General features: G+C 60.5%; 56 protein-coding genes and 1 pseudogene (2 of these 57 cut by a window edge). 21 read left to right on the top strand and 36 right to left on the bottom strand.

The window, feature by feature from the left end:
- Positions 1-91: the beginning of an acid resistance repetitive basic protein Asr gene (gene asr / locus EDY99_RS09865; RefSeq protein ID WP_033643216.1), read on the bottom strand. It extends 188 nt beyond the left edge of the window; the window shows 91 of its 279 coding nt (coding positions 1-91); it begins with the start codon at positions 89-91; its stop codon lies off the left edge, out of view.
- Between the two features lie 185 nt (positions 92-276).
- On the opposite strand from asr, the gene EDY99_RS09860 reads away from it, so the two are divergent.
- Positions 277-1,182, top strand: a complete 906-nt coding sequence (locus tag EDY99_RS09860; protein WP_089194808.1) for an alpha/beta fold hydrolase — start codon at positions 277-279, stop codon at positions 1,180-1,182.
- 170 nt (positions 1,183-1,352) lie between these two features.
- On the opposite strand, the gene EDY99_RS09855 is transcribed toward EDY99_RS09860, so the two are convergent.
- The 4 genes from EDY99_RS09855 to folM form a co-directional block, all read right to left on the bottom strand.
- On the bottom strand, positions 1,353-2,852 hold the full coding sequence (locus EDY99_RS09855) for a carboxypeptidase M32 (protein WP_108680829.1): 1,500 nt from the start codon (positions 2,850-2,852) through the stop codon (positions 1,353-1,355).
- Between the two features lie 35 nt (positions 2,853-2,887).
- On the bottom strand, positions 2,888-4,192 hold the full coding sequence (gene rstB / locus EDY99_RS09850) for a two-component system sensor histidine kinase RstB (protein WP_033643213.1): 1,305 nt from the start codon (positions 4,190-4,192) through the stop codon (positions 2,888-2,890).
- Positions 4,189-4,914 (bottom strand): two-component system response regulator RstA, encoded by a 726-nt coding sequence (gene rstA / locus EDY99_RS09845; RefSeq protein WP_042784624.1) that lies wholly within the window; start codon positions 4,912-4,914, stop codon positions 4,189-4,191. The genes rstB and rstA overlap by 4 nt, the downstream gene beginning before the upstream one ends.
- 75 nt (positions 4,915-4,989) lie before the next feature.
- Positions 4,990-5,712, bottom strand: a complete 723-nt coding sequence (gene folM, locus EDY99_RS09840) for a dihydromonapterin reductase (protein ID WP_060660666.1) — start codon at positions 5,710-5,712, stop codon at positions 4,990-4,992.
- Positions 5,713-5,895: 183 nt separating this feature from the next.
- Between folM and EDY99_RS09835 the strand changes: the two genes are divergently transcribed.
- Complete coding sequence (locus EDY99_RS09835; protein WP_033643211.1) at positions 5,896-6,306, top strand: hypothetical protein; 411 nt, start codon at positions 5,896-5,898, stop codon at positions 6,304-6,306.
- A gap of 99 nt (positions 6,307-6,405) precedes the next feature.
- Here the strand turns inward: EDY99_RS09835 and EDY99_RS09830 are convergent, their stop codons facing one another.
- The 3 genes from EDY99_RS09830 to EDY99_RS09820 all read right to left on the bottom strand — a co-directional run bounded on the left by EDY99_RS09830 (position 6,406) and on the right by EDY99_RS09820 (position 8,931).
- Complete coding sequence (locus EDY99_RS09830) at positions 6,406-6,780, bottom strand: pyridoxamine 5'-phosphate oxidase family protein (protein WP_226886078.1); 375 nt, start codon at positions 6,778-6,780, stop codon at positions 6,406-6,408.
- Positions 6,781-6,832: 52 nt separating this feature from the next.
- On the bottom strand, positions 6,833-7,318 hold the full coding sequence (locus tag EDY99_RS09825) for a hypothetical protein (RefSeq protein ID WP_047026034.1): 486 nt from the start codon (positions 7,316-7,318) through the stop codon (positions 6,833-6,835).
- Between the two features lie 221 nt (positions 7,319-7,539).
- Positions 7,540-8,931, bottom strand: a complete 1,392-nt coding sequence (locus tag EDY99_RS09820) for an amino acid permease (protein WP_033643208.1) — start codon at positions 8,929-8,931, stop codon at positions 7,540-7,542.
- Positions 8,932-8,988: 57 nt separating this feature from the next.
- Here EDY99_RS09820 and EDY99_RS24590 point away from each other — a divergent pair, with 57 nt between their 5' ends.
- Entirely contained in the window at positions 8,989-9,183 is a 195-nt protein-coding gene (locus tag EDY99_RS24590; protein WP_127897184.1) for a hypothetical protein, read from the top strand.
- Here the strand turns inward: EDY99_RS24590 and ydgH are convergent.
- Positions 9,176-10,126, bottom strand: coding sequence for a DUF1471 family protein YdgH (ydgH, locus tag EDY99_RS09815; protein ID WP_025302966.1), 951 nt, complete (start codon positions 10,124-10,126; stop codon positions 9,176-9,178). The genes EDY99_RS24590 and ydgH overlap by 8 nt on opposite strands.
- A gap of 537 nt (positions 10,127-10,663) precedes the next feature.
- Here ydgH and pntA point away from each other — a divergent pair.
- Together pntA and pntB are read left to right on the top strand one after the other, a co-directional pair.
- Positions 10,664-12,193 (top strand): Re/Si-specific NAD(P)(+) transhydrogenase subunit alpha, encoded by a 1,530-nt coding sequence (gene pntA, locus EDY99_RS09810; protein ID WP_042784620.1) that lies wholly within the window; start codon positions 10,664-10,666, stop codon positions 12,191-12,193.
- Between the two features lie 10 nt (positions 12,194-12,203).
- A complete protein-coding gene (pntB, locus tag EDY99_RS09805; protein ID WP_025159771.1) occupies positions 12,204-13,598 on the top strand; it encodes a Re/Si-specific NAD(P)(+) transhydrogenase subunit beta in 1,395 nt (464 codons plus the stop codon).
- Positions 13,599-13,659: 61 nt separating this feature from the next.
- Here pntB and uspE read toward each other — a convergent pair whose 3' ends face one another.
- From uspE to EDY99_RS24950, 7 genes and pseudogenes are all read right to left on the bottom strand, one after another.
- A complete protein-coding gene (gene uspE, locus EDY99_RS09800) occupies positions 13,660-14,622 on the bottom strand; it encodes a universal stress protein UspE (RefSeq protein ID WP_004938281.1) in 963 nt (320 codons plus the stop codon).
- A gap of 126 nt (positions 14,623-14,748) precedes the next feature.
- The gene (locus EDY99_RS09795) at positions 14,749-15,513 is read right to left on the bottom strand and encodes an FNR family transcription factor (RefSeq protein ID WP_004938278.1); all 765 of its coding nucleotides are present in this window, start codon (positions 15,511-15,513) and stop codon (positions 14,749-14,751) included.
- A 280-nt stretch (positions 15,514-15,793) separates the two neighbouring features.
- Positions 15,794-16,318, bottom strand: a complete 525-nt coding sequence (gene ogt / locus EDY99_RS09790) for a methylated-DNA--[protein]-cysteine S-methyltransferase (protein ID WP_004938274.1) — start codon at positions 16,316-16,318, stop codon at positions 15,794-15,796.
- Between the two features lie 219 nt (positions 16,319-16,537).
- A complete protein-coding gene (locus EDY99_RS09785; RefSeq protein WP_033643206.1) occupies positions 16,538-16,849 on the bottom strand; it encodes a hypothetical protein in 312 nt (103 codons plus the stop codon).
- Between the two features lie 306 nt (positions 16,850-17,155).
- Positions 17,156-18,010 carry a tagatose bisphosphate family class II aldolase gene (locus EDY99_RS09780; protein ID WP_033650298.1) on the bottom strand — a complete coding sequence of 285 codons (855 nt, stop codon included), beginning with the start codon at positions 18,008-18,010 and terminating at the stop codon, positions 17,156-17,158.
- A 9-nt stretch (positions 18,011-18,019) separates the two neighbouring features.
- Positions 18,020-19,186 carry an SIS domain-containing protein gene (locus EDY99_RS09775; RefSeq protein WP_123061728.1) on the bottom strand — a complete coding sequence of 389 codons (1,167 nt, stop codon included), beginning with the start codon at positions 19,184-19,186 and terminating at the stop codon, positions 18,020-18,022.
- Between the two features lie 26 nt (positions 19,187-19,212).
- A pseudogene (locus EDY99_RS24950) lies at positions 19,213-19,364 on the bottom strand (DeoR family transcriptional regulator); the annotation flags it as partial.
- 798 nt (positions 19,365-20,162) lie between these two features.
- Between EDY99_RS24950 and EDY99_RS09765 the strand changes: the two are divergent.
- The 3 genes from EDY99_RS09765 (at position 20,163) to EDY99_RS09755 (ending at position 23,558) form a co-directional block, all read left to right on the top strand.
- Complete coding sequence (locus EDY99_RS09765; protein ID WP_033643203.1) at positions 20,163-21,884, top strand: lysophospholipid acyltransferase family protein; 1,722 nt, start codon at positions 20,163-20,165, stop codon at positions 21,882-21,884.
- 101 nt (positions 21,885-21,985) lie between these two features.
- On the top strand, positions 21,986-22,768 hold the full coding sequence (locus EDY99_RS09760; protein WP_042784616.1) for an N-formylglutamate amidohydrolase: 783 nt from the start codon (positions 21,986-21,988) through the stop codon (positions 22,766-22,768).
- A gap of 76 nt (positions 22,769-22,844) precedes the next feature.
- Complete coding sequence (locus tag EDY99_RS09755; RefSeq protein WP_033643201.1) at positions 22,845-23,558, top strand: flagellar brake protein; 714 nt, start codon at positions 22,845-22,847, stop codon at positions 23,556-23,558.
- A 45-nt stretch (positions 23,559-23,603) separates the two neighbouring features.
- On the opposite strand, the gene pdxY is transcribed toward EDY99_RS09755, so the two are convergent.
- From pdxY to EDY99_RS09740, 3 genes are read right to left on the bottom strand one after another with little or no spacing between them, the layout of a single operon-like run.
- Positions 23,604-24,446: a pyridoxal kinase gene (gene pdxY, locus EDY99_RS09750; protein WP_033643200.1), complete on the bottom strand. Its 843-nt coding sequence runs from the start codon at positions 24,444-24,446 to the stop codon at positions 23,604-23,606.
- 3 nt (positions 24,447-24,449) lie between these two features.
- A complete protein-coding gene (locus EDY99_RS09745) occupies positions 24,450-25,166 on the bottom strand; it encodes a glutamine amidotransferase (protein WP_033643199.1) in 717 nt (238 codons plus the stop codon).
- Complete coding sequence (locus EDY99_RS09740) at positions 25,163-25,417, bottom strand: hypothetical protein (protein WP_033643198.1); 255 nt, start codon at positions 25,415-25,417, stop codon at positions 25,163-25,165. Before EDY99_RS09740 ends, EDY99_RS09745 begins: the two co-directional genes overlap by 4 nt.
- Positions 25,418-25,483: 66 nt before the next feature.
- Here EDY99_RS09740 and EDY99_RS09735 point away from each other — a divergent pair, with 66 nt between their 5' ends.
- Entirely contained in the window at positions 25,484-26,788 is a 1,305-nt protein-coding gene (locus tag EDY99_RS09735) for an aminotransferase class I/II-fold pyridoxal phosphate-dependent enzyme (RefSeq protein ID WP_047575076.1), read from the top strand.
- Here the strand turns inward: EDY99_RS09735 and EDY99_RS09730 are convergent.
- From EDY99_RS09730 to nudI, 3 genes are all read right to left on the bottom strand, one after another.
- Positions 26,785-27,771 (bottom strand): MsnO8 family LLM class oxidoreductase, encoded by a 987-nt coding sequence (locus EDY99_RS09730; RefSeq protein ID WP_046687114.1) that lies wholly within the window; start codon positions 27,769-27,771, stop codon positions 26,785-26,787. The two genes, EDY99_RS09735 and EDY99_RS09730, sit on opposite strands and share 4 nt — an antisense overlap.
- A gap of 139 nt (positions 27,772-27,910) precedes the next feature.
- Positions 27,911-28,747: a D-alanyl-D-alanine endopeptidase gene (gene pbpG / locus EDY99_RS09725; RefSeq protein WP_047575080.1), complete on the bottom strand. Its 837-nt coding sequence runs from the start codon at positions 28,745-28,747 to the stop codon at positions 27,911-27,913.
- Between the two features lie 93 nt (positions 28,748-28,840).
- Complete coding sequence (nudI, locus tag EDY99_RS09720) at positions 28,841-29,266, bottom strand: nucleoside triphosphatase NudI (protein WP_047575083.1); 426 nt, start codon at positions 29,264-29,266, stop codon at positions 28,841-28,843.
- A gap of 235 nt (positions 29,267-29,501) precedes the next feature.
- Here nudI and EDY99_RS09715 point away from each other — a divergent pair, with 235 nt between their 5' ends.
- Complete coding sequence (locus tag EDY99_RS09715; protein ID WP_123061727.1) at positions 29,502-30,932, top strand: SH3 domain-containing C40 family peptidase; 1,431 nt, start codon at positions 29,502-29,504, stop codon at positions 30,930-30,932.
- Between the two features lie 68 nt (positions 30,933-31,000).
- Here the strand turns inward: EDY99_RS09715 and EDY99_RS09710 are convergent, their stop codons facing one another.
- Positions 31,001-31,753 carry a hypothetical protein gene (locus EDY99_RS09710; protein ID WP_123061726.1) on the bottom strand — a complete coding sequence of 251 codons (753 nt, stop codon included), beginning with the start codon at positions 31,751-31,753 and terminating at the stop codon, positions 31,001-31,003.
- 256 nt (positions 31,754-32,009) lie between these two features.
- Here EDY99_RS09710 and EDY99_RS09705 point away from each other — a divergent pair, with 256 nt between their 5' ends.
- The gene (locus EDY99_RS09705; protein ID WP_033643191.1) at positions 32,010-33,038 is read left to right on the top strand and encodes a transporter; all 1,029 of its coding nucleotides are present in this window, start codon (positions 32,010-32,012) and stop codon (positions 33,036-33,038) included.
- Here EDY99_RS09705 and EDY99_RS09700 read toward each other — a convergent pair whose 3' ends face one another.
- From EDY99_RS09700 to EDY99_RS09660, 9 genes are all read right to left on the bottom strand, one after another.
- Positions 33,039-33,572 carry an SRPBCC family protein gene (locus EDY99_RS09700; RefSeq protein ID WP_123061725.1) on the bottom strand — a complete coding sequence of 178 codons (534 nt, stop codon included), beginning with the start codon at positions 33,570-33,572 and terminating at the stop codon, positions 33,039-33,041. It lies immediately after the preceding gene.
- Between the two features lie 3 nt (positions 33,573-33,575).
- The gene (locus EDY99_RS09695; RefSeq protein WP_004938187.1) at positions 33,576-33,923 is read right to left on the bottom strand and encodes a helix-turn-helix transcriptional regulator; all 348 of its coding nucleotides are present in this window, start codon (positions 33,921-33,923) and stop codon (positions 33,576-33,578) included.
- Positions 33,924-34,005: 82 nt separating this feature from the next.
- Positions 34,006-35,232, bottom strand: a complete 1,227-nt coding sequence (locus EDY99_RS09690; RefSeq protein WP_033643189.1) for a Zn-dependent hydrolase — start codon at positions 35,230-35,232, stop codon at positions 34,006-34,008.
- Complete coding sequence (locus tag EDY99_RS09685) at positions 35,229-35,720, bottom strand: L-2-amino-thiazoline-4-carboxylic acid hydrolase (protein WP_033643188.1); 492 nt, start codon at positions 35,718-35,720, stop codon at positions 35,229-35,231. Before EDY99_RS09685 ends, EDY99_RS09690 begins: the two co-directional genes overlap by 4 nt.
- Before the next feature lie 18 nt (positions 35,721-35,738).
- The gene (locus tag EDY99_RS09680) at positions 35,739-36,848 is read right to left on the bottom strand and encodes a branched-chain amino acid ABC transporter substrate-binding protein (protein ID WP_346405209.1); all 1,110 of its coding nucleotides are present in this window, start codon (positions 36,846-36,848) and stop codon (positions 35,739-35,741) included.
- A gap of 76 nt (positions 36,849-36,924) precedes the next feature.
- The gene (locus EDY99_RS09675; protein WP_033643186.1) at positions 36,925-37,638 is read right to left on the bottom strand and encodes an ABC transporter ATP-binding protein; all 714 of its coding nucleotides are present in this window, start codon (positions 37,636-37,638) and stop codon (positions 36,925-36,927) included.
- Positions 37,631-38,401 carry an ABC transporter ATP-binding protein gene (locus EDY99_RS09670; RefSeq protein ID WP_123061724.1) on the bottom strand — a complete coding sequence of 257 codons (771 nt, stop codon included), beginning with the start codon at positions 38,399-38,401 and terminating at the stop codon, positions 37,631-37,633. Before EDY99_RS09670 ends, EDY99_RS09675 begins: the two co-directional genes overlap by 8 nt.
- The gene (locus tag EDY99_RS09665) at positions 38,398-39,510 is read right to left on the bottom strand and encodes an ABC transporter ATP-binding protein (RefSeq protein WP_123061723.1); all 1,113 of its coding nucleotides are present in this window, start codon (positions 39,508-39,510) and stop codon (positions 38,398-38,400) included. Before EDY99_RS09665 ends, EDY99_RS09670 begins: the two co-directional genes overlap by 4 nt.
- Positions 39,511-39,520: 10 nt before the next feature.
- Positions 39,521-40,471 carry a branched-chain amino acid ABC transporter permease gene (locus EDY99_RS09660; RefSeq protein WP_042784607.1) on the bottom strand — a complete coding sequence of 317 codons (951 nt, stop codon included), beginning with the start codon at positions 40,469-40,471 and terminating at the stop codon, positions 39,521-39,523.
- A 170-nt stretch (positions 40,472-40,641) separates the two neighbouring features.
- Between EDY99_RS09660 and EDY99_RS09655 the strand changes: the two genes are divergently transcribed.
- The 4 genes from EDY99_RS09655 (at position 40,642) to EDY99_RS09640 (ending at position 45,057) form a co-directional block, all read left to right on the top strand.
- On the top strand, positions 40,642-41,571 hold the full coding sequence (locus tag EDY99_RS09655) for a LysR substrate-binding domain-containing protein (RefSeq protein ID WP_033643182.1): 930 nt from the start codon (positions 40,642-40,644) through the stop codon (positions 41,569-41,571).
- 256 nt (positions 41,572-41,827) lie between these two features.
- Positions 41,828-43,708, top strand: coding sequence for a potassium transporter Kup (locus tag EDY99_RS09650; RefSeq protein WP_123061722.1), 1,881 nt, complete (start codon positions 41,828-41,830; stop codon positions 43,706-43,708).
- Positions 43,709-43,898: 190 nt separating this feature from the next.
- Entirely contained in the window at positions 43,899-44,618 is a 720-nt protein-coding gene (locus EDY99_RS09645; protein WP_033643180.1) for a glucosamine-6-phosphate deaminase, read from the top strand.
- Between the two features lie 118 nt (positions 44,619-44,736).
- Positions 44,737-45,057 (top strand): cupin domain-containing protein, encoded by a 321-nt coding sequence (locus tag EDY99_RS09640; protein WP_089194796.1) that lies wholly within the window; start codon positions 44,737-44,739, stop codon positions 45,055-45,057.
- On the opposite strand, the gene EDY99_RS09635 is transcribed toward EDY99_RS09640, so the two are convergent.
- On the bottom strand, positions 45,036-46,193 hold the full coding sequence (locus EDY99_RS09635) for an alpha/beta fold hydrolase (RefSeq protein ID WP_206424503.1): 1,158 nt from the start codon (positions 46,191-46,193) through the stop codon (positions 45,036-45,038). The two genes, EDY99_RS09640 and EDY99_RS09635, sit on opposite strands and share 22 nt — an antisense overlap.
- A gap of 64 nt (positions 46,194-46,257) precedes the next feature.
- Here EDY99_RS09635 and EDY99_RS09630 point away from each other — a divergent pair, with 64 nt between their 5' ends.
- Positions 46,258-47,151 (top strand): LysR family transcriptional regulator, encoded by an 894-nt coding sequence (locus EDY99_RS09630; RefSeq protein WP_046687103.1) that lies wholly within the window; start codon positions 46,258-46,260, stop codon positions 47,149-47,151.
- 39 nt (positions 47,152-47,190) lie between these two features.
- On the opposite strand, the gene EDY99_RS09625 is transcribed toward EDY99_RS09630, so the two are convergent.
- Entirely contained in the window at positions 47,191-47,784 is a 594-nt protein-coding gene (locus tag EDY99_RS09625) for a TetR/AcrR family transcriptional regulator (protein ID WP_033643177.1), read from the bottom strand.
- 140 nt (positions 47,785-47,924) lie between these two features.
- Here EDY99_RS09625 and EDY99_RS09620 point away from each other — a divergent pair, with 140 nt between their 5' ends.
- The 3 genes from EDY99_RS09620 to EDY99_RS09610 are packed head-to-tail and all read left to right on the top strand — an operon-like array spanning position 47,925 to position 50,792.
- Positions 47,925-48,980 carry a sugar phosphate isomerase/epimerase gene (locus EDY99_RS09620; protein WP_033650325.1) on the top strand — a complete coding sequence of 352 codons (1,056 nt, stop codon included), beginning with the start codon at positions 47,925-47,927 and terminating at the stop codon, positions 48,978-48,980.
- Positions 48,981-49,006: 26 nt separating this feature from the next.
- On the top strand, positions 49,007-49,900 hold the full coding sequence (locus EDY99_RS09615; RefSeq protein WP_123061721.1) for an alpha/beta fold hydrolase: 894 nt from the start codon (positions 49,007-49,009) through the stop codon (positions 49,898-49,900).
- The gene (locus EDY99_RS09610; protein WP_123061720.1) at positions 49,890-50,792 is read left to right on the top strand and encodes an alpha/beta hydrolase; all 903 of its coding nucleotides are present in this window, start codon (positions 49,890-49,892) and stop codon (positions 50,790-50,792) included. The genes EDY99_RS09615 and EDY99_RS09610 overlap by 11 nt, the downstream gene beginning before the upstream one ends.
- A gap of 428 nt (positions 50,793-51,220) precedes the next feature.
- Here the strand turns inward: EDY99_RS09610 and EDY99_RS09605 are convergent, their stop codons facing one another.
- Positions 51,221-52,654, bottom strand: a complete 1,434-nt coding sequence (locus EDY99_RS09605; RefSeq protein WP_123061719.1) for an NAD-dependent succinate-semialdehyde dehydrogenase — start codon at positions 52,652-52,654, stop codon at positions 51,221-51,223.
- A 196-nt stretch (positions 52,655-52,850) separates the two neighbouring features.
- On the opposite strand from EDY99_RS09605, the gene EDY99_RS09600 reads away from it, so the two are divergent.
- Both EDY99_RS09600 and EDY99_RS09595 read left to right on the top strand, forming a co-directional pair.
- A complete protein-coding gene (locus EDY99_RS09600; protein ID WP_089194790.1) occupies positions 52,851-53,678 on the top strand; it encodes an AraC family transcriptional regulator in 828 nt (275 codons plus the stop codon).
- Between the two features lie 98 nt (positions 53,679-53,776).
- A complete protein-coding gene (locus EDY99_RS09595; RefSeq protein ID WP_033650330.1) occupies positions 53,777-54,745 on the top strand; it encodes a DMT family transporter in 969 nt (322 codons plus the stop codon).
- Positions 54,746-54,772: 27 nt separating this feature from the next.
- Here the strand turns inward: EDY99_RS09595 and fusA are convergent, their stop codons facing one another.
- On the bottom strand, positions 54,773-55,352 hold the end of the coding sequence (fusA, locus tag EDY99_RS09590; protein ID WP_033643170.1) for an elongation factor G. Its footprint extends 1,526 nt past the window's final position; 580 of the gene's 2,106 nt are visible here — the last part of the coding sequence; its start codon lies beyond the right edge, outside the window; the stop codon is at positions 54,773-54,775.

The following is a 55,352-nucleotide window of genomic DNA, read 5'->3' as shown; positions in this document are numbered from 1 at the left end:
CAGGTGCGGTAGTGGTGGCAGCCTCGGCAGCGAAAGCCACGGAAGACAGACCCATTGCAGCGGCAACAACCAGAGCTAATACTTTTTTCATCGCAGAATCCTCAACATGACTTTTGGGTATCAACCCCACTGCGGGGCCGTTGAGATGATAGTAGGCAAACGGCGTCTGGCTTTCCGTGAGTGATTGGTTTCGGCTTGTAACCTAATGTACAGGGCGGCGGCGGCAGGAGGGATTGCTGCTATAATGACCGTCAGGCTCGATAAAAGGGATTTAAAATGAACGAGATAACGGTTCGTTGTGGCGTGACGGAACAGGGTGAGGTGCCGCTGGCCTATGAAGACTGGGGCGATGAGGCGCATCCGCCGCTGTTGTTAATCATGGGCATCGGCGCGCAGCTTTTGCTGTGGCCTGACGATTTCTGCCGCGCTCTGGTCGCCAAGGGATTTCGGGTGATCCGCTACGACAACCGCGACGTCGGCCTTTCCGGTAAAACGCGGGCGCAGCGCAAGACGCCGCTGTGGCTGTTGATGTTGCGTGCCCAGCTCGGCTGGCAAACGCCGGTGCCTTATACTCTGGCGGATATGGCGACGGACGCGGCGCATCTGCTCGATCATTTACGCATTCCTCAGGCTCATGTCCTTGGTGCCTCGATGGGGGGGATGATCGCCCAAGTGTTGGCCGCCGAATACCCGCAGCGCGTCGCCTCGTTATGCATCTTGTTTTCCAGCACCAATCAACCGCTGTTACCGCCGCCGGCGCCTTCGCTGCTGTGGTTGCTGGTGCGCCGGCCTGCCGCCGATATGACGCTTCAGCAGCGCCAGGAAGGGATGAAGGCCTTTCTGCGCGCGCTTGGCACCGCGACTTATCCGCCGGAGGAGGCGGAGCTGGATGCCCTGGTGAAGCGGTTGCTGAAGCGGGGCGTGGATCCGGAGGGCATGCAGCGGCAACTTTCCGCGCTGCTCGGCAGCGGCGATCTGCGGCGTTACAGTCGGCGCATCGCCGCGCCGACGCTGGTGATTCACGGCGATCGCGATCGGCTGGTGCGCAAGGCCGGCGGGGTGGCGATCGCTCGGGCCGTCGCCAACGCCAGATTGCAGATTATGCCGGGCATGGGGCATGATCTGCCCGCCGCGTTGAGACCACAATTGGTGACGATGATCGCCCGTCATGCGCTGGGATGAGAGGCAGATAGGGGCGCGGCTGTTTATGGTATTAGTTACAACATACTATTGGTAGGTAACAACCCGCCACCCTGTAGCCAAGGCGTTGCCGGCAAGGAAAGCGCGCTATGTAGCATTATTAGGTCAAGCAGGGGAAAAAGGGCGCGGCCGTGGCCGCGCACGGGGAGAGATTACAGGTAGCGGTTTTCCAAATGCTGGCGGAAGTAGCGCGGATTGAGCGCTTCACCGGTTGCATTGGCGATCAGCGTGTCGGTCGGGAAACGGCTGCCGTGGCGCCAGATGTTATGCTGCAACCAGTGGAACAACGGCTGCAGATTGCCGGCGGCGATGTCCTCGTTCAGCGAAGGCAGGGCCTGACGCACGCTGTGGAACAGCTGCGCGGCGTACATCGCGCCGAGAGTATAAGTCGGGAAGTAGCCGAAGGCGCCGTCGGTCCAGTGGATATCCTGCATGCAACCGTTGCGGTAGTTGCCGATGGTATCGAGGCCCAGGTAAGCGTGCATCTTTTCATTCCACAGCGCCGGAATGTCCTCCACTTCGATCTCGCCTTCGATCAGCGCTTTTTCAATTTCGTAGCGCAGGATGACGTGGGCAGGATAGCTCACCTCGTCGGCGTCGACGCGGATCAGGCCCGGTTTCACCCGCTGGTTGAGGCGAATGAAGTTGGCTTCTTCCAGCGCCGGCTGTTCGCCAAACTGCGCGGTAACCAGCGGACGCAAGATTTTCAGGAATTCATTGCCGCGCGCCAGCTGCATTTCGAACAGCAGGCTCTGCGATTCGTGGATGGCTGTGGAGCGAGCCAGGGCGACCGGCTGGCCGAGCAGATCGCGCGGCAGGTTCTGTTCGTAACGGGCGTGGCCAGTCTCGTGTACGATCCCGAGCAGCGCGGTCAGGAACTCTTTCTCGTTGTAACGCGTGGTGATGCGCACATCCTCCGGCACGCCGCCGCAGAACGGGTGGGCGCTGACGTCGACGCGGCCGTTGTCGAAGTTGAAACCGAGCAGCTTCATCACGCTCAGGCTTAGCTGGCGCTGGGTGTCCACATTGAACGGGCCCTGCGGCGCCAGGCAGGGTTCATTGGCCTGTTTGGCCACCACGCGCTGCAGCAAATCCGGCAGCCAGGTTTTCAAATCGCCGAAGATGCGATCGAGATCGCTGCTGCGCATGCCCGGCTCATACAGGTTGAGCAGGGCATCGTAACGGCTGGTGCCGGCCGCCTGCGCGCGGATCTGCGCCTCTTCCCGGCTGAGTTTGACCACGTCGCGCAGATTCTCCGCGAAGCCATCCCAGTCGTTGGCCGGGCGCTGGGCGCGCCAGGCGTGTTCACAGCGGGCGCCGGCCAGCGATTTGGCTTCGACCAGCGACGCCGGCAGCAGCACCGCGTCTTCATACTGGCGGCGCATTTCGCGCAGGTTGGCGCGGTCGATCTCGTCCAGCGTCTCTTGCTGCGCACGATCCAACAGCGCGCCGGTGCTTTGTGCCGTTAAAATCTGGTGCTGCAGCACGCTCAATTCGGCCAGGGCTTCGGAGCGCGCCTTGCTGCCGCCCGGCGGCATCATGGTTTGCATGTCCCAACCGGCGATGGCGGACAGGTGGCCGAAACGCGACAGCCGGCTAAAAAGCGCGCGCAGGTGATCGTAAGCAGACGTGTTGGAAGGTGCAGATGTCATTATTATTCGGCTCCAATGAGAAGGGTCCGGCGGTATTACGCCAGATCGGCTTTTAAACTGAATGTCGGCTTCACCGGCCAGCAGAAACGGAAGCTGGCGCCGCCGAGCGAACTGCCTTCGACGAACACCTGTCCCTGGTAGGCGACGGCGATGGAATGGACGATGGCCAGCCCCAGCCCGCAGCCGCCGGTGGCGCGATCGCGGCTGGGATCGAGGCGAACGAAAGGCTCGAACACCCGCTCGCGCTCTTCCGGCGGGATACCCGGCCCGTCGTCCTCGACCTGCAAACAGGCGAGATCGCCGTCGAACCACAACCCAACGCGCAGGCGCTGCTCGGAATAGCGCAGCGCGTTGTTGACCAGGTTATCGAGCACGCGCTCCATCAGGCGCAGATCGACGCCGCCGAAGTCGCCGACGTGCGGGATGTCGAGCTGGATGTCGCGTTCCTGATGGATAAGGCGGATATCATCGACCTTGTCCTCCAGCCACTTTGGCAGATCGATGGGTTCAATGTTTAACGCAACCTGCGGCCGGTCCAGGCGGGCATAGGTCAGCAGCTCGTCGATCAGCGACTCCAGTTGGCCGATATCGCGGTTCAGCGCCTGCTGCTCGCCTTCGGACAGGTTATCGCTCATCTCGAGCCGATAGCGCAGGCGCACCAGCGGCGTGCGCAGCTCGTGGGCGATGCCGTCGATCAGCTGTTTCTTGCTGGCGATCAGGGTGTTGACGTTGTCGGCCATCTGGTTGAACGCCACGCCGAGCCGGCTCAGGCTGGAAGTGGGATCGAAGTGGGTGCGTTCATCCAGATGCCCGGCGCCGAGCCGCTGAGCGGCGTTTTCCAGTTTGAGCAGGTCTTGCCAGTGCGGCCGCATCCACAGAAACACCGGCAGCGCCAGCGACATGCCGATAAACACCAGCAACACCAGATCCAGCAGACGCATCTGGTGCAGATAGAACAGATAAGGAATGGGGCCGACCACCAACACATAGTGGCTGCGCGGAATGCGTTGCATAAAGGTGTACTGATCGTCGAGGGCGATGATTTCACCCAGCCGCAGCCGCTTTTTCAGATCCTCGCTCAGTTCCTGTTTGCCGAGCGGTTCGATATGAAGCTTGAACGACAGATTGAGATCCAGCGTGGCGATAGTCTTGTTCCAGTCCTTCAGCGGGATTTCGCGCAGCTCGCTGCGCATCAGGTACAGCGAGCTTTTCATCAAATCGTCCATCGACTGGCGGCCGGCGCGCTCGGCGGTCACCTTGTACACCAGGCCGACCAGCATTGCCATCACCAGAAAACAGACGAACAGCAACAGAAAGAACTGGACGAAAAGTTTTCTCATTGTTGCACCGATGCCCAGGCGTTAGGGGCGAACAGATAGCCCTTGTTGCGCACCGTCTTGATACGGAAAGGCTCCAGCGCGTTGTCGTACAGTTTGCGGCGCAGGCGGGAGATCGCCACGTCGATGCTGCGGTCCATGCCGTCGTAGCTCACGCCGCGCAGGTTTTGCAGCAGCGCCTCGCGATCCATGATCTGCCCGGCGTGGGTCGCCAGCTCCCACAGCAGATCGAAATCCGAGGTGGACAGGGTGATGGTTTCCTCGCCCAGCGTAACCTGACGGTTGACCGGATCGATGCACAGCAGCCCGAAATGCAGCGCGTTATGCTGGGTAAGCGGCTGAGCCGACTCTTCTTTCGGCTGCTGGCTGTGTTGACGCAGATGCAAACGCAGGCGCGCCAGCAACACCGCCGGCGGCGTGGTTTTCAGGATATAGTCGTTGGCGCCCATCTCCAGCGACAGGATATGGTTCATGTCGCTGTCGAGCGAGGTCAGCAGCACGATCGGGCCGGGGAAGGTGGGGCGCAGATCGCGGCACAGCGTCATGCCGTCTTTGCCGGGCAACATGATGTCCAGCAGCACCAGATCGGGTTGCTCGCGCTCGATGCGCGCTTGCGCGCTGTCGCCGCGCGGTTCGATCAGCACCTCGATATCGTGTTTACCCAGATAGGCGGCGATCAGTTTGCCGACCTCAGGATCGTCTTCCACAAAAACAATTTTATGCATATGCCCGTGTTTTAATAAGAAAAGCGGATTTCAGCATAGCGCGGCCCGCGAGGTTGCGCCAAGCGGATCTTTGCGTCAGCGCAGCGGCCGCCCGCCGTCGACGCCGTGGGTGCGGCCGGTGACGTAGCGGCTCTCCAGCAGGTAGTTCACCAGATTGACCACTTCGCTCTCGCCCGGCGCGACCTTCATCAGCGACTTCGCCAGCGCCTGCCGACGATAAGCTTCGTCGTCGCCCGGATTGAAGATGATCAGCGCCGGCGCGATGGCGTTGACTTTGACTTCGGGCGCCAATTTGCGGGCGAACGACCGGGTCATGTTGTCCAGCGCGGCTTTGCTGGCGGCGTAGGCGATATGCTTGTCGCTGCCTTTTTCCACCACATAGTCGGTCAGATGGATAATGTCGGCGCCGGCCTGGCCCTGGCCGGTCAGGCAGGACTCGAGCAGTTGATTGAGCAAATAGGGCGTGTAGACGTGAATTTGCAGCATCGCCGCCATGACCTGTTCCGGCGGCACCTCCGGTGACTCCGCCTGCCAGGCGCTGGCGTTGTGGATCACCGCGCGCAGCTTGGGCGCGGCCTGCCGCACCTGTTCGGCGAAACGATAAATGCCTTCATGGGTGGAAAAATCGCCCTGAATGCAGCAGGCGCCCAAGGCTTTCAACTCGGCCATCGCCGGATATTCGCTGCGGTAGGCGATGATGACCGGAACGCCGCGCTGGAGAAACGCTCTGGCGAGCGCCAGCCCTATGCGCCGTGCGCCGCCGGTAATCAGCACCGGGGCGGAGTTGTGGTGTTCCATTGATTAAAGCTCCTGGACAGACTGGCAAACAATAGGGGAATTATGCCATCATACGGCGGAAAGTCGTTAAAGCTTCGCATGATTATCCATTTCTGGATATAAGATCCCCAATGCATTTCAGGTTGCCCCCGGCGGCGGCTTGAAAGACCACGGGTTAACACTGGCCATGAGAGGAATGAGGGGATGAACAGCAATCACCTTGCATCCATCGCGCGCAGTGAGAAAATCTGTTTCGACTATATGGATTTTCTGTCCGCATCGTGCAGGAAGCACTGGCGCTTTGTTGATGCTATTTATGGTGTGATGCCGATCTTCGGCATGGTGTTGAAATCGCGCGTGACCACGTCGCAAACGCGCAAAGAGCAGTTAAAAGAGTTGGCGCTGCAGGTGGTGTCGACGCAGGTCAGCGATGAAACCAACATCGTGCGCCTGATTGACCTGGCGCAGCAGCAGGGCCTGGCGGTGTTTGATATTCAGTTGCCTTATGCGCTGGAGGCTCAACAACTGGCGGCCATTCAGAAAGAGTGTGCGGAAGGCATTGCGATTACTCTGGTGGGTGAACGCATGACCGTCGCGATCCCTCCCAAAAGCTGACCGGGCATCAACCCGGCCGCCCGTTCATGGTTAGGCAATTGACTCGTCGCGATGGCCTAACCATGAACGTGATGTCTCACGCCGCATGACGGCCGGCGTCTAGAGCTGGGTCCCGGCATTCGGGCCGGAGCGCAGGGTATAAATACTGTCTATATGAATTAACACCGCGTACTTCGGCGGCTTCATTCCGTTTTTTTCCGCAAACGTCAACGCATCGTCAAACGGCTTGCCCGCCAGAAACAGTTCGGGCGTGCCAACGAAGCGGTAACCGTCCAGCGCCTCGCGATCGATGACCACAACGGCCATTTTCGAGCCGGCCTTGATGTTTTTCAGCGTTTGGCCACCGGTATTTTCGTTGTAAATCAGCGTACGGTCATCATAGAGGCGCAAAGAGCGCTTGGGGCCGATATCGGGAACGCCGTTCGGGCTGCTGGTCGCCTGCACAGGCAGCTGTTTAGCCAGCATCTTCTTCATCTCGTCATTCAATTCATTCATTACAGATGACCCTCAGATTGGTGTGTCACTTTTAATGCAAGGTAGCGGAAGCGTTGGCCGCCGGCGCGCAGACGCTGGTTTCCGGCAACCGGTGTTCGCGCAGCAAGTGCAGGGTTTCAATCCTGAAGCGCAGCAGGTGCCGTTCGGCGATCTGCTGCATCTGTTCGCACAGCGACGTATCGTCCAACAGTTGCTCGATAGCGACTCGGGCCTGATGAACATGCAGCTCGACGCCGCGCAGAGGCTTCTGCCGCAGGCGCAGATGGGTAATGTTGTTGAACGTGACGATCAGCGCGGCAAGGGCAGACTCGAAAATATTCAGCGCTTCAAATCTGGCGGTATATTCCGCATTCAGCCAGGGCTTCTCGGCGATGATCGCCTGAGCCCCCTCCAGCGCCTGTTGATAGCGCGCCATCGCCTGGCGATCGTGCCGCTGATTAAACGCCATGTTGCCCTCGGCGATCAGCGCCTCCCAGGCGGTAAACAAAGGTAATGCGTGCAGCAGTTTCTCAGCCATGAAATGCCTTCCATTTTCAGCCTGTCTTCATCCGCCGCCTGACGCCTCTCGCCAGGGGCACTCGCGTCTTACCACTAATCAATAAATGATAATGATAATTAATTGCATTTGAGATCGCAAGCGAGACGCATGGCTGACTGTGCAAAGGGGGGGGAACGCGGTAGCAGGGGAAAAAGAGGAAGCAAAATGCGGCTGACGGGCAGCCGCATTGACGGGACACTTTAGTGCAGCATAAACCAGCCGGCGGGTAGCGTGGCCACCAGCAGCAGTAAGATGCTGCCTTTTTCCAGGCGATTCAGCAGATTGATATCCTGATGGCCGCGGCGGGCGTACATGAACACCAACAGGCCCGGTGCATACAGCAGCACCGACATCAGCAAGTGCATCAGCCCGGAAGCGTACAGCAGCCATAAACCATAGACGCAGGCGCCGGTGGCGGCGAAGATCAGGCGCTTGTCGCGGCGACGGTAAGCCACCTTGAACAGAAATGCGCCGACCAGGAAGTAAGGCACCAGGATCATTTCCGACGCGATGGTCAACAGCGAGTTGTAGTTGCTGCCGGTCAACCAGATCAGCACCAACGCCAGCTGCACCGCGATGTTGGTCAGCCACAGCGAAGACGATGGGGCGTGATGGCGGTTCTGTTTGCCGAACACGCGTGGAAATGCGCCGTGCTGTGCGGCCAGCAGGGGGACTTCCGCCGCCATGATGGTCCAGCTGAGGTAGGCGCCGCACACGGAAATGATAAGACCGGCGGCGATGATCACGTCTCCCCACGGGCCAATCAGTTCCACCATCAGCACTGCCATCGACGGGTTGCGCATGTCGGCCAGTTCGCTGCGCGGCACCACGCCCAGCGACAGCAAGGTGACCATCAGATACACCGCCAGCGCCGACAGTACCGCCAACATGGTCGCGCGGCCCACGTCCTTCTTATTGCGCGCGCGCGCGGAAACCACCACGGCGCCTTCCACGCCGATAAACACCCACAGGGTGATCAGCATGGTGTCCTTGACCTGTTCCCATACCGGCTTGCCGAGGGCGATCCCCTGGAAGTCCAGCGTGAACACGTCCATTTTAAAGGCGATCGCCGCCAGAACGGCGAACATCCCCAGCGGCAGCAACTTGGCGAGAGTGGCCGCAAGATTGATGCTGGCGGCGGTTTGCACGCCGCGCAGCACCAGCGCGTGCACGATCCACAGCAGGGCGGATTCGGCGATCAGCGCCTGCCAGGTATTGCCGTCACCGAGAATAACGTTGCCGCCGCGATCGGTGAAAATGCTCAATGCCGCGAACACGATCACCAGATACGAGACGTTGGCGATTACGGCGCACAGCCAGTAACCCCAGGCAGAGCAGAAGCCCATCAGCTCGCCGAATCCCTCTTTGGCGTAGGTGAAGATGCCGCCGTCCAGATCCGGGCGCAGACGCGTAAGCAACAGCATGGCAAACGCCAAAAACAGAATGCCGACGCCGGTGATCCCCCAACCCAGCAGCAGCGCGGCGGGGCTGGCGACCTGCGCCATGTTTTGCGGCAGACTGAACACGCCGGCGCCCAGCATCGAGCTGAGCACCAAAGCGGTTAGCGCGGTAAGACCGAGTTTTTTTTCCAATGACGGATCCTGAACGCAGAATAAACAACTGGAAGGGAACTGCTTGGCGGCAACAATGTGTTAACAACCATTGCGCTAATAGACAATAGCCCTAAAAATTGGCGCAAATTCTACGGAGGGATGATTAGAGATGCAATGATTGAATATGCGGAATTTACAAAAAACTATTCAACGAGCGGCGAAAAGAGCGGCAATAAAAACGGGCAGCTCAAGGGCTGCCCGATGGTAAACCGAAAAGCGGGTTTTATTTGAACAGATCGGCGCTGACGGTCAGGTTGCCGCCGCTCTTGTTCTGCCACTGGCGAGTGACGTGGTAGTACTTGGCGCCTTTCTCGGCCGCGCGTTTCGCCACTTCGGTGGACACGTCGGTCATGCTGTTGAAGTGGCCGGTGAAGGTGACGGAATCGAATGGCACCATCTGCGCGGCGGTCACGTTGTTCACTTCCTGAATCTTGGTGCCGTTAGGCAGCGTGACGGTATAGCGTTGGCCGGTAGAGGACTGGGTTTCGAAGAAACGGCCTACTTCGCGGCTTGGCGAACCGGAAGACGCGACGCCAGGGATTTCGACTTTCGCGGCTGCGGCACCGCCGGCGGCCAGCGCGGCGCGGCCGGCGTCAGAATCGGCCGGGATGGCGTCCGGGCTCTGCACGCGGCGTTTCGGCGCATCGGCCTTATAGATGTAGGCGGTGACGAACTGGTTGCCGCCGGAGTTGGCGTCAACCTGGCGCACGATGAAGAATGAGGCGGCGCCTTTTTTCTGCGCTTCTTTGGAGATGGCGTCGTTAATGTCCGGCTGGCTGCGGTAGAAACCGCTGACGCTCACGGTATCGTAAGGCTCCAGCAGGTAGGCTTCCTCTTTAGGCAGTTCATTCACGCCGTTAAATACGCGGTATTTTGGTGTTTTGCTCACTTCTGGCGCATCTTTATGATAAAGGTCTGCGGTGACGCGCCAGTTGCCGCCGTTGTTGCTGTTGTTGCTGTCCTGGATATAGAAGGAATCGGCACCCAGTTTGTCTGCACGGCGGGATACGGCGTCGACGGCTTCATTGATCGCATTGAAGCGGCCGGTAATCGTGATGCGATCAAACGGCTTCAGCGCCGCTGCTTTCTCAGGAGTTAACTCTTGCGCCGCATGAGCGGACAGCGCGGTGAGTGATAACAAGGCTGACGCGATGATCGTGGTCTTCAGCTTCATAAAAAATCCTTTCGCCTAGCGCATTAACGTTTATAACGTACTGAACTGTTTAAGTGTAATTCAGCCGTCGATTATTACATGTAATTCTGAAAACTGTCTCAGCATTTTATGTTATCCCGTGCGACAAATCCTTGACGGTGACGCGGGTCGCACGGATGGCGCCGCCGCCATAAGTTTCCATAATAAAGGCTTTGGTGTCATTAGTGTTAATTATTCACAAAATGATAACTTTTATGCTTATCCGCCCCGCATGGCGATAAATCGTTACGCCGGGCGCAAACCTCTAACCATGCAGAATGTGCTGTTCTGTATGCATTTTTTCACTGTAAATTGCGATTTGTCATATCGCGCCCGGCGTTTTTATGTAAAAACAGGGCTGAATGCGTAAGCAATTATGGATCATCGACCTTATTTTCAGTAGGTTATAGTTGGCGTCTGAAATCAGTGCGGGCAAGTTGACGCCTCGCTCGCCGATGGCGCCGTTCTATGGGCAGGAAAATAATAAACATCATCCAAGACAGGTGAGAAGGGAACATTATGCGTATTGGTGTACCAAGAGAGCGGTTGGCCAATGAAGCCCGGGTCGCAGCCACGCCGAAAACGGTGGAACAACTGCTGAAGCTGGGTTTTACCGTCGCGATTGAACGCGGGGCGGGCAAACTGGCCAGTTTTGACGACGTCGCCTACGAAGCCGCCGGCGCGGCGCTGGTCGACGAAAACGAAGTGTGGCAGTCGGATCTGATCCTGAAAGTCAACGCGCCGCAAGACGACGAGATCGCCTTGATGCGCGAAGGCAGCACGCTGGTCAGCTTTATCTGGCCGGCGCAAAACCCCGAGCTGATGGCCAAGCTGGCGGCGCGCAACGTCACCGCGCTGGCGATGGACTCGGTGCCGCGCATCTCGCGCGCCCAGTCGATGGATGCGCTGAGCTCGATGGCCAACATCGCCGGCTACCGCGCCATCGTCGAGGCGGCGCATGAGTTCGGCCGCTTCTTCACCGGCCAGATCACCGCCGCCGGCAAAGTGCCGCCGGCCAAGGTGATGATCATCGGCGCCGGCGTGGCCGGCCTGGCGGCGATCGGCGCTGCGGGCAGCCTCGGCGCCATCGTGCGCGCCTTCGACACCCGCCCGGAAGTGAAAGAGCAGGTGCAGAGCATGGGCGCGGAATTCCTCGAGCTGGATTTTGAAGAGGAAGCGGGCAGCGGCGACGGTTACGCCAAAGTGATGTCCGAAGCCTTTATCAAGGCAGAGATGGCGCTGTTCGCCGCACAGGCGGCGGAGGTTGACATCATCGTCACCACCGCGCTGATCCCGGGTAAACCGGCGCCGAAGCTGATCACCAAAGAGATGGTGGCGTCGATGAAGCCGGGCAGCGTGATCGTCGATCTGGCGGCGCAAACTGGCGGCAACTGCGAACTGACCGTGGCCGACACCATTACCGTGACCGACAACGGCGTGAAAATCATCGGCTATACCGATCTGCCGAGCCGCTTGCCGACACAATCTTCGCAGCTGTACGGCACCAACCTGGTCAACCTGCTGAAGCTGCTGTCGAAAGAGAAGAACGGCGAGATCGATATCGATTTCGACGATACGGTGATCCGCGGCGTTACCGTGGTGCGCAGCGGTGAAATCACCTGGCCGGCGCCGCCGATCCAGGTTTCCGCCCAGCCGAAAGCGGCGCCCGCCGCCGCACCGGTCGCCAAACCTGAAGCCAAGCCGACCTCGCCGTGGCTGAAGTACGGCCTGATGGCTCTGGCGATCCTGCTGTTCGGCTGGCTGGCGGACGCAGCCCCGAAAGAGTTCCTGTCGCACTTTACCGTGTTCGCGCTGGCCTGCGTGGTCGGGTACTACGTGGTCTGGAACGTCAGCCATGCGCTGCATACCCCGTTGATGTCGGTCACCAACGCGATCTCAGGGATTATCGTGGTCGGTGCGCTGCTGCAAATTGGCCACGGCGGCTGGGTGAGTTTCCTCTCCTTTATCGCCGTGCTGATCGCCAGCATCAATATTTTCGGTGGGTTCACCGTCACTCAGCGCATGCTGAAGATGTTCCGCAAGAACTAAGGGGTAACAAATGTCTGGAGGATTGGTTACAGCTGCATACATTGTTGCCGCTATTTTGTTTATTTTCAGCCTGGCGGGCCTGTCGCGTCATGAAACGTCGAAGCAGGGCAACCTGTTCGGCGTCGCCGGCATGGCGATAGCGCTGATCGCGACCATTCTGGGGCCGGATTCCGGCAACGTCGGCTGGATCATCATCGCCATGATCATCGGCGGCTCGATCGGCGTCTATCTGGCGAAGAAGGTCGAGATGACCGAAATGCCGGAGCTGGTGGCGGTGCTGCACAGCTTCGTTGGCCTGGCCGCGGTGCTGGTCGGTTTCAACAGCTATCTGGATCACGGTGCGCCGATGGAACCGGTGATGGCGAATATCCATCTGACCGAAGTGTTCCTCGGCATCTTTATCGGTGCGGTGACCTTCACCGGGTCGATCGTCGCCTTCGGCAAACTGCGCGGCATCATTTCTTCCAAGCCGTTGATGCTGCCGAATCGCCACAAGTTGAACCTGGCGGCGCTGGTGATCTCGTTCCTGCTGCTGGTGGCGTTCGTGCGCACCGACAGCGTGGGCTGGCAGGTGGTGACGCTGCTGCTGATGACGGCGATCGCGCTGGCGTTCGGCTGGCATCTGGTCGCCTCGATCGGCGGCGCCGACATGCCGGTGGTGGTGTCGATGCTCAACTCCTACTCGGGGTGGGCGGCGGCCGCGGCGGGCTTCATGCTGAGCAACGATCTGCTGATCGTCACCGGCGCGCTGGTGGGCTCTTCGGGGGCGATCCTGTCTTACATCATGTGCAAGGCGATGAACCGCTCGTTTATCAGCGTGATCGCCGGCGGTTTCGGCAGCGACGGTTCATCCACCGGCGATGCCGAAGAGATGGGCGAATACCGTGAAACCACGGCGGAAGAGGTGGCCGAGCAGTTGAAAAACTCCACCTCGGTGATCATCACCCCGGGCTACGGCATGGCGGTGGCGCAGGCGCAGTATCCGGTGGCGGAAATCACCGAAAAACTGCGGGCGCGCGGCGTGAAAGTGCGCTTCGGCATTCACCCGGTCGCGGGGCGCTTGCCGGGCCACATGAACGTGCTGCTGGCAGAGGCGAAGGTGCCGTACGACGTGGTGCTGGAGATGGATGAAATCAACGACGATTTCCCGGATACCGACACCGTGCTGGTGATCGGCGCCAACGATACGGTGAACCCGGCGGCGCTGGAAGATCCGCGCAGCCCGATCGCCGGCATGCCGGTATTGGAAGTGTGGAAAGCGCAGAACGTGATCGCGTTCAAACGGTCGATGAACACCGGCTACGCCGGCGTGCAGAACCCGCTGTTCTTCAAGGAGAACACCCAAATGCTGTTCGGCGACGCCAAAGACAGCGTGGAAGCGATTTTGCGGGCGTTGCAGAAGTAAAATTGGGCAACCAAAGAAAAACGGGCCGCTTTTCAGCGGCCCGTTTCTTTATGTGCGAAGCCTAATCTTCGTCGTCGTGTTCGTCGTCTTCATCCGCCTCGATCGGGCAGTTGAAGTTTTCCGGTTTAATCACCAGCAGGTCGCATTTCAGATGATCGATCACATGTTCCGCCGTGTTGCCGATAAAGGCGGCTGAAATACCGGTGCGGCCCAGGGTGCCCAGCACCACCACGCCGGCCTGCAGGTGTTCGGCCAAATCGGGGATCACCTCTTCCGGCAGGCCTTTTTCCACGTGGGTGAACTCTTCCTTAATGCAGAATTTTTGCCGCAGCGCCTTCATGGCGATCAGATGCTGGCCGCGAATGGCGTCGTTGTAGACGCTCGGGTCGAAGTCGGGCAATTCGATGGCGATGTTGATCGGGGTAACGGGATAGGCGCCGACCAGGTGAACCTCGGTCTGGTTGACGTTTTGCGCCAGTTCGACGGTTTCTTGCACCAGTTTGATATTGAGCGGGTCGTGATAGGGTTCTTCGCTGGCCAGATTGACCGCCACCAGCGCCTTGCCGCCTTCCGGCCAGGGCTGGTCTTTCACCATCCACACCGGGCAAGGGCATTTGCGCAGCAGGTGCCAGTCGGTGGGGGTAAAGATCACCGACTCCAACCGGTCGTGTTGGTGCGCCATTTTCAGCAGCAGGTCATGTTGGCCGGAAAGCACTTCCTGAATGATGGCTTCGAAGGGGCGGTTATGCCAGACCACTTTGATTTCGATCGGCACGCCGTCGTTGAGATAGAAGCGGCACTGCTCGTTGATCCAGGCGGCGCGTTGGCTGATCACACCTTGCCGCATCGCCGTTCTTTCATCCGGGGAGAGCAGGGTCGTCATTTCGTAAGAGAAGTCATAGATGGGCAGGAAGGCCTTGATGCGCCCGCCGTTCCGTTTTACCAGGTACACGGCGCGGCGCAATGCCGGCTGATCGTCCTGATTGGGGTCAATAGCCACCAGAAGATTCTGATACTTCGCCATAGGGCCTCCTTACAGCTGAAATCAACAGTCTGTTAATTTACAGAGTAACCCAACATTGAAAAACAGAACAACAACAGAAGCGTGCCGGATCAACAATTTCGGGGAAATGGTGATCCGGCAGGAGAATCAGGCGTTGACGGTCACGTTGATACGCGGCGTACCGGCCAGCACCGACAGGGCGTCGGCGTTTTCGATGGTGATGTATTTGCCTTTCACGCTGAGGATTTCGCTTTTCTGGAAGCGGCCCAGCAGCCGGCTGATGGTTTCCACCGTCAGGCCGAGATAGTTGCCGATATCGCCGCGGGTCATGGTCAAACGGAACTCGCGCGGAGAGAAACCGCGCTCCGCAAAGCGGCGCGACAGGTTGTAAACGAACGCCGCCAGGCGCTCTTCGGCGTTTTTCTTCGACAACAGCAGGATCATGTCCTGGTCGCCTTTGATCTCGCCGCTCATCAACCGCATGATCTGCTGACGCAGGTTTGGCATTTTGCCGGACAGATCGTCGAGGGTCTCGAACGGAATTTCGCACACCATCGAGGTTTCCAGCGCCTGGGCGAAGCTTGGGTGCTTCAGGCCACCGATGGCGTCAAAGCCCACCAGGTCACCCGCCAGGTGGAAGCCGGTGATCTGCTCGTCGCCTTGCTCGGTGATGGTGTAGCTCTTGATGGTCCCGGAACGGATCGCGTACAGCGATTTCAGCTCGTCGCCGGCCTTGAACAGGGTCTGGCCTTTCTGAATAGGCTTTTTCCTCTCGATAATGTTGTCGAGCTGATCCAGCTCGTGGGCATTAAGGGTGAAAGGAATGCACAGCTGGCTGATGCTGCAGTCCTGGCAATGGATCGCACAACCACCAGACTGGATACGACGAATCACGCGTTTTTCCGGGATCATAGATTACGCTCATTCAATAATTGATATGAGTCAATTTTAACATCTTTTGCCGCAGCTGATAAGGGTAGCATTAGTCTGAATAGGGGCATTGTGTGCGAATTTTACGCACACATGCCGCCGATTATTCTGTAGGGGACTGAAGTTATGAGTATTATTTGTGACTTATGCGTTTTATTCACACAAGTTATTCATGGGGCCCAGCGGCCTGCGAGCGTGGCGTTGAGCAATGGGCTTTATTAAGCGTCGCCAAACAATGGCGCCGGATAATCGCCTGGCGCGGCTACAGCAGGCTTTTAGGCAGGTAGCCTTCGTGCTGCAGCAGCCATTGTTTGCGCTGTACGCCACCGGCATAGCCGGTCAGTGCGCCTTGCGAACCGATCACTCGGTGGCAGGGCACGACGATGCTGATCGGATTTGAACCGTTGGCCATGCCGACTGCGCGCGAGGCGGTCGGACGGCCGATGCGTTGCGCGAGCTGGCCGTAGGTCAGGATCTCGCCGCAGGGGATTTGGCGCAGCTGTTGCCAGACGGTGCGTTGGAACTCGGTGCCGGCGGTCATCACCGGCAACCGATCGATAATGCTCAGTTCACCGGCGAAATAGCGCTGCATGGCGTCGGTCAGCCCGCTGGGATCGCGCTGTTCGCGCAGGGTGAACCGATCGGCGCGGTAGTGGGTATTCAGCAGCTTCATCAGGCGCGCTTCGTGATCGGTCCAGTCAATCGCCCGCAGGCGCCCCTGTTCATCGGCAATCAGCACCAGTTCTCCCACCGGCGTGGCGGTACGATCAATCAAAAAAGTCTGCATCTGGATCACTCCTCGGTTTGGTAGGGCGATTATCGCATGAAACGCAAGGGAGCGATGGCGGATTTCGGACATGCTGATGGGCGACCGCAGGGTCGCCCGAATAGCCGGCTTACGGTAAGGCGGGGAGTTATTGTGCGATAAATTTATAAAATAAATTTATAAGTAATCAAGACAAGTTGTGTCTTGTTTATTATTTCAGCAGGCAGTAACGCTTTGTGGTTACTTATAGCTGATGGTCACGCGTTTTAAATGGGGATCGTTATTCACCATCTCACTGCTGACGGCAGAAACTAATTCTTTTGGCATCGCTTTTAACGAAGAGGATATATACCCGTTCTGATATTCCGTCACTTTACCGAAGCAGCTGGAGATAAGCTTTTCATCCTGATGTTTGACGGTGCATGCAGGCGTGGTAATGGCGCCGGTGAAGCGGACGACGCCAGAGGCGACCTGGCTGCCGGAAAGCGGTTTTGCTTGCAGAGCGAAGGGCAGAATGACCAATGCGCTTAATACGGCTAAGTAATGGTTCATACGCTGTTCCTTTCAGAGTAAAAACACTGCCAATTAAAAAACAAGCGCGCTTGTTTTCATCAAATAAGCTATTTCGCTTGGCGAAATAAAAACGAATGGGCAAAAATCCTACTGCCTGCATTCAATGAATTTGATAATAGAGAGGTAGGATGAGTAAAACCATGATTTGGATCATAGTGAAGACCGGTTAATGGTTTCAGGCGCGGGCGGGATAACAGGCTGTGATCGTTCTCTCAGGAAAGCGGAAAATGGCGGGATGTTTTCGCCCCCGTGGTGCAGCCACTGAAACCGGGGGCGGGCGTGGGGTTACAGCATGCCGCTGCTGCCGCAGATGCGGATCTTTTCCGCCACCACTTCTTTCATCGCCAGCTTGCCGGGGACGATGTATTTGCGCGGATCGTTGGCATCCGGGTGCTGTGAAAAGTAGCTTTTTACCGCATCGGCGAAGGCGATTTTCAGTTCGGTGGCGACGTTGACCTTGCAAACGCCGAGCGAGATCGCGCGCTTGACCATTGCTTCCGGAATGCCGGAGGCGCCATGCAGCACCAACGGCACGTCCACCTGTTCGCGGATCAGCGCCAGGCGTTCGAAGTCCAGCTTCGGTTCGCCGTGATACAGGCCGTGGGCGGAACCGATCGCCACCGCCAGCGAATCGATGCCGGTGGCGGCGACAAACTCGCGTGCCGCCACCGGGTCGGTATAGAAGCTGTCCGCCGTATCGACGATCAGATCGTCCTCTTGCCCGCCCAGGCGGCCCAGCTCCGCTTCCACGCTGGCGCCGTAGCGATGGCACAGGGCCACTGCGGCGGCCACCTTGGCGATATTCTGCTCGAACGGCAAATGGGAGCCGTCGATCATGACCGAGCGGATGCCGCTTTTCACCTTGTGCTCGATGTCATCGAGCTCTTCGTGATGATCCAGATGCAGCGCCAGCGGCAGATCGTAGCGGTGCGCGGCCGCCTGACATATACCGATCAGGTAGTCGGTGCCGGCATAGCTGAAGGTGCCGGGCGTGCCGGCCATGATCACCGGCGAGCGCAGCTCGGCGGCGGTCTCCGCCACCACCTGCACGGTTTCCAGATTGTGAACGTTAAACGCCGGAACGGCGTAACCCTGGCGCTGCGCCTTGAGCAGCATGTCTCGGTTGGCTATCAGATACATGGGATCTCCTTACTGCACGGGGGAAGGAAAACGGTAAATCGTCACGCCTTTCACCACCCGGTTAACCTCGCCGGTCGGGCAGGGGTTATCCGGGGTCAGCCCCAGCGCCAGCGAACTCTCGAAGGCCAGCATCTGGGTGAACAGCAGATACGGGAACAGCAGCCAGATATCGTCTGCCGCATCGTGCATATGCAGCAGGGTATCGGCGAGGGGTTGGCGCCCGCCGGTCAATCCGACCAGCTGCATCGCCTGCCCATCGCGCTGCAGCTCGTTCCACAGATCGCGGTCATACTGGCGGGCGTAGTCGTCGCGCGAGAACATCAACACCACCAGCGTCTGGCCGTCGACCATGAATTTCGGACCATGACGCAGGCCGAGCGGCGAGTCGTAGCGCGTAACGATGCGCCCGGCGGTCAGCTCCAGCATCTTGAGCGAGGCCTCTTCGGCAAGGCCGGTAAAGCAGCTGCCGCCAAGGGTGATGTAGCGGCGGAAGCCGCCGGCGGCCAGCGCCTTCACCTGCGGCTGCAGCGTTTCTCGCAGTGCGCGGCAGCGCTGCACCATGGCGTGCAGCGGCGCCTGGGCGACCTCGAGCGACAGGGGGCCGAGCAGCAGCGCGGCGCTCAGCATCATGCAGCTGAAGCTGGAGGTCATGGCGAAGCTCTGATCGTTAGAACCTTGCGGCATCACCAGCGAACAGACGTTGTCGCGCTGATGTGCATACTGCGCCAGCTTGCTGTCCGGGTTGCACACCAGCATCAGGTGGTAGCTTTCCGGCAGCAGTTGGTCGGCCAGCTCCACCGTCGCCACGCTCTCCGGGCTGTTGCCCGAGCGGGCGAAGGAGACCAGCAGCGTCGGCCGCTCAGGGTCGAGATACTGCAGCGGGTTGGCGACGATATCGGTAGTGCCGTAGGCCACCACGTCGCGGCCGGTGCGTTCGCGCAGCCAGGGGGCCAGGGCGCGGCCGGCGAACGCCGAGCTGCCGGCGCCGCACAGCACGATCTGCAGGCGCGGATTGACCAGCAGCGGCGCCAGAAACGGCTGCCATTGCGCCTGTTGATCCTGCAGCTGCCGGTGCAGCGCCGCCCACAGATCCGGCTGTTGCCAAATTTCTGCGGCGGTGTGCCAGGCGTTGCGCTGCTTCAGCCAATTCGCCTCGTAAGAGAAATACGCGTTCATGATGACAGCTCCTTAAAAATCCTCGGTTAACGGTCGGCGATAATCACGTCGATCCCTAAAGGGTGCAGCGCCTGCAGACAGTGTTCCGGAATGCGGCTGTCGGTGACCAGGCGGTGGATCTGGCCGATGTCGCGATCGTGCAAAAACTTGTGCGGCCGAATTTGCTGGCGTCGGCGAGGGTGTGTTTGACGTCGCGATTGATGTGGATGGTGACGCTGGAGACCGAAAGCAGCTGGCTGAGCGGTTCCACGCGCGACGCGCCTTCGCGGCACAGCGGGTCGATAATTAATTCCCGGCGTTTTGCGGTAGTGATCATTAACGCAGACTCCTGATTTACCTGTAGCCGTGCCCGACCGCGGCTTAATAAGCCGCAGCGATACCGACCGGAGCGCTTTCAGTTGTTCGTGGCGAATTACAGCAAACGAAACACTGAAATGCAATCGATTAATTTTAAAATATCTATATCTATCAGTTGGTTATATTTGATTTTGCTTTCGTTTGAGCGCCAACCGAAAGCAGCGTCAACGCAAAGTGAAAACGGCAAATTCGTTATTTTTCAGTCGACAATTCCCGGCATTTAATTATTCAGTCCGTCGAGGCCGAAAGCCGCAGCGATAATTCGGCAGCCGCCGGGCTTTCACTGTTTTTTTATGCCGGCGCGTGTAATAGCGCCGCATTGCAGCGGGTGAGGGTGAACGACAGCGGCCATGCGTTTCCCTCCGGCGATCCGTTCGTGGCCCATCCCGGCGAGGATCTGCAGCCGATAGCGCCTGCGTGAGGCGGTGAACCGCCGCATTGAAGCATTGCTGGCGCCGATGTGAGGGGAAGTGGGGGCGAAAATGCGTCTTTCGCTCCCAAATCGCCATTACTTTGCTATACCTGATAGTCGATGGATTCATTTTATTGTCATGTGACTGACATGTCAGAGTCATGGCTCTGGCTTAAGTTTGCAGCGACTACGTCAGGAGATAACGCGATGTTCAGCCTGGATTCTCTGTTGCAAGATGCATTTCCACACCGCAATACCCCTGCCTGGCAGCGCAGCCTGCTAAGAACCCTTCTCTTCGAAAAAGAATTCAAACAGTTCGCCGCCGACTATCCCCACCTGAAAGGGCTCGATCTGATCGAGCAGGTGGTGGACTACTTTAACCTCAGCTGCGAGCTGGTGGACGGCGATCTGGAAAACATCCCCAGCCAGGGGCCGGTGGTGCTCGTGGCCAATCACCCGATCGGCTCGCTCGACGGACTGGTGCTGTTGCGCGCCGTCGCGGCGGTGCGTCCGGATGTGAAAGTGGTGGCCAGCCAACTGCTGACTTACATCGAACCGCTGCGCAACCTGTTCGTGCCGGTGGATAACGTCGCTTATAAAACCAGCCGCAAACAGATAGAAGGCATGCAGCAGCAGCTGGACAATCAGGGCGCGCTGATCCTGTTCCCGGCCGGCGAAGTGTCGCGCATGAGCCCGAAAGGCATCCGCGACGGCCACTGGCATACCGGTTTTCTGCGTCTGGCCGCCAAGGCGCGCGCGCCGATCGTGCCGATTCATATCAGCGCGCGCAACAGCAACCTGTTCTACTTTACCTCGCTGGTCTACCGTCCGCTGTCGACGCTGCTGCTGGTGCGTGAAATGTTCCAGCAGCGGGGCGGGCGCATCAGGATCCGCATCGGCGGCCGCGTGCCGTTCGCCAACTGGCACGATGGCCACACCAGCGCCAAGGATCTGGCGGAGCGCTTTCGCCGCCACGTGTATCGCCTAGGCCAGGGCAAACCGGGGCTGTTCGCCAGCGAATCGCCGATCGCGTTGCCGGAAGAGCGTCTGGAGCTGAAAAAGGCGCTGGCGAACTGCGAAAGACTGGGGGTGACGCCGGACGGCAAAACCATCTATCTCTATCGCCGACATGATGAAGCGCGCACGCCGATCCTGCGCGAGCTGGGGCGCCTGCGCGAGATCGCTTTCCGCGCGGTGGGGGAAGGATCCGGCCGCCGCCGCGATCTGGACAGCTACGACGACGATTATTATCACCTGGTGCTGTGGGATGAAGAGGAGCTGGAGATCGTCGGCGCCTATCGTTTTATCCCCACCGCCGAACAAATCGCGCGTAAGGGCCTGGAGAGCATCTACAGCAACAGCCTGTTCCACTATGATCGCGATATGGAACCGATCCTGGCGCAGGGCATCGAACTGGGGCGCAGCTTCATTCAGCCGGCCTATTGGGGCAAGCGCGGGCTGGACTATTTGTGGCTGGGCATCGGCGCCTATCTGTCGAAATACCCGCAGTATCGCTATCTGTTCGGCCCGGTATCCATTTCCGGCGGCATGCCGCTGGCGGCGCGGGATCTGTTGATCGCCTTCTATCGACTCTATTTCTCGCCGGACCACGCCTTCGCGCAGTCGCGTCGTCCTTATCCGGCGTCGTTGCCGCAGGTGCTGGCGCAGTTTGCCGGGGATAACTACCAGGAAGATCTGGTGCGGCTGAAGAGCCTGCTCAGCAACATCGGCTGCTCGATCCCGACACTGTATAAACAGTACACCGAGCTGTGCGAACCGGGCGGGGTGCAGTTTATCGACTTTGGCACCGATCCGGCCTTCAACAACTGCATCGACGGCCTGGTGCTGGTGGATACCTCGCGGCTCAAGCCGTCGCGTTATCAACGTTATATTGCGGTGCATCAGCCGCAGGAAGCCGAGACGGCATGATCGGCGTCTGACTCATGCCTTTTTGATCTAAGCACGACCTTGGGGCCGGCGACGGGATAGCGCTACGATAAACGTTTTGCTTTCCACCGCCGGAGCCTTTCATGCCTCATTCGTTTATCCCGCCGTTATTGTCCGCCGATGAACCGCCCGCCGCCGCCGTTGAAACCCCGCGCGGCAAAGCGCCATTTTTGCTGCTGTGCGATCACGCCGGCAAGGCGATACCGCAATCCCTCGGGGATCTCGGCTTACCGCCGGGGGAGATCGAGCGCCACATCGGCTGGGATATCGGCGCGCTGGGCGTATCGCGCCATCTGAGCCGCCAACTGGACGCCACGCTGATTCATCAGCGTTACTCACGGTTGGTGATCGACTGCAACCGGGCGCCCGGCATCGCCAGCTCGATCCCGCATTTGTCTGAACTGACGCCCATCCCCGGCAATATCGGCATCGACGCCGAACACGCGCTGGCGCGTGAGCGCGAGGTATTTTTGCCGTATCACCACGCCATCGACGAGCATCTGGGGCAACGCCAACTGCGCGAACTGCCGACGGCGGTGATCGCCATGCACAGCTTCACGCCGGTGTTCAAGGGGCAATCGCGCCCCTGGCAGGTGGGGCTGCTGTTTAACCGCTACCCGGAATTTGCGCTGCTGTTGGCTGAACTGCTGCGTGAAGAGGGGGATCTGCAGGTGGGTATTAACGAACCTTATGCGATGACGGACGCCACCGATTACACGTTGCCGGTGCACGCGGAGCGCCGCGGTTTGCCTTACGTCGGCATCGAAATTCGCCAGGATTTGGTCGCTGACGAACGCGGGCAACAGGCATGGGCGAAACGTTTCGCGCGCCTGCTGCCGCAGGCCTGGCAACGCTGGCAAATTTGACTTTAGGAATATTCCCAGAGATGATAACCGTAAGGAATACGTAAGACGTCATTAGAAAAAAAGTCAGGAGACACGTGTGGAGCACAGCGATAACGGACTGTTTATCAAACGGGAGCGTTTTGAAGTTCTGGCGATTCTGCGAGAAATTTGCAAACAACGCACGCCGCTGCGCGTAGAAAATCAGCAGCACCGGTTTCAAAGTCTGTTATTGAGCGTCGGGCCGGACAATATCGTGTTTAGCGGTGAGGAAGCCTCGAGCGCCATCGACGGCGCTTGCACCATCGTGATTGAAAGCAACGACGCCAAAATCGAGTTTTCCGTCCCCCAGGCGGAGCTGACCGAACATCAGGGCGTACAGGCCTGTTCGACCCGGCTGCCGCAGGAGCTGGTCTATATCCAGCGTCGCCGTCAATTCCGCATCACTACGCCGCACTGGCGCCAATTCTTTTGTACCGGCGAATACCCGGACGGCACGCCGTACGAGCTGCGGATCCACGATCTCTCCGCCGGCGGCGTCGGTTTACGCTTCGACGGCCCGCTGCCGGATTTCTTCCAGCCAGGCTTGCAGTTCAAGAAAGCGGAGCTGGATCTGGGCAGCTACGGCAGCTTCAAGGTCAACATGGAGCTGGTGGTGGTCAACGACGATCAGGAAACCGACGATAACGACCAGGTGGTGCACTTCTCGCGCCTGTCATGCCGCTTTCTTAAGCTCGGATTGGCGATGGAGCGCAAAATTCAGAGCGCCGTGTTCGCCTTCGAGCTGGATTTCAACAAAAAGAAAAAACGCTGATAGTTATCAGGGGCAGTGCGCTGCCCCTCTGACTCGCCCGCGGCCTTAGGGGTTAAGCGCCCGCAGGCTGCCGATCTCTTCCCAACCGAAATGCGCCGCTTCGGCCAGTACGCCGCACACTTCATCGCCGGCGGCAACCACTGCCGCGTCGAGCGCAGCGCCCTGCAGCAGATGGCTGACCAGCAACGCGGTGAACAAATCGCCGGTGCCTTTGACCGCCGATTTGACCTTCGGATGAGTAAAGCACTGCGTTTCCTGCCGGGTGACCAGCATCAATCCCACTTCGTCTTCGTGTTGCGCTACGCCCGGTGCGCTGGTGACCAACACCCATTCGGTGGTGTCGTTCAACAGCGCCTGCGCGGCGTGTTGCGTCTGCTCGCGGCTGCTCAGTTGCCGGCCGCACAGCTGCTCCAGTTCGAAACCGTTCGGCGTCAGGCCGTTGGCCAGCCGCAGGAACGGCGAGCGATAGCAGTTGACGATACGTTCATCCACGTAGATCCCTTCACCGTAATCGCCCATCACCGGATCGATATAGATTTTTATCTGCGGATTGAGCGAGCGCACCCGCTGTAGCCAGTTGGCCAGAATATGGCACTGCATCACGTCGCCCAGGTAGCCGACGATCACCGCCCGTGTGCGCTTCATGACGCCGCGGGCGATCAGGTCGTCGAGAAAACCGCCGAACCAATCGCCGGAGATGACGCCGCCGTGCGGTTTGCCGTAATAGGGCGGGCAGCCGAACAGCACGCTGGGCACCTGCAGCGCCTCCAGTCCCTTTTTCAGCAGAGCGCGGTAGGCGATGCCGTTGCCGACGCTGCCGTAGACCACCTGAGATTGAATGCTGATCACGTCAATAGACGGTGACCGCAAAGGTGAAGCCTGTTGCATGAGTTACTTCCTTGGTTCGTTGTTATCCAGCCAGCGCGCGAACACCTGCCGCGCGCGCTGTTCCAGCTGCGCGCCGTGGCGCGCGGCCTGGTCGCGCAGGGTCTGGGGCGCGATGCCGGCCAGTTCCAGCTCGCAGGCATGGCCAATCAGCCAGCGTTCGATATCGCGATAATCCGCCTCCAAATGGAACTGCAGGCCGAGCGCGAACCCCTGATAGTCGAAGGCCTGATGCGGGCATACCGCCGTGCCGGCCAGGCAGCGGGCGCCGTCCGGGATCATGAACATATCCCCGTGCCAGTGCAGTACCGGCGTGTCGGCCAGCGGCGCCAGCACCGACTCCTCTTCCGCCGGCGGCGTGGTCAGCGGGGCGAAGCCTATCTCTTTCACGCCGAGCGAAATAACCTCAGCGCCCAGCGCCTGGGCGATCACTTGCGCGCCGAGGCAAACCCCGAGGGTCGGCCGCCGCTGCGCCAGGCGCTGTTTGACCAGCGCGAATTCATGGTCGAGAAAATCATACCGCTGCTCGCCGGAAAAGTGCTGAGCGGCGCTGATCGGCCCGCCGAGCACCACCAACAGATCGGTCTCTTCATTATTGATAGCACGAATATCATCGCGGCCGGCATCGTAATAATCGATCTGATAGCCGCGCAGTGACAGCAGGGAACCGAGGATGCCCAGGTTTTCAAAGTTGACGTGCCGAATGGCGACGGCTTTTTTCATTGTTTAACCTCGCTAGCGTGAGTGAAGGGGATCAGCGCCAGCGACTCGCCCAGCACCGTGATGCCTTGCGCGCCGCTCTGGTAGACGATGCGGCGTTCGCTGACCTGGCTGAGCTGCACCTGATAACCCTGTGCGGCCGGGAACAGCGCGCAGGCCTGCTCCAGCTGATCGGCTGCCCACGGGGTGAACAGCTGCAGGCGGGCAAAGGCTTTTCCTGCATACTGAATGTCGAGCACGTAATGTTTATCCATGGAACCCCTTACTTTTGGCCGCAGAAGCTGCTAATCTTATTTGAACTAGTACAAAAGGATTTATGTATGACTTCATTGTATGCAAAAGGCGGCGGCGCTGTCCAGATTGCCGAGCAGATCGCAGCACGCATCAAAAACGGCGCGCTGCGGCCGGGCGAACTGTTGCCGCCGGTACGCCAGCTGGCGGCGGAGCTGGAGGTCAATCCGAATACCGTGGCTAGTGCATACGCCAGATTGCGCGATGCCGGCCTGGTGGCGACGCGCGGGCGGGCGGGTACGGTGGTGCTGGAGCCGCCGCTGGCGGCGGTGAGTGCGGCCTATGCGCCGCGCCAGGTGCCGGCGGGGATGTGCGATCTGGCCAGCGGCAACCTGGATGCCGCTTTGCTGCCGGCGCTGAGGCTTGGCGCGGCGGAGGTGTTCCCTCAGCAAAACGGCTATGACATCAGCGGCGACCTGCCGGTATTGACCGGTCTCGGGCGTGAGTGGCTCGGGCGCCAGGGCGTGGCCCTGGGGGAACCGGCGGTGTTTTCCGGCGCGTTGGACGCGATGGAAAAGGCGCTGCGCTGTCATGCCCAGCCTGGGGCGGCGGTGTGGGTGGAAGATCCCTGCTGGCCGCCGCTATTGACGCTGCTGCGTCACCTGCGCCTGCGGCCGTTGCCGCTGGCGGTGGATGAACAGGGCTGTCGGCTGCCGGAGAGTGGCGCGGCCGACGCGGTGATCCTGACGCCGCGCGCCCATAATCCGACCGGCGCTTCGCTTTCAGCGCAACGTGCGCAGCAGTGGCGAGGTTTTCTGCGCGGCCATCCGCAGTGTCTGGCGATCGTCGACGATTTCTGGGGGCCGTTGTCGCAACAGCCGCTGCATCTGCCGTTCGACGGCGATCGCGGCCTGTACGTGCTGTCGCTCAGCAAGTTTCTCAGCCCGGATCTGCGCATCGCGTTGGCCTGCGGCAGCCCGACCTTGCTGCAGGCGATGCGCGCCGATCAGTACATCAGCGAACGCTGGGTCAGCCATATCTTGCAGCAGATCGCCGCCAGACTGTGGGAACAAGCCTTGCAGGAAGGGCAATTGCAGCGGGCGCAACAGGCGTATCAGGCCAGACGGGACGAGCTGGTCCAGCGGCTCAATGCGTTGAATCACACGGCGCTGGCGGTAGGTGAAGGGCTGCATCTGTGGGTGCCGGTGCGTTCGGAAACCGCCGCCGCGCAGCTGATGGCGCAGCGGGGATGGCTGGTGCAGGGCGGTGAACCTTTCCGCCTGAAGGGCGGCCCAGCGCTCCGCGTCAGCCTGGCGAACGTCACGCCGTCGCAGTTGGCGCCGCTGGCGCAGGATCTGTCCGAAGCCATGCGGGCGGCGGCGGCGATCAACTAAGCCGGCGTCAAACTCTCCTCCGCCAGTAACTGCAGCGAGGCTAACCGGGCGGCCGGTTCGGCGATCGGCGTGTCGATGATGAACTCTTCCACGCCGTACTGTTGCTGCAGCTGCGCCAGTTGCTGATGCACCTGCTGCGCGGTGCCGAGCAGAATATGGCTTTCCCGCGGCTCGATGCGGTAGTCGGTGGCGCCGGCCTGCTGCACGAAACTCTCCGCCTGCGCCAGGCTGCCGACGGTCACACTCTGCTCACCGGCAATGTGCACGCGGTATTGCCGAATGTCGGCCGCCAATGCCGCGGCCTGTTCCTCGCTGGGGGCCACGATCGCCGCCACCGCCAGCAGCGCCTTGCGGCCGCCGCTGTGTGCGGCGTAGTGCTCCAGCGCGTCGCGGATATCCTGCGGATTGCCGTTCAAATGCGCGGCGAACACGAAGGCCCAGCCGGACTCGGCCGCCAGCGTCGCGCTTTCTTTACTGGCGCCGAGCAGAAAACGCTGCGCGCCCTGCGGCGGCAGCGGTGTGGCGCTCAGGCCGGGCTCGGCGTCGTCGTTCAGATAGGCGGTCAACTGCGACAGCTGCTGAGGAAAGTCCGGCTTGCGTTGCCGATCGTGGGCCGCCTGCAGCGCCTGGGTTGCGAGCGGCAGCCCGCCGGGCGCTTTGCCCACCCCGAGATCGACGCGTCCCGGCGCCAGCGCCGCCAGCAGGTTGAAGTTTTCGGCCACCTTGTAGGCGCTGTAGTGCTGCAGCATCACGCCGCCGGAGCCGATGCGAATGCGCGTCGTCTGGCCGAGCAGGTAGCCGATCAGCACTTCCGGCGACGGGCAGGCGAGCTGCGGCGTGTTGTGGTGCTCGGCCAGCCAGAAACGCCGATACCCCCAGCGTTCCGCCCGTTGCGCCAGCTGCAGCGTGCGCGCCAGCGCCTGCGCGGCGCTTTCCCCGTCGGCGATCGGACTTTTTTCCAATATGCTCAAGGCATAAGCCATTTTTCCCGCTCCTTTCATCATCAGATATGCCTGACAAATACCATGCGGGCGGCGCGCGGCTTAATACTGATTGGCGATAGGATATTCCATTGATCCAAAACGGATTTGGATATGCGCAGAACGGTAAAGCGCCGCGATTTTACCGCTCCAGCCAGGCCTTCAGACGAATGGCGTCACGGTAGTGGCCGTAGCGCGGCTGCGCGCCAAGCAAGATCATCACCACCGGCTGCCCTTTGATGGTGGTGCGCATCACCAGGCAGTGACCGGCCTCGTCGGTAAAGCCGGTTTTCTGCAGCTGGATCTTCCAGGCCGGGTTGTTGATCAGACCGTTGGAACTGCGATAGACCAGCTGGCCGCGGCCAGGACGCACGATCTGCTGCTTGTCGGTGCTGAAGCGGCGAATCAATGGATAGCGATAGGCGTGATTGACCATTTTCAGCAGATCGCTGGCGGTGGCTACGTTGCGCGGCGTTAGCCCGGTCGGATCGTAGAAACGGGCGCGTTTCATGCCGATGGCGCGCGCTTTCTGATTCATTTTCGCCACGAAGGCCTTGCGCCCGCCGGGATAACTGCGGCTCAGCGCCGCGGCGGCGCGGTTTTCCGAAGACATCAGGGCGATGTGCAGCATGTCGCGGCGGCTGAGCACCGAGCCGATGGTCAGCCGCGAATGGGTTTTTTTCAGCAGATCGCGATCGGCGGCGGTGACTTTGAGTTGACTGCCCATGGGGCGTTTGCTGTCCAGGGCGACCATGGCGGTCATCAGCTTGGACAGAGACGCGATCGGCAGCACGCGGTTCGGTTGCTTCTGATAGAGCGTTTTTCCGGTACGCTGATTGACGACCAGCACCGATTTGGCATTCAACACCAATGGCGGCGCGGCGGCATGGGCGGGTGCCAAAACGAACAGCAGGCTGAACAGGGCGGCGGCGCCGAAGCGCCGGACGGACAGACGGAGAACAGGGAGAAATAAAAGCATAGCGACGGCAATAGTGACCCTAAGTGATTAAAAAATATCAAAAGAGTCTGCCCGGCAAATGTGAAGGAAATAGGGTGATAATCGCTCAAACTGTTACAGCAATCCCTTTTGCCGCAGCGTGAAGCGGGTGGCTTCGTTCAGATCGTAGTCCGCCAGGCGTTCGCGCGGCACCCAGGCGTAGTCGTCGAATTCATCGTTGATCGTCACGTCGCGGTTGGCGGCGTGGCAGTCGAAAATCAAGTAAATCATGTAGATTTGTTCCCGGCTGCCGTCGGCGTAGGTTTTGATGCGCACGTCGTCGCGGAAGGTCCAGGGCGTGATGCGCTCGAGGATCAGTGCGGGGCCCAGCTCTTCGCGCACTTCGCGCCGCAGCGCTTGCTCTATCCGCTCACCCGGCTCGACGCCGCCGCCGGACAGCGCCCACTGGCCGGGAAATACGCCCTTGTGCGCGGCCATTTTGCACAGCAGGAAGGCGTTATCGTTTTCAATCAGCGGGCAGACAATGATGCGTTGGCGCATGGAGGACTCCTGTCAGAAAGCAAAGCCGCAGGATAGCAGATTTGGCGGCGCAGGGCGGGAAGGTCGATGGCATTCTGTGCGGCGGCGGGAAATCCGGTCGGCATTTGTCATGGGGTTGCCTCCGGCTTTGTTTTCTTCAACGGGAAATCAATCGCAGGTGTTATTAAGTATCAATTCGAATAATTTCGCGTCAGGATAAAGCAGGGATTTTAACCTATCATGGAGTTGATAACGTATGCCTAATGGAATAAAACCGCTGTGCCTGATGACTCTGCTGCTGCTGTCGGCCTGCCACAGCGCGCCGGTCAGCCAGCCCCCTCAAGACGCCACGGCGACAGCCCCTATCGATGCCACCAAATCGTTGTTCCCGCTGGGGAACTATTCGCAGTCTGTCGATAAATGGTTGCCGCCTGGTCCGCAGCAGCGGATGCCTGTGATGGATGCCGCCACGCAGCAACGTCATTTTTCCGCCCTCAAATCTCACTATTTTGGCATGGGGCCGAACGATGAATCCCCCTGGAATCCGCATTACATCGCTGCCGTCCTGAACCGCGAAGCGGAAAGCCACCGTGATGCCGCAATGGATAAATACCTTGGCCGTGGAAGTGTCTCCTGGGGGGAAAACTTCAGGACTCACACCGACCGCTGGAAACAGCAAGTCAGAGATAACGCGTCTACGGACATTAGCCAGGTTTATCATTCTTCGGCCCGAGGCATTGCGGTCAGGGAGACGCTGGTCAGGATCCTGCCGACGGACGATCCGGCTTATGACGATCCTCGCCTGGCTGGGCAAGGTTATCCCTTTGATAATTTGCAGGATTCGTCTATCCGCCCCGGCACTCCGGTATACGTTATTACGCAAAGCCGCGATAAACGCTGGAAATACGTCATGTCGCCTACGGTGATCGGTTGGGTGCATAGCGAAGACATCGCGGCGGCGGATCAGCGGTTTGTCTCAGAATGGCTGGCGCTGGCGGGGAAAAATCTGGGGGCATTCATTAAACAGCCGGTTTCGGTGCAAACGGGCGGCCAGTTTTATTTTACGGCGCGCCACGGCACGATTCTGCCATTTTACCACCATCGACAGGGCCTTTTTGTGGTCGCCGTGCCGGTACGCCGAGAGGATGGCGGCGCACAGATGCGCCGGGTCGTTGTCAAGAAGGGGGAATTTGCCGCCATGCCGTGGAAAATGACGCCCGAACATCTTGCCGTACTGATGCGGTCAATGAGCGGCAGGCCTTATGGCTGGGGGAACTATAACTTCAATAATGACTGCTCCGCCGAACTGCGCAGTCTGTTGATGCCTTTTGGCCTCTTTCTTCCCAGAAATTCCGCCGCGCAGATACAGGCGGCCACCCGGGTGGTTGATCTTGCTCAAGCGAACACCAGTGAACGGCTGCGCTATCTCAAAGATCACGGCAAACCCTTCACCACGCTGGTTTACATTCCGGGCCATATCATGCTGTATATCGGTAATGCGCTCATTGACGGCCAGGTTGTGCCGATGACGTACCAGAATATCTGGGGGCTGCGCCCGGCAGATTCAAAGCGCCGCAGCATTATCGGCGGCGCAGTATTTTTCCCGCTGCTGGCGACCTATCCTGAAGATGCCAGCCTGATGTCGCTGGCGGGCAAGGCGCAGTTTAAACTGGGATTTATTGAATAGCCCTTTCTTTAGCTGATAAAGCGACCGCGAATGCGGCCGCTTGTTGTGCGGCGACAAATCGAACTGCGCTAATTACCTAGCCGGCGCTGGATAATTTTATCGTGCTCATCCGTCAGGTTAGCGTAATTCCAAATAAATAATCCGCCAAGGTTAAAGTCCAAAACCTGATCGATAAAGTAATTTAAATTCCAGTCGGTCAATCCTTTGGTCGTCAGGGCCAGAATGCATTTTTTATTTTCGACCCCGTTCGCCAACGATTGTTTTAATGCCGGGATCACATTAGCGAGAATATCGTCATTGCTCCACATCGCTGCCGCATAACAGTAATGGATAAAGCGGTCGCATTGGTCTGATTGAATGATTTTTCTGACTTTCTCGTTGAGCTTGTTGCCATTTTCCGTATTGGGGTGGTTGTAAGAATAACCGGCAATAAAACCAAAGCTGGTCTCTTTCCCGGCCTCTTTTAGCCGTTTCATGGCTTCGATGACCCGTTCGGTGTTCATATTGCATTCGTCATCAAAATCGACGCCATCCCAGCCCCGATCGACCGTGGCCGCGACGATCCTCAACACTTCATCCTCATTGGCCGGCTTTTGCTGCGGGGAGCATCCGCCGCCGCCGTAAACCCATAGCGTCTTTCCGTTAAAGCCGGGAAGCGTATCGGGTTTGTTTTGTTTTTCCGGACTCCATCCTGGCTGGGCTGAGGTGCCTGTGGTTAATCCATCAAGGTTGGTTACCATGCCGTACATCATGACATCGAACGCTTTATGCGGTTGGCCAGCCAGAGACTGGCTCCATCCGCCCGTAATAAACTTGTTCATTGTCGTTGTCTCCTTATTGAGCGTGTTCCTTAAGTGAATGTGTCTTGCATGATGGAGGGTATCAGCCGCTATATTCATTTAGCCATTGTGCGGTTGCTGAACGGGCAAGGGATGAAAACTTTTTAAAATGAAATGACGTTTTTATGACGGAAATATTAATGAGCAAGAGCGTTGAAAATCATTAACGCCGAGCGATAAAGATTGTTATAACAGCGTGGACGATCTGGGCTAACGGCAATAGGCAGGATAAGGCGTTATGGTGCAAAGGGCAGCGGAAAAGATGCACAAGCTGGATTTTGATGATGAAGTGACCGGGCTGATCTACGGCCATGCGTTTCGCTCCGGCGAGCCGCCGGCGCGCCTGAACTCGCAGCAGGTTTGCCTGGCTTACCAAACGTTGTCGCCCGGCGACGGTTTTATCTGGCTGCACCTCAATCTCAACCACGCGGCGGCGGAGAAGTGGCTGAAAAACCATTTCGCCATTTCCGATTTTTTCTTTCACGAAATTCGCCACGGTTCCCACACTACTCGCATCGAGCGGCAGGGCGACGATCTGTTCGCCGTGCTCAACGACGTGATCTTCCACCCTGAAGACAACAACCCGGAAACGGCGACGCTGTGGCTGTATTGCCGCCGTGGGCTGGTGGTGACCGTGCGTCATAAACCGGTGCGATTGATCGAGCGGTTGCTGGGCCGCCTGACGGCGCTGCAGCTGGCGTCGTCCACCGAACTGCTGGCGCACCTGCTGGAAGAGCAGGAGGATGTGCTGGAGCAGGTGGTGCGGCAGGCCAACCAGTATGTCGATACCATCGAGGATCGTCTGCTGACGAGCCGCGTTAAACGCAACCGCGCCGAGCTGGGGCGCATGCGCCGCATGCTATTGCGCTTTCAGCGCCTGTTGGCGCCGGAGCCGGCCGCGCTGTTTCGCCTGTTGAACCGGCCGCCGAGCTGGCTGAGCCGTGAGGTGGTGCAGGATCTGCGGCAGTTTACCGAAGAGTTCACCGTGGTGTTGAACGATCTCGCCAGCCTGACCGAACGCATTCGGCTGCTGCAGGAAGAGCTGGGCGCCAAACTGATGGAGCAGAATAACCGCACGCTTTACACCCTGACGGTGATCACCGTGCTGGCGTTGCCTATCAACATCGTCGCCGGTTTTTTCGGCATGAACGTCGGAGGCATACCGCTGGCCAGCAATCACCACGGTTTTATCCTGCTGGTGTTGCTGGTCGGCAGTTTCACGCTGATCGCCGGTTATCTGGCGTTCAGGCGCAGGGACGAGTCGTAATTACAGGCGGGCGCGGTACTCTTCTTCCAGCCGGGCATGGGTGCTCCAGAACGGCTGCGGCGCCCGATCGTGCAGGCGATCCAGCAGAATATCCAGATGGGTATGCCAGCCGCCGGCGACGCTGAGCATCTCGTCGCGGTTAGCCAGGCGCCGGTGGGTGACCGTCAGCAGCACCGCGTTTCCCTGTTCCGTCAACTCGAAGGTCACTTCGGAAGGGCGCCCCTGATCCTGTTCGGCCCAGGTAAAGCTCAGCAGGCGCGGCGAGAACAGGCAGGTGATGTGGCCGCGGTTGCTGACGCAGCCGCCGTGCTGTTTGTACTTGGCCGGCGGTTGCTCGTGCTCGCCCGCCAGATCGGAGTTGCGAAACTCCAGCTCCAGCGGCGCGCCGTTTTCCAACTTCATGGCGCCGGCCGCCAGCCAGGTGGCGCGCTTGTCGGATTCGGTCAGGTAAGCCCACACCCGCTCGATGGGGCCGGGCAGCAACCGCTGGATGCGCAGCGTACCGGGTTCGATAATCATGCCGTAATCATTCATGGTTCACTCCTTGGGAGGAAGCTGTTCGGGCTGCAGCAGCGCCTGTTCGAGCGCATCCAGCCGTTCAGTCCAGAAATGTTCATAGGTTTGCAGCCAGTGCATGGCCTGCGCCATAGGCTCGGGTTCGAGCCGGCAGATATGGTTTCTTCCTTGCACGGTGCGTTGCACCAGGCCCGCATGTTCCAGTGCTTTCACGTGCTTGGAGGCGCCGGCGAACGACATCTGCAACGGCGCGGCCAGTTCGCCGATGCTGCGTTCACCGCCGGCCAGCGCGCGTAACATCGAGCGGCGGGTCGGATCGGCCAGCGCATGAAAAATGGCGTCCAGCTGTGAGGAAGATAATTCAACCATATGGTTGAATATAGATCAGGCGGGCTAATATTCAACCGTTTTGTTGAATATTTTTTGCCCCGGCGCCAAACCGGGGCGAGGATCAGGCGTCGGCGTGTGCCAGCAGGGCGTTGAGCAACACGTCGGCGCCGGCGGCGGCCCAGGCGGGAGTGATATCTTCCCGTTCGTTGTGGCTGATGCCGTCCACGCAGGGAATGAAAATCATGGCGGTCGGGGCGACGCGGTTAAGGTAACAGGCGTCGTGGCCGGCGCCGGAAATCATGTCGCGATGGCGATAGCCCAATGCCTGCGCGGCGTGACGCACGCTGCCAATACACCCCGGATCGAAGGCGATCGGGGGATACTGGAAGATGCGCTCGGCCCGGGCGGCCAGGCCGCCGCCGTTGACCTCGTTTACCGCCGCCAGTAGGCGCTGCTCCATCTGCGCCAGAATAGCCTCCTGCGGATGGCGGAATTCGACGCTGAAAAAGACGCGCCCCGGCACCACGTTGCGCGAATTGGGGGTGATTTGCGCCATGCCCACCGTGGCGCGCGCGTCGGGCGCGAAATCCCAACCGATGCGGTTGACCGCCGTGACCAGCGCCGCAAAGCCGAGCAGGGCGTCGCGGCGCCGATCCATCGGCGTGGTGCCGGCATGGGCGCTGAAGCCGACGACCTCCAGTTCATACCAGCGCTGCCCTTGTGCGGCGGTGACTACGCCGATGTCGAGATGCTCCGCTTCCAGAATCGGCCCCTGTTCGATGTGCAACTCGAAGGCGGCATGGATCGGCGTACCGCCCACCGGATACTCGCCGGCGTAGCCGATGCGCTCCAGCGCGTCGCCGAGGCTGACGCCGTGCTCGTCGCGGCGCGTCAGGCCGTATTCCAGGTCGAATACCCCGGCGAACACGCCCGAGGCGATCATCGCCGGCGCGAAGCGCGCGCCTTCTTCGTTGGTCCAGTTGATCACTTCAATCGGGCGTTCGGTGACGATCTGCCGATCGTTAAGGGTACGAATAACCTCTAATCCGGCCAGCACGCCGTAGATGCCGTCGAAACGGCCGCCGCGGGGCTGCGAATCACCGTGCGAGCCGGTGACGACCGGCGCCAGCTCGGGGCGAGCGCCTTCACGCCGCAGGAACATGTTGCCCATTTTGTCGACGCGTACGGTGCAACCCGCCTCCAGCGCCCAGGCACGCAGCTGATCGCGCGCTTGCCGATCTTCTTCACTCAGCGCCAGCCGGGTGACGCCGTTATTGGCGATGGCGCCGAACTGCGCCATCGTCTGCAGGCTTTGCCACAGGCGCTCGCCGTTGACTCGATACGTCATTGATCTTCTCCCGGCGTTTTAGCGGTGTAGCGGAAATCGCAGCAGGGGGCGCCGGACATGATGGTCTGGCTGCGCTGCAGGTCGACGTCAGGGGCATAGCCAACGATAAACTGACTGTCGCGAGCGCAGGAGAGCAGGTGGCCGATCTCCCCCAGCCCCATCTCGTGATACATCTCGGCGTAGCGGCAGCGGGTGACGTTATAGTCGAAGTGCTGCGCGTCCTGATTGATCACCTCGACGCGCAGCGCATCGTCTTTTTCCCACAGGTACTGCAAGGCGGCGAAGCTGCGCAGATCCGCGCCGTTCGGTTCCTGGGCGGCGAACTGTTTGCCCGCCTCGATGGCGGCATTCTCGATGGCTTCGCCGATTACCGCCTGAGCGCGCGCCTTGCCGATTTCACGCACCAGAATCTGGTAGATCGGCTTGATGATCTCCGCCTCGATCTTTCTGCGGGCCAAAATGCCCAATTCGTTTTTTGCACAGCTCATCGCCTTGCTCCTCTTGATTTATTGTGACTTGGCGCCGCCCAACACGGTTTGCGGCTGCCATTTGCCGTCAACCACCCGGTACAGGGTGAAGCTCGGCTGTTGCAGGTTGCCTTGCGCATCGAAGGCGATGTCGCCGGTGACGCCCTGGTAATGTATGGCGCGCAGTTTCGGCAGATAATCGGCCGGATTGGCCGAATCGGCTTGCTCAATGGCGGCGATCAGCACCCGGGTGGCGTCGTAGGCGAAGGGCGCATGCAGTTCGATGTGGGTGTGATAACGATCGCGGTAGGCTTGTTCAAACGCCTTGCCGCCCGGCATCTGTTCCAGCGGCAGCCCCGGCTCCAGCGCGACGACGCCTTCGCCTTCCCGCTGCGCCAGCGTCAGGAAGGTTTGGCTGACGAAGCCGCCGGCGCCCATCAGCTGCGCGTTCATGCCCAGCTGTTTCAGTTTGCGCGCCAGCGGCGCCGCCTGCGAATCCACGCCGCCGAAGAAGATCAGATCGGCGTTTTTACTGCGGACGGTGGTCAGTACGGCGCTGAAATCAACGGTCTTGTCATCCACATACTCACGGGTGACCGGCTGCACGCCCTGGGCCTGCAGCGATTTGATAAACTCGTCCGCCAGCCCCTGGCCGAAAGCGGTGCGATCGTCTATCACTGCGATGCGCTTGGCTTTCAGCGTCTTCACCGCATATTGCCCGGCGTAGTTGCCGCCGTCGTCGTCGTGGCCCATCACGCGAAAGCTGGTGTCAAAACCTTGCTGCGTGTAGCCGTGACCGGTCGCCACCGGCGCCACCTGAGCGATGCCGGCGTCGTGATAGATGCGCGCCGCCGGGATGCTGGTGCCGGTGTTCCAGTGGCCGACCACGCCGGCGACGCCTTCGTCGACCAAACGCTGCGCCACGGCCACGGCGGTGCGCGGGTCGGACTGATCGTCCTCGGACACCAGCTTGAAGGTGACCGGTTTGCCGTTCAGCGTCGGTTTCTGTGCGTTAGCGTCGGCGATCGCCAGCCGTGCGCCGTTTTCGAGATCTTTGCCGATGCGCGCGGAAGGGCCGGTCAGCGGCCCGGCAAGACCGATCAACACGGTGTCGTCCGCCAGCGCCGGGAGGCTCAGGATCATTGTCATGGCGGCCAGCGCCAACGGCTTGATGCGAATGTTCTGCTGCATGTCATACTCCTGGTGCGGTTAAAGGTAACAACGGTTATTCACCCAAATAGATCCGTTTGATTTTTTCATCGTCCAGCATGTCGGCGGAGCGGCCGCTGTGGCTCAGGCTGCCGCTGTCCAATACGTAGGCGCGATCGGTGGACGCCAGCGCCAGGCGGGCGTTCTGCTCGACCAACAGCAGCGTGACGCCGTCACGGGCTAACTGCTTGATGACCGAGAAAATGGCCTCCACCACAATCGGCGCCAGCCCCATCGACGGTTCATCCAAGATCAGCAGCCGCGGGCGGCTGAGCAGCGCGCGGCCCATCGCCACCATCTGTTGTTCACCGCCGGAAAGCAGCCCGGCCGGTTGATGCAGGCGCTCGCTCAGCCGTGGGAAGGTGGCGCACACGCGTTCAAAATCTTGCCGCACCGCCGATGCGTCACGCCGCGCATAGGCACCCAGTTGCAGGTTTTCTCGCACCGTCAGGCGGGTGAAAATGCCGCGTCCCTCCGGCACCATCACCAGCCCTTGTTGCAGCAAGCGGTGCGGCGGCATGCCGCGAATCGAACGGCCGTCGAACAGGATGTCGCCCTCGAACGGCTGCAGGCCGGTCAGCGCCCGCAGGCTGGAGGTTTTGCCCGCGCCATTGGCGCCGATCAGCGTCACCTGTTCGCCGGCGCTCACCGTGAAATCGATGCCTTTGACCGCATGAATGCCGCCATAAGACACTTTGAGTCGTTTAACGCTCAGCAGGGCTTCAGACATGCGCGCCGCCTCCCAGATAGGCTTGAATGACCGCCGGCTCGCGCCGCACCTGAGCCGGTTCGCCTTCGGCGATCGCTTTGCCGTAATCCAGCACCGTCAGCCGATCGCACAGACCCATCACCAGCTTGACGTCGTGTTCGATCAGCAGCAGCGTTTTGCCGCTGTCGCGGATGCGCAGCAGCAGTTCGCGCAGCGCCACTTTTTCTCCGGCGTTCATGCCGGCCGCCGGTTCGTCCAGCGCCAGCAACCGGGGCTCGGTCGCCAGCGCGCGGGCGATCTCCAGCCGCCGCTGATGGCCGTAGGCGAGATCGCCGGCGCGGTAATGGGCGAATTGGCTGATGCCGACGTACTCCAGCAGCGCATGAGATTTATCGCGCACCGCCTGTTCCTCCTCCCTGGCGCGACGGTGCCGGGCGATCGCCGCCCACAGGCCGTTGCGGGTGCGCACGTGGCAGCCGACCATCACGTTTTCCAGCACGCTCATTTCATTGAACAACCGCAGGTTTTGGAAGGTGCGGGCAATGCCGGCCTGCGCCACTTTGTCGATCGCCTGGGGCTTATAGCGCTGGCCCGCCAGGCGGAACTTGCCCGCGTCGGCGCGATACAGGCCGGTGATCAGGTTGAAGCAGGTGGTCTTACCGGCGCCGTTCGGCCCAATCAGGCCGTAGATTTCCCCCTGGCGGATGCTCATGCTGACGTCATCCACCGCCGTCAGGCCGCCGAAGCGTTTGCTGATATGGTGTAAAGCGAGCAGCGGCGTCATGCGGGGTTCCCCCGTGCGTGGCGGGCCGGCCACAGGCCCGCCGGGCGATACAGCATCACCAGGATCAGCGCCAGGCCGTAAAACAGTTGGCGGATGATTTCCGGGTCGATCAGCACCTGGCCGAACAGCGCCTGCTGCAGCGGCCCCATGCTGCTGCGCAGCAGCTCCGGCAGGGCGGCCAGCAGCAGCGCGCCCAGGATCACGCCGGGGATGTGCCCCATGCCGCCGAGCACCACCATCGCCAGTACGGCGATCGATTCCTGCAGGGTGAACGATTCCGGCGACACGAAGCCCTGAAACGCGGCGAACAGCGCGCCGGCCACGCCGCCGAAGGTGGCGCCGATGGCGAAGGCCAGCAGCTTGAAGTTGCGGGTGTTGATGCCCATCGCCCGCGCGGCGTCCTCGTCTTCGCGGATCGCCGTCCACGCGCGGCCGATGCGCGAGTTCTGCAGCCGCAGGCTGATAAACAGGATCGCCAGCAGCAGGGCGGCGAACAGGTAGTAATACAGGTACAGGCCGGAAAAACGCACGCCGAACCACTCATGCATGCCGGAAAACTTCAGGCCGAACAGGCTGACCGGATCGATGCCGGAAATGCCTTTGGGGCCGTTGGTGAGGTTGACCGGGCGGTCGAGATTGCGCATCAAAATACGCACGATCTCGCCGAAACCGAGCGTGACGATCGCCAGATAATCGCCGCGCAGCCGCAGCGTCGGCGCGCCGAGCAGGATGCCGCACGCCGCCGCCAGCAGCGCCGCCAGCGGGATCAGCCCCAGCATCGACAGGTGCAGCCCGTCGGGGAACCACTGCAGCAGCAGCGGGAATTGCTGTGTCAGATGCGGTGACGACAGCAGCGCGGCCAAATAGGCGCCGACGGCGTAAAAGGCGATAAAGCCCATGTCCAGCAACCCGGTCATGCCCACCACGATGTTCAGCCCGAGCGCCAGCATCAGGTACAGCAGGGCGAAGTCGACGACCCGCACCCAGTAGTTGCCCCCGGCGGCGCCCGCCACCCAGGGCGCCAGCAGCAGCGCGAGAATGAACAGCGTCAGCCCCAGCCTGGCGCGGCGCGGCGTGGCCAGAGGAACGGGAGGAGTCAAAACGGTCATGGTGATGTCCTTATGCGCGCGTGGCGATGCGTTCGCCCAAGAGCCCGGAGGGGCGGAAGACCAGCACGGCGATCAGCACCAGAAACGCGAACACGTCCTGGTAGTTGCTGCCGAACACGCCGCCGGTCAGCTCGCCGAGATAGCCGGTGCCCAGCGATTCGAACAGGCCCAGCAGCAATCCGCCGAGCATCGCGCCGCGCAGGTTGCCGATGCCGCCAAGCACGGCAGCGGTAAACGCCTTGATGCCCGGCAGAAAGCCCATCGAGAAACCGGCGTTGCCGTAGTTGCTGGCCATCATGATGCCGGCCACCGCCGCCAGCGCGCCGCCGAGCGCGAAGGTCAGAACGATGATGCGGTCAGGACTGATGCCCATCAGGCCGGCGACCTGCGGGTTTTCCGCCGTGGCGCGCATGGCGCGGCCGAAACGGCTGTGTTCGACCAGCAGCCATAAGCCGGCCATGACCGCGACGGCCACCGCCAGCGTGACGATCGCCGTGCCGGTGATCACCGCCGGCGCATGCCCGCCGCTGCCTGCGGTCAGGGCGATGGGGGTCATTGGCAGCAGCTGCGGAAACATCAGGGGATTGCGTGACCAGATCAGCATCGCCAGGGTTTGCAGCAGCAGCGAGACGCCGATACCGCTGATCAGCGGGGCCAGGCGCGGTGCATTGCGCAACCGGCGGTAGGCGAGACGCTCGATCGCCATCGAGGTGATGGCGCAGACCGCCATGGCGAACAGGGCCGCCAGCAGCAGCGTGGCGTACGGTGGTAACGCGGGAAAGTGGTGTTGCAACACGCTTATCGCCGACAGCGCGCTCAGCGCACCGACCATCAGCACGTCGCCGTGCGCGAAATTGATGATGCGCAGGATGCCGTACACCATGGTGTAACCGAGCGCGATCAGCGCATAGATGCTGCCGAGCATCAAACCGTTGACGGTTTGCTGTACCAGCGTATCCATAGAGAGAGTCCGGAGATAATGAGTCAGGAGGGTCACAGTAGAGAATTTAAAAAAATTGTAAAATACGGAAAAATACTTTCTTATACAAAAAACGAGTGATTTTAATGCGTTGATTTTTATGTATATTGAATCCATTCCTTCAGTGTCGATTTCCCAAAAACAGTCAATATATGAAAAAAACAGAACAGTACGATGAGCCATTGCCGATGCTGCCGAACGATCCGCCGCTGCGCGCCGTGCGGGCGTTCGAAGCCATCGCGCGCCTGGGGGGCATCAGCGCGGCGGCTAACGAGCTGATGATTTCGCCTTCGGCGGTCAGTCATCAACTCAAAACGTTGGAGGCATTTTTGCAAATGCCGTTGACCGAACGGCAGGGGCGTAACCTGGTGCTGCGCAGCGAGGGGCGGGAGTATTACCGTTCGATTCGCTCGGCGTTCAACGTGCTGCGCCAGGCGACCGAACACGTGCGCGAGCAATCCGCGTCGCGGCAGGTGACCATCAGCCTGATCCCGCTGTTCGGCATGGGTTGGTTCATTCCGCGGCTGCGCGGTTTCCTGCGCGAAAATCCGGATATCGACATCAATGTGGTCTACGCCAACCACCGCAATTACCTGAGCGACGCCGCCGACCTGTCGATCCGCTTCGGGGTCGGGCAGTGGACCGGCTATCGCAGCGAGAAGCTGATGTCCGGCAAAATGGTGCCGGTGTGCAGCCGGGCATTCAGTAAACTGCATGGTTTGCTCGATACGCCGGAGCAGCTGGCGACGCTGCCGCTGCTGCACGACGAGGAGCGCAATACCTGGATGCAATGGTTTCAGCAGGCCGGCGTCAAGCGCCCGCTGCGCAGTATCGGCCCGATGTTTGAGGACGGATTGTTGACGTTGGCGGCGGTGCAGGCGGGGTTAGGGTGCGCGTTGATGCGTGAACCGTTAATCGCCCAGTACCTTGAAAGCGGTGAGTTGATCAAAATGTTCGATCTGCCGATCGACGACGGCCGCGATTATTACCTGTGCGCTCGACTGGATAGCGAGCTGTCGCAGGAAGGCGAAAATCTGCGGCAGTGGCTGCGCCGCGAAGCCGATGAGAGCCGGCTCGCGTAACGCCGGGCGGAAACAGGGGGGAGCCGGACGTTCATTTCACTTTCCCACGACGCACGCCACGCCAACAGGAAAGTAATAGGCCCTCCGGGGTGGGCGTTTTTAAACCGTTGCTCACCGGCGATGATTGCTGAAGCTTCAACGCGCGATGCTGTCACTGGCGAAGATGACGGCTATGCTTAACTTGCCGATCACGTGGCGCGACGGCCACAAAGTGACAATAATTCCCACTCTCAGCGCAACGTCAAGGAGCGAGCAGATGTCTGTCGGCAATGATACGGAAACCGTGAATAAGACGGGGCTGTCGCCGCTGGCGTTGGGCGCATTGGGCGTGGTGTTCGGCGATATCGGCACCAGCCCGCTGTACACCCTGAAAACCGTGCTGTTTCTCTCCGGCGATGCGCCTTCGGCGCCGGTGATCCTTGGCCTGCTGTCGCTGATATTCTGGACGCTGGTGATCGTCACTTCTCTCAAATACGCCATGTTCGCCATGCGCATCGGCAACCGCGGCGAGGGCGGCATCATGGCGCTGATGTCGCTGCTGGTCAGCAAGCGAAAATCCCGGCCGCTGGTGCTGTTCGCCGGCCTGTTCGGCGCCGCGCTCATTTACGGCGACGGCGCCATCACGCCGGCCATCTCGGTGCTCTCGGCCCTCGAAGGGCTGAACATCGTGCTGCCGGCGTCGCAGCCCTATATTCTGCCGGCGGCGGTGGTGATTTTGCTCAGTCTGTTCGCCATTCAGCCGCTGGGTACCGCGCGCATCGGCCGCGTGTTCGGGCCGATCATGGCGCTGTGGTTCCTGTCGATCGCTGCGTTGGGCGTGTGGGGCATCATCCAGCATCCGGCGGTATTGCTGGCGCTGAACCCGCTCTACGGCATTCACTTTCTGTTCTCCAACGGACTGACCAGCTTCCTGGTGCTGGGCGGCGTGTTTTTGTGCGTCACCGGCGCCGAAGCGCTGTATGCCGATATGGGGCATTTCGGCAAACGGCCGATTTGGCTGGCCTGGTTCGGCATCGTTTTTCCCAGCCTGTTGCTTAACTACGCCGGTCAGGCCGCGCTGATCCTGAGCGGCGCCGATGTCACGCAGAACATCTTCTTCCGTTTATGCCCGCCGGCGCTGCTGATCCCGCTGGTGATCCTGGCCACGCTGGCGACGATCATCGCCAGCCAGGCGATCATCAGCGGTGCGTTTTCCATGACCCGGCAGGCGATCCAACTGGGGTGGCTGCCGCGGCTGCGGGTCAGGCAAACCACCGAGGAAAGTTACGGGCAGATCTACATTGGCGCCATCAACTGGCTGCTGATGGTGGTGACGCTGTTCCTGACCGTGTTCTTTAAATCGTCGGACAATCTGGCCGCCGCCTACGGCATCGCCGTCTCGTTGACCATGATCATGACCACCGGCCTGCTGTTCGTCGCCATGCGCGAGGTGTGGCGCTGGGGGCCGATCGCCAGCCTGTTGGCGGCGGGCGGTTTCTTCGTGGTCGATTTGAGCTTCCTGACGGCCAACATGACTAAAGTACTGCAGGGCGGTTATATCCCGCTGCTGTTGGCCGCCGCGGTCTATACCGTGATGCTGATCTGGCATCGCGGGGTGCTGGCGGCCGCGCGCACCCTCGGTGAAACGACAGTGCCGGTAGAGGATTTCCTGGAGAAAATCCGCCGCGAATCCGTGCCGCGCGTGCCGGGCACCGCGGTATTCCTGACTCGCAGCCTGCAAGGGACGCCGCCGGTGATGAAATGGCAGGTCAAGCGTAACGGTTCGCTGCACGCCAACGTGCTGGCGCTCACCATTGCCATCGTCAATGAGCCGCGGGTCTCGAATGCTGAACGTTTGGTGATGCGCGAGCTGTCGCCGGGCTTTTGGTGCGGCGTGGCCAGCTATGGCTTTATGGAGCGGCCTAACATCCCGCAGCTGTTGCAGCACGTCGAGGCGCAGAAATCCGGTCTGAACTTCGACGAGGCGACCTACTATCTCGGGCACGAGACCGTGGTGCGCCGCGAAGCGAACGACCGGTTGCCATCCTGGCAGCGCAACTTGTTCGCGCTGATGGTGCGCAACGGCATGCACGTCACGGATTATTACTACCTGCCCAGCGATCAGGTGGTGGAGATTAGCCGCCGCGTGCCGGTATAGGGCGCGAAAAAGGCATCGCCGCAATTGCGGCTTGCATCACACAACGCGGTTTGCATTTCATTCCTGGCCGCCATAACCTGACAAGAAACGGATTGTTACTGACGCGATCAGGCAAAACCTAACTTCTCTCCCGGCATCGAACATGGCCGGATGGGCGGTTAGGTTTTTTTTTTTGCAAAAGGAGAAGGGAATGAAACTTGTCGTCGCTAATGACTACCAGGAAATGAGTGAGCTGGCCGCCAGCCTGTTGTTGAGTTACATGCTGCGCCCGCAGCGCGTCAATCTGGCTATCACCGCCGGCTCGACGCCTAAACGGATGTATGAGTTGTTGGCTCCGCGCGTCAAGGGCCACGCGGAATTCGCCAACGCGCATTACTATAATTTCGATGAAATTCCTTACGCCGGCCGATCGGGCTATGGCGTCACCATGGAGAATCTGCACCGTATGTTCTTTGGCCCGGCGGCGATCCCCGAGCGGCAACTGCACGTCTTGAATTCGGACAACTACCTGCAGCACGATCGGCGTATCGCCGAAGATGGCGGGCTGGATGCGATCGTGATGGGCGTCGGGGCGGACGGGCATTTCTGCGGCAATCTGCCGGGCACCACCGCCTTCGAAGACCGCACCTGTCGGGTGCCGGTTTCCGCCAGGCCGGATCTGGCGGACATTTTGCTCAAAGAGGTGGGCGGCCGCACTGAATGGCTGCCCGATCATTACGTCACCCTGGGGCCTGCAAGCGTGATGGCCGCCAAAAAGCTGGTGCTGCTCGTCAACGGTTCGCACAAAGCGGACATTTTGCGGCGCATTGTCAGCGGGCCGGTGGAGAGCGGGGTGCCCGCCAGCATTTTGATGCTGCATCCGGACCTGTTGATTATCGCCGATCGGGAGGCCGCGGCGCTGCTGCCTTAAGCGTTCATCCGGCGCATCTCGCCTCAGAACCAACGGTCATAACCTGCAACCAAAGCGTCTTTCCCTGCGGCGCAGAATCGGGCTAGAGTGCTTTTTTTCATGCGCCTGGGGGATTCCGATGCTGTTCGATTTAAACCAGCAGGCGGCCGAACTGCCTGAGGCCTGGCGCTCTGCCGTGCTGGGCCGCGTCGGTGCGGCCAATATCAAAGTGCTGCGCATGGACGCGCGCAGCATTGCGGATGAAGTGCATGATTACAGCGAAGGGTTGCTGGTGATCAGCGGCCACCTGCGGCTGCAGGTGGCGGGGGAAGAAGTGGTGGTGCGGGCCGGTCAGCTGTATCAGGCCGCGGCCGGCGTGCCGCACCGCGTGTTGCCGGGCAGCGAAGGCACGCTGGTGATTGTCGATTTGCCGGAAGATCAAGTGCCGTCGTTGGGCTGAGGCTGCGCCAGAAATCTGACAACGCCCTGGAGAAAGCGTTGTCTGCCGGCGTTATCTCTATCGAGATGGACAAAATGTGTCGCTTCAGGAATGACCAGCTTTTCGGCTGAAGGGGCATCTTTCATGATGGCGTCAACATCCTCGGGCCGGCTCCAGAAATCCCGCCCCGAGCGAACAACCAATACGGGAACGGTTGTTAAGGCTGTTGCGGACCACTGTTTTCTGCCCATCGCCAGTTCAAAGCTGTCAGCCATTGCACCGGTCGGTGCGCGGAAGCTGTGTGGCGTTCTGCGCTGCGAGGTATTGTCCGATGCCAGTGCGGCATCACCGTAAGCGCGTTTAACTGTTTCATCACGCCACTGTGTTTTATCCGCCACGGGAATGCTGTTATCCCAGGCGACAAACAGACTGTCTCGCGTGTTGAGGCTCCAGCCGCCAAATTTGGCGGCTTTGAAGTGCCCGGGATTTTGAGGATCGTCCAGCGGCGATCCCTGGCCCAGCAGCGGGTGGTGGGCGGTTCCGCCATAAAGCGTGTTATAGAGCACCAGCCGTTCCACATTCTGTGGATATTGGGTTGCATAAGCGCCCGCCCAGTGCCCTCCCGTCGCCCATCCCAGGATATTAATGCGGGGCGCTCGACTCCATGCCTGAATAGCCTGCACGGCGCGATCGATATCGGTTATGGCGTCCGCAGTGCGGATCAACGGCGCTGACTGGTTAGGAGGGCTGTCCATCGCGGCCGGCCGGCTGGATAACCCATATCCCCGCAGATCGAGGATATATACCCGAAAACCGGCTAACGCCAGATCTGCAGCCAAAGAGCCGCCCTTGACGGGCAAATCAAAAGAGGCCAGGCCGGGAACCCGTGCGCCATGAATCAGCAGTACAGGTTTGCCCTCAGATTTCAGGCTGACTTCCCTGACGTGCAGTTGCTCTCCGCCCGCAAGCAAAATGTATCTGTCTGTTCGATTTACCGGTGTGGGGATTTCATTTTCTTTTGATGCAGCCAGCGTTGACGACGCTGACATGATAAGGAGGGCTAGCAACGTATTTAGGTTTCGATAAGTCAGTGACAACGATCTGAGTATGTTCATTGTTATTTCTGCTCCACGAATATATACAGGAAGCATCTTCATGTGCTCCCCTTGACGTGTCTAATACTATTGTGGCGCTTTCTTAATATATTTTAGGTATCACGACATGCTTACTCTGCGTCAGCTCCGCCAATTTCTTGTGGTCGCGGAAACAATGAATGTCCGGAAAGCGGCCGAGCGTTTGCATATGGCTCAACCCCCGCTGACAAAAGCGATCCGTCAAATGGAAGAGGTTTTGGGCACCCGGCTTTTTGAGCGAACCAATCGAATAACGGCATTGACTCCCGCAGGGGCAGTGTTGCAGAAGGAAGCGGTTACGACGCTCATGCAGATGGAACGGTCGATGTTACTGACACGACGCGCTGGCCAGGGAATGACGGGGGCTTTGCGCATCGGTTTTGTCGCTTCCGCCGTCAGACATCTGCTTCCCGAAATGGTCGCCCGTTTTCACTTTTCCTGTCCGCAGGTTGTTCTTGAATTGAAAGAAATGACGACGGCGCGACAGGTTGCGAGCCTTTTGGAAGACACGATTGATATTGGCATTGCGGTTTTACCTGTTCCTGAATACGCCATACCGAAACTGTCTTGCCATCCATTTTTTAGCTGCCCGCTGATTGCCGTTTTGCCGAGTAAACATCCTGCCGGAACAAGCGGCGTTCTTTCGCTTTCTGCCTTGGCCACGGAGCCGTGGGTATTGTTTCCTGGGCAAGAAGGGCCAGGTCTCTATCGCGCTATCATTGAGGCCTGCGAAAAGGCAGGATTTGCTCCTGAGGTTGTTCAGCGAGCCGTGCAGATGGAAACGATAGTCGGCCTTGTTGCTTCGGGATTAGGAGTCAGTCTGGTCCCTGAATTCATGCAAAAAAGCGGCTGGGCAAACGTTTCTTTTTGTCGGCTTAGTGGAGAACAGATCCCGTATCAGGTTGCTCTGATTCACAAGGCGGAAAATATCAATCCCCACGTCGCGGATTTTGTCAAAAACGCAGTTCCTCCACAGCCATAGGTAAAACGCGCCTGAGTTTGAACCGCATTCAAGAATCGATTAGGCGCGGTCGCCCAAGGCCGTCAGCGCCACGTTTACCGCCGCCAATAACCGCGCCTCGGTGACGCCGTCACGCGCCTGAATCGACAGGCCGTGCAAGAAGACGGCGAAATAGTCACCCAGGCTGTCGGCGTCGGTGTCGGCCGGCAATTCGCCGGTTTGCACCGCCTGCCGCAGCCGTTCGACGATCTGCTGCGTGCGCTGCAGCCGATGCTCTGCCAGCCAGGCTTTGAGCCCGTCGTTTTCCGCGCTGACGCTGGCGGCGGCGGAGACCACCATGCAGCCTTGCGGCAGATCGGGCCGGCTATAGAGCCGCACGGCGTCTTCCAGCAGGCGTTTGAGCGCCGGGCGAATGCCGCTTTCCGTCGCGAAGGCGCGATCGGCGAAGCCCCCTTCGGCGGTTTCATAACAGGCAATCGCCTCGCGAAACAGCTGCTCTTTGGAGCCGAACGCTTTGTAGATGCGTGCGGAAGCGATGCCCAACTCCGCCACCAGATCCGACATCGAAGTGCCTTCGTAACCTTGCCGCCAGAATAAGTTTCGCGCCTTCAATAGCGCCTGTTCGCGATCGAACTCGCGCGGTCTGCCTGCCATTCGCTGCTCCAATTTACCTGCCATTCAGCGACATAGGATCGCTTAAATCGACGGGAATACCAATGCCTTTATAAATTTCGCTTGCGGTCGCCGCGCTTTGCTCCTATTGTTTGTCAATCGACAACCAATAGGAGTTTACGATGAAAACCCTCAAAGGTCCAAGCCTGCATCTCGCGCAATTCAGCGATGACGCGGCGCCGTTCAACAGCTTGCCCGCCATTGCCGAGTGGGCGGCGCGGACTGGTTTTACCGCCTTGCAGATCCCGGCCTGGGATCGGCGTTTATTCGACGTGGCCACCGCTGCGGAAAGCCAAACCTACTGCGACGATTTGACCGGCATGTTGGCGGAGCAGGGGTTGGTGGTCAGCGAACTGACCAGCCATATCTTCGGCCAGCTGATGGCGGTGCACCCGGCTTACGATGCGCTGTGCGACAGCTTTGCGCCACCGGCGCTGCAGGGCGATCCCAAGGCTCGCGGCGAGTGGGCGCGGCAGCAAATGCTGTTGGCGGTGAAGGCGTCGGCGCGGCTGGGGCTCAGCGAACTGGGCACCTTTTCCGGTTCGCTGGCCTGGCCCTATCTGTTCCCGTTCCCGCAGCGCCCTGAAGGATTGATTGACACCGCGTTCAACGAGCTCGCCAAACGCTGGCTGCCGGTGCTCGACGCCTGCGAGGAGCAGGGCATCAATCTGTGTTATGAAATTCACCCGAGTGAGGATCTGCACGACGGCGTGACGTTTGAGATGTTTCTGCAGCGCGTCGGCAACCATCCGCGTTGCCGGGTGTTGTTCGATCCGAGCCACATGGTGCTGCAGCAGCTTAACTATCTGGAGTTTATCGATATCTATAAGGACGTTATCGGCATGTTCCACGTTAAGGACGCCGAGTTCAATCCGACCGGTCGTCAGGGCATATACGGCGGTTATCAGTCCTGGATCGATCGCGCCGGCCGTTTCCGCTCGCTGGGCGACGGCCAGGTCGATTTCAACGGCATTTTCTCCCGTTTGACGCAGTATGGCTATCCGGGCTGGGCGACGCTGGAGTGGGAGTGCTGCCTGAAAAATCCACAGGACGGCGCTCGCGAAGGCGCGGCCTTCATTCGCGATCGCATTATCCGTGTCACCGACAAAGTGTTTGATGACTTCGCCGGTGCACCGGTCAATCCTCAGCAGATCAATGCATTGCTCGGCATTCGCTGAGCCTGACCCCACAGGGAGTTAACCCCATGAAACACAGTCAAAACGAGATCCTGTTGCAGGATCTCGCGGCGGAACACGTCTATACCCAGGTCAACGGCCGGCGCCTTCACTGCGTGGTGGCCGGCGAAGGGCGGCCGGTGCTGCTGATCCCCGGCTGGCCGCAAACCTGGTACACCTGGCGTTATGTGATGCGCGCCTTGGCGGCGGCCGGTTTTCAGGCGATCGCCGTCGATCCGCCGGGCATCGGCGACTCTGACAAGCCCGCGGGCGGCTACGACACCGGCAGCATCGGTGCGGCGCTGCACGCGATGATGGCGCAGCTGGGCCATCAACGTTACCAACTGGTCGGCCACGACATCGGCATGTGGATCGGTTACGCCATGGCGAGCGATTTCCCGCAGGCGGTGGAGCGTCTGGTACTGACGGAGGCGGTGATCCCCGGTCTGGCGCCGCCGCCGCCGATTTTCGTCGCGCCGGAGGAGAATATCTTCCTGTGGCATTTCATGTTCAACCAGCTGGCGGATTTGCCGGAGACCCTGACCCAGGGGCGCGAGCGGGAGTATCTTGGCTATATCTTCAACCGCTGGTCTTATCGGCGCGATCGGGTGGCGGCTGAGGTCTATATCGCCGCCTATTCGGCGCCGGGCGGCCTGCGCGCCGGATTCGACTATTACCGGGCGATCCCGGAGACCGTTCGCCAGAACCGGCTGCGCGCCGCCACGCCGTTGACGATGCCGGTGTTGACGGTGGGAGCGGAGCACGCCACCGGCGACGCGCCGCTGACGACGCTGCAGGGCAATGCGCACGATCTGCGGGGCGAAACGGTCGCCAGCTGCGGCCATTTCATCACCGAGGAGTGTCATGAGGCGTTTATCGCGCTGATTGCGCCGTTCCTGGCGGGAGAGCAACATGCCGCTTGATGAACGCATCGCCGCCTTTTTGGCGGCCTCGGCCGACGCGCCGCCACCCGCGTCGTTGGCGGACATGCGGGCGGCCACGGAAAGCGGTTTGCGTCTGCTGCAGGGCGCACCGCAACCGAGCGGCGGCGTCAGGGATTTTACGCTGGTCGCCACCGATGGGCACCGGATTGCGCTGCGCGCCTATCTACCGGCGGGGGAAAGGTGCGCTGCCGCACAACCGGCGATGCTGTTCGCCCACGGCGGCGGCTGGTGCCTCGGTTCGCTGTCGCTGTATGACCAGCCCTGTCAGGCGCTGGCTAACGCCACCGATCGGATAATCCTGTCGGTCGATTATCGACTGGCGCCGGAGTTTCCTTTTCCACAGCCGCTGGAAGATGTCTATCAGGCGCTCTGTTGGGCGGCGCAACAGGCGCCGCAGTTAGGGATTGACGCTGACCGTCTGGCGGTGGGCGGCGACAGCGCCGGGGGCAATCTGGCGGCGGCGGTCGCGCTGTTGGCGCGGGATCGCGGCGGCCCGCACATTGAACGTCAACTGCTGCTGTACCCGGCGCTCAGCCGCGAAATGGCGACGAAGAGCTATCGCGAATTCGCCGAGGGGCATTTTTTGACGCGCGACGCGATGGTGTTTTGTTGGCAGCAGTACCTGGCCCAGCGACGCGATCCGAGCGCCGAGCCGCTGCACGCCGTCACGCTGCGCGGATTGCCGCCGGCCACTATCCTGAGCTGCGAATATGATCCGCTGCGCGATGAGGCCGAACTGTATGCGCAGCGGCTGCGTGAGGCGGGTGTGGCGGTACGCTGTGAACGGTTGCCGGGCATGGTGCATGCATGCATTCACATGTTGGGGCTGACCCCGGCGGCGCGGCGCCTGTTCGAGCTGGCTCGCGAGTAAAAAGTTCACGCTAAGACGCGATGAACCATTCTTATCCCATTCGTTTGATGTTGTGTTATGAAAGGCAATGAAAATAGTGAGATAAGCAGGGTGTTGGGCGCCCTTGAAGACGCCGAACGCAGGCATAGCGCATTAGGAGAAACCGCCATGGACGGCGGTTTCAGGTGAGACAGGCAGGGACGCCTGTCGCAACCGGCCTCAATGCGGTATGGCGGAGAGAGGGAAGTTGGCAAAGCCAACCGTCTGATAGGGCAAAGGCGCGGGTTGCCAGGGGCCGCGCCTTCGGCCCCTGGCTCGGTCGAAGCGTATGAGCTTCATGGCGCATCTCACCTTTATCGACCGAAAACTGCACAAATACGTTCAGAAAAACGCTAACTAACCAGGATTACCCGCATTGCGGGGCTTCTGGCTATTCATCCGACGTGCGATTAACGGCCGGCGACGGTGACAAAGCGCGTTTCCAGGTAGGATTCGATCGCTTCGCTGCCGCCTTCGGTGCCGTGGCCGGAGTCCTTCACGCCGCCAAACGGCGTTTCCGGCAGGCCGAAACCGATGTGGTTGATGCTCAGCATGCCGCTCTCCACGTCGCGCCCCAGCGCATTGACGGTGGCGATGTTGTGGCTGTAAGCGTAGGCGGCCAGCCCGTACGGCAGGCGATTGGCTTCGGCGATCGCCTCGTCGTAGGTGGCGAACGGGCGTAGCAGGGCGACCGGGCCAAACGGCTCTTCCGACATGGCGCGCGCGCTCAGCGGCACGTCACGCAGCACCGTCGGCTCGAAGAAGTTGCCTTTGCCCGCCACGCGTTTGCCGCCGGTGCTGGCCTTCGCCCCGTGGGCGATAGCGTCCTGCACCAGCGCCTCGATATTGTCGACGCTGCGGCCCAGCACCATCGGCCCCATCGTCACGCCGTCTTCCAGCCCGTTGCCGAGCTTGAGTTCACGCACCGCGGCGGTGAATTTCTCCACGAAGGCCTCATAAACGCCTTGCTGGATCAGGAAGCGGGTCGGGGCGATACAGACCTGGCCGGCGTTGCGGAACTTGGATTGCGCCAGCTCTTTGGCCGCCGCGTCGAGATCGGCGTCGTCGAAGATCAGCACCGGCGCGTGGCCGCCCAGCTCCATGGTGGCCTTTTTCATATGCTGGCCGGCCAGCGCAGCCAGATGTTTGCCCACGCGGGTGGAGCCGGTGAAGGAGATCTTGCGAATGGTCGGATGCGGGATCAGGTATTCCGAGATTTCCGCCGGGGTGCCGTACACCAGCGCGATCACCCCGGCCGGAATGCCGGCGTCGGCGAAGGCTTTGATCAGCTCAGCCGGTGAGGCCGGCGTTTCTTCCGGGCCTTTGACGATGATTGAACAACCCGCCGCCAGCGCGGCGGACAGCTTGCGCACGATCTGGTTGATCGGGAAGTTCCACGGCGTGAAGGCGGCCACCGGGCCGACCGGCAGTTTCAGGGTTTGCTGCTGCACGTCGCGAGCGCGGGACGGAATAATCTGCCCGTAGGTGCGGGTGGCTTCGCCGGCGAACCACTCGATAACGTCGGCGGCGTTGAGAATTTCGATTTTGGCCTGCGCCACCGGCTTACCCTGTTCCTGCGTCATGATGGCGGCGATGGCGTCGGCGCGTTCGCGCAGCAGCGCAGCGGCTTTGCGCATCAGGTTGGCGCGCTGGTGTGCGGCGGTGTTGCGCCAAACGTTAAACCCGCGTTCGGTGGCGGCCAGCGCCAGATCGAGATCCTCTGCGGCGGCGTGCGCCACTTGACCGATGATCTCGTCGGTAGCGGGGTTGGAGACCGGCAGGGTTTTTCCGGCCAGCGCGCTGCGCCATTGTCCATCGATATACAGTTGAGTATCCGGATACATTGTTGCCTCTTGTTTGCGGAGTGTCAGGGGCCGATGAGCTTCGCGATGCGGCCCGTCTGAAAGGGACAGGGACCTTAACCCTACGCCGAATGGCGCCGATCGTCCAGGCGAGGGGCACGAAAGGACCAGGGCGGCTACTCAACCGGCGATGTTTTGGCTATGCTGAGCAGATTGTCAGCACGGATGAGGAGGTCGGGTGCAAGGGGTTCCACAACAGTTTCCGTTCGAGAAGGACTGCGCGCAGTTCCGGCATTTGTCGCATCTGCCCGGCGTCGAACTCTATCAGGCGCATATCGAACGCTATGCCTTCGAGCCGCATACCCACGACGCCTTCGCCATCGGCACCGTGGACACCGGGGCGGAGCGCTTCCGCTATCGCGGGGCGCAGCACCTGGCGGCGCCGGGCGCGCTGGTGCTGATGAATCCTGACGAGCTGCATACCGGCGAAGCCGAAACGCCGGGCGGCTGGTGTTACCGCATGCTCTATCTGGCGCCCGAGGCGCTGGAGCAGCTGTCCGGCGATCGGAGCCAGTGGTTCACCGATGCGGTGCGCCACGATCCGCGGGCGGCGCAGCGCCTGTCCGCCATTCTCGCCGCGCTGTGGCAAACCGACGATCCGCTTATGCTCGACGGCCTGCTGTTGGAAGCGGTGGCGTTGCTGCAACCGCACATCCGCACCGGGCGCCGGGAGAAAGCCGAGGCGGCGCACCGTTTCGAGGTGGTGAAAAGCTACCTGCACGATAACTTCGCCGAGGCCATAACGCTCCACCAACTGGCCGAGCTGGTGTCGCTCAGCCCGTACCATTTCCTGCGCAAGTTCAAGGCCGAATATCACGTCTCGCCGCAGCAGATGCTGATGGCGATCCGGCTGTCGCAGGCCAAACGCATGCTGGAGCGCGGCATGCCCGCCGCACAGGTGGCGGCGGCGGCGGGGCTGACCGATCAGGCGCACCTGACGCGCGCCTTCGCCAACCGTTACGGCGTCACGCCAGTGCGTTTCCAGAAACAGGTGAAATTGGGCTAAAACAGCAACCTGCTACAATAATTCCTCCCCGCGTTTTCGTTACTCTGCCGCTGTCTTGTCGGGCGGGTTGGCCGCACCGGCCGTTTGTCGGAGTTGTTATGTTCATTGGCGTTGTGTTTGCCCTGGCCGCCGGGCTGATGTGGGGATTGATTTTCGTCGGTCCGTTGCTGGTACCGGACTATCCCGCCGCGCTGCAGTCCACCGGGCGCTATCTGGCCTTCGGGCTGATCGCCTTGCCGCTGGCGTGGTTCGATCGTCGCCGCCTGCGTAAGCTGCAGCGCCAGGATTGGTGGGAAGCGCTCAAGCTGACGGCTATCGGCAATCTGCTGTACTACCTGTGCCTGGCCAGCGCCATTCAGCGCACCGGTGCGCCGGTGTCGACCATGATCATTGGCACCTTGCCGGTCGTGATCGCCATTTGCGCCAATCTGTTTTACGGCCGGCACGACGGGCGCCTGGCCTGGGGCAAACTGGCGCCCGCACTGCTGTTGATCGTCTGTGGATTGGCGTGTGTGAACGTCGCCGAGCTGCGCGGCAATGCGGTGCCGATCGACGGCTGGCGCTATCTCAGCGGTCTTGGGCTGGCCGTGTTGGCGGTGGCGTGCTGGACCTGGTTCCCGCTGCGCAATTCACGCTGGCTGCGGGAGAATCCGACGCAGCGTCCGGCCACCTGGGCCACGGCCCAAGGGCTGGTGACGCTGCCGCTGGCGCTGCTGGGCTATCTGGCGGTCTGCGGTCAGTTGGCGCTGAGCGAGCCGGCGTTCGCCTTGCCGTTCGGCCCGCGCCCTGAGGTGTTTATCCCTCTGATGCTGATCATCGGCGTGTTCTGCTCCTGGCTGGGGGCGCTGTGCTGGAACGAAGCCAGCCAGCGGCTGCCGACGGTGTTGGTGGGGCCGCTCATCGTGTTCGAAATTCTGGCGGGGTTGGCGTATACCTTTCTGTTGCGCCAGGCCTGGCCGCCGCTGCTGACGCTGGCGGGCATCGTCTGTCTGATGGCCGGCGTGGTGTACGCCATGCGCATCAAACCGCAGCCAGTGGTGGTGGCGCTGGAGGACAAGCCGAGGTGACGCCCGCCGTGGCGGCGGGCGTGAGGGTTAACGCTTGCTGTGGTGAATGATCTCTTCGGCCACGTTGCGCGGCGCTTCGGCGTAGTGGCTGAATTCCATGGTGTAGGTGGCGCGGCCCTGCGACATCGAACGCAGGGTGGTCGAGTAGCCGAACATCTCGGACAGCGGCACCTTGGCGCGAATTTCCTTGCCGCCGCCGCCCGGGATATCTTCCATACCCTGCACCAGACCGCGGCGTGAGGAGAGATCGCCCATCACGTTGCCGGCATAATCCTCCGGCGTTTCTACTTCCACCGACATGATCGGCTCGAGGATCACCGGATCCGCCAGGCGGCAGGCGTCCTTGAAGCCGAAGATCGCCGCCATGCGGAACGCCTGTTCCGACGAGTCGACGTCATGGTAAGAACCGAAGGTCAGGTGCACCTTGACGTCCACCACCTGATAACCGGCCAGCACGCCGTTATTCAGCGCCTCGAGCACGCCTTTTTTCACCGCCGGGATAAACTCGCCGGGAATGACGCCGCCCTTGATCTCATCGAAGAACTCGAAGCCTTTGCCGGGTTCGTTCGGCTCGACGGTCAGCACCACGTGGCCGTATTGCCCTTTA

The sequence above is a fragment of the Serratia sp. LS-1 genome, from assembly GCF_003719595.1.
Classification (GTDB): domain Bacteria; phylum Pseudomonadota; class Gammaproteobacteria; order Enterobacterales; family Enterobacteriaceae; genus Serratia; species Serratia ureilytica.
This window is presented reverse-complemented; position numbering and strand designations above follow the sequence as displayed.

Excerpts from the sequence above, each read along its gene's own strand:
- EDY99_RS09860 (WP_089194808.1), top strand. The coding sequence starts at position 277 with ATGAACGAGATAACGGTTCGTTGTGGCGTGACGGAACAGGGTGAGGTG.
- EDY99_RS09855 (WP_108680829.1), bottom strand. The coding sequence starts at position 2,852 with ATGACATCTGCACCTTCCAACACGTCTGCTTACGATCACCTGCGCGCG.
- rstB (WP_033643213.1), bottom strand. The coding sequence starts at position 4,192 with ATGAGAAAACTTTTCGTCCAGTTCTTTCTGTTGCTGTTCGTCTGTTTT.
- rstA (WP_042784624.1), bottom strand. The coding sequence starts at position 4,914 with ATGCATAAAATTGTTTTTGTGGAAGACGATCCTGAGGTCGGCAAACTG.
- folM (WP_060660666.1), bottom strand. The coding sequence starts at position 5,712 with ATGGAACACCACAACTCCGCCCCGGTGCTGATTACCGGCGGCGCACGG.
- EDY99_RS09835 (WP_033643211.1), top strand. The coding sequence starts at position 5,896 with ATGAACAGCAATCACCTTGCATCCATCGCGCGCAGTGAGAAAATCTGT.
- EDY99_RS09830 (WP_226886078.1), bottom strand. The coding sequence starts at position 6,780 with ATGAAGAAGATGCTGGCTAAACAGCTGCCTGTGCAGGCGACCAGCAGC.
- EDY99_RS09825 (WP_047026034.1), bottom strand. The coding sequence starts at position 7,318 with ATGGCTGAGAAACTGCTGCACGCATTACCTTTGTTTACCGCCTGGGAG.
- ydgH (WP_025302966.1), bottom strand. The coding sequence starts at position 10,126 with ATGAAGCTGAAGACCACGATCATCGCGTCAGCCTTGTTATCACTCACC.
- pntA (WP_042784620.1), top strand. The coding sequence starts at position 10,664 with ATGCGTATTGGTGTACCAAGAGAGCGGTTGGCCAATGAAGCCCGGGTC.
- pntB (WP_025159771.1), top strand. The coding sequence starts at position 12,204 with ATGTCTGGAGGATTGGTTACAGCTGCATACATTGTTGCCGCTATTTTG.
- uspE (WP_004938281.1), bottom strand. The coding sequence starts at position 14,622 with ATGGCGAAGTATCAGAATCTTCTGGTGGCTATTGACCCCAATCAGGAC.
- EDY99_RS09795 (WP_004938278.1), bottom strand. The coding sequence starts at position 15,513 with ATGATCCCGGAAAAACGCGTGATTCGTCGTATCCAGTCTGGTGGTTGT.
- ogt (WP_004938274.1), bottom strand. The coding sequence starts at position 16,318 with ATGCAGACTTTTTTGATTGATCGTACCGCCACGCCGGTGGGAGAACTG.
- EDY99_RS09785 (WP_033643206.1), bottom strand. The coding sequence starts at position 16,849 with ATGAACCATTACTTAGCCGTATTAAGCGCATTGGTCATTCTGCCCTTC.
- EDY99_RS09780 (WP_033650298.1), bottom strand. The coding sequence starts at position 18,010 with ATGTATCTGATAGCCAACCGAGACATGCTGCTCAAGGCGCAGCGCCAG.
- EDY99_RS09775 (WP_123061728.1), bottom strand. The coding sequence starts at position 19,186 with ATGAACGCGTATTTCTCTTACGAGGCGAATTGGCTGAAGCAGCGCAAC.
- EDY99_RS09765 (WP_033643203.1), top strand. The coding sequence starts at position 20,163 with ATGTTCAGCCTGGATTCTCTGTTGCAAGATGCATTTCCACACCGCAAT.
- EDY99_RS09760 (WP_042784616.1), top strand. The coding sequence starts at position 21,986 with ATGCCTCATTCGTTTATCCCGCCGTTATTGTCCGCCGATGAACCGCCC.
- pdxY (WP_033643200.1), bottom strand. The coding sequence starts at position 24,446 with ATGCAACAGGCTTCACCTTTGCGGTCACCGTCTATTGACGTGATCAGC.
- EDY99_RS09745 (WP_033643199.1), bottom strand. The coding sequence starts at position 25,166 with ATGAAAAAAGCCGTCGCCATTCGGCACGTCAACTTTGAAAACCTGGGC.
- EDY99_RS09740 (WP_033643198.1), bottom strand. The coding sequence starts at position 25,417 with ATGGATAAACATTACGTGCTCGACATTCAGTATGCAGGAAAAGCCTTT.
- EDY99_RS09735 (WP_047575076.1), top strand. The coding sequence starts at position 25,484 with ATGACTTCATTGTATGCAAAAGGCGGCGGCGCTGTCCAGATTGCCGAG.
- EDY99_RS09730 (WP_046687114.1), bottom strand. The coding sequence starts at position 27,771 with ATGGCTTATGCCTTGAGCATATTGGAAAAAAGTCCGATCGCCGACGGG.
- pbpG (WP_047575080.1), bottom strand. The coding sequence starts at position 28,747 with ATGCTTTTATTTCTCCCTGTTCTCCGTCTGTCCGTCCGGCGCTTCGGC.
- nudI (WP_047575083.1), bottom strand. The coding sequence starts at position 29,266 with ATGCGCCAACGCATCATTGTCTGCCCGCTGATTGAAAACGATAACGCC.
- EDY99_RS09715 (WP_123061727.1), top strand. The coding sequence starts at position 29,502 with ATGCCTAATGGAATAAAACCGCTGTGCCTGATGACTCTGCTGCTGCTG.
- EDY99_RS09710 (WP_123061726.1), bottom strand. The coding sequence starts at position 31,753 with ATGAACAAGTTTATTACGGGCGGATGGAGCCAGTCTCTGGCTGGCCAA.
- EDY99_RS09705 (WP_033643191.1), top strand. The coding sequence starts at position 32,010 with ATGGTGCAAAGGGCAGCGGAAAAGATGCACAAGCTGGATTTTGATGAT.
- EDY99_RS09700 (WP_123061725.1), bottom strand. The coding sequence starts at position 33,572 with ATGAATGATTACGGCATGATTATCGAACCCGGTACGCTGCGCATCCAG.
- EDY99_RS09695 (WP_004938187.1), bottom strand. The coding sequence starts at position 33,923 with ATGGTTGAATTATCTTCCTCACAGCTGGACGCCATTTTTCATGCGCTG.
- EDY99_RS09690 (WP_033643189.1), bottom strand. The coding sequence starts at position 35,232 with ATGACGTATCGAGTCAACGGCGAGCGCCTGTGGCAAAGCCTGCAGACG.
- EDY99_RS09685 (WP_033643188.1), bottom strand. The coding sequence starts at position 35,720 with ATGAGCTGTGCAAAAAACGAATTGGGCATTTTGGCCCGCAGAAAGATC.
- EDY99_RS09680 (WP_346405209.1), bottom strand. The coding sequence starts at position 36,848 with ATGACAATGATCCTGAGCCTCCCGGCGCTGGCGGACGACACCGTGTTG.
- EDY99_RS09675 (WP_033643186.1), bottom strand. The coding sequence starts at position 37,638 with ATGTCTGAAGCCCTGCTGAGCGTTAAACGACTCAAAGTGTCTTATGGC.
- EDY99_RS09670 (WP_123061724.1), bottom strand. The coding sequence starts at position 38,401 with ATGACGCCGCTGCTCGCTTTACACCATATCAGCAAACGCTTCGGCGGC.
- EDY99_RS09665 (WP_123061723.1), bottom strand. The coding sequence starts at position 39,510 with ATGACCGTTTTGACTCCTCCCGTTCCTCTGGCCACGCCGCGCCGCGCC.
- EDY99_RS09660 (WP_042784607.1), bottom strand. The coding sequence starts at position 40,471 with ATGGATACGCTGGTACAGCAAACCGTCAACGGTTTGATGCTCGGCAGC.
- EDY99_RS09655 (WP_033643182.1), top strand. The coding sequence starts at position 40,642 with ATGAAAAAAACAGAACAGTACGATGAGCCATTGCCGATGCTGCCGAAC.
- EDY99_RS09650 (WP_123061722.1), top strand. The coding sequence starts at position 41,828 with ATGTCTGTCGGCAATGATACGGAAACCGTGAATAAGACGGGGCTGTCG.
- EDY99_RS09645 (WP_033643180.1), top strand. The coding sequence starts at position 43,899 with ATGAAACTTGTCGTCGCTAATGACTACCAGGAAATGAGTGAGCTGGCC.
- EDY99_RS09640 (WP_089194796.1), top strand. The coding sequence starts at position 44,737 with ATGCTGTTCGATTTAAACCAGCAGGCGGCCGAACTGCCTGAGGCCTGG.
- EDY99_RS09635 (WP_206424503.1), bottom strand. The coding sequence starts at position 46,193 with ATGAAGATGCTTCCTGTATATATTCGTGGAGCAGAAATAACAATGAAC.
- EDY99_RS09630 (WP_046687103.1), top strand. The coding sequence starts at position 46,258 with ATGCTTACTCTGCGTCAGCTCCGCCAATTTCTTGTGGTCGCGGAAACA.
- EDY99_RS09625 (WP_033643177.1), bottom strand. The coding sequence starts at position 47,784 with ATGGCAGGCAGACCGCGCGAGTTCGATCGCGAACAGGCGCTATTGAAG.
- EDY99_RS09620 (WP_033650325.1), top strand. The coding sequence starts at position 47,925 with ATGAAAACCCTCAAAGGTCCAAGCCTGCATCTCGCGCAATTCAGCGAT.
- EDY99_RS09615 (WP_123061721.1), top strand. The coding sequence starts at position 49,007 with ATGAAACACAGTCAAAACGAGATCCTGTTGCAGGATCTCGCGGCGGAA.
- EDY99_RS09610 (WP_123061720.1), top strand. The coding sequence starts at position 49,890 with ATGCCGCTTGATGAACGCATCGCCGCCTTTTTGGCGGCCTCGGCCGAC.
- EDY99_RS09605 (WP_123061719.1), bottom strand. The coding sequence starts at position 52,654 with ATGTATCCGGATACTCAACTGTATATCGATGGACAATGGCGCAGCGCG.
- EDY99_RS09595 (WP_033650330.1), top strand. The coding sequence starts at position 53,777 with ATGTTCATTGGCGTTGTGTTTGCCCTGGCCGCCGGGCTGATGTGGGGA.